This window comes from Corynebacterium callunae (assembly GCF_046592015.1).
In the GTDB taxonomy this organism is placed as follows: domain Bacteria; phylum Actinomycetota; class Actinomycetes; order Mycobacteriales; family Mycobacteriaceae; genus Corynebacterium; species Corynebacterium callunae_A.
Window position 1 is genome coordinate 1 of the sequence record NZ_JAWVOB010000009.1, and the last position, 57,671, is coordinate 57,671.

Below are 57,671 nucleotides of genomic sequence, written 5' to 3' on the forward strand. Positions count from 1 at the left end.
AACATAATAAAATAAATGGCACACTATTGAGTTCTCAAACAACATACACACACTCGAACAATCATCAATCTAAAGATTGATATTGTCTTAAGCGGCTTGTTTGACTCTACACTCTCTGTTCAGAAAAAAGCAACTTGGCTTAAATCCTTGAAAAGATTTGGAGTCTGTCTGCGTCTAATCCCTTCTGCCTTGCTCAGTTGTTTTAATTTCTGAACCGCAGTTGGTCGCGCTGACTTGGAATAATTTACACAGGCCGCCCAGCAATAACAAACCTCCAGGTCAACCGAGGTTTCACTGGAGGCGTTAAACACAAGCTAGGAGTTTTAAGAGCTCACTCTTTCAATCTGAGCACCTAAGCGCTGCAGATTTTCCACAAAGTTGGGGTATCCGCGGTCAATATGGAAGACATCGTGAACCTCGGTAACTCCATCGGCACATAGTGCGGCAAGGACCAGGCCGGCGCCGGCACGAATATCAGAAGACCACACTGAGGTAGAGGAAAGCTGTTCAATTCCTCGAATCACCACATGGTGTCCATCAACAGCTGCATCTGCCCCGAGACGCAACATCTCATCAACAAAGCGGAAGCGGGATTCAAAAACATTCTCTGTAATAACAGAGGTGCCTTCGGCTACGGCATTAATTCCAATTGCCATTGGCTGCAGATCCGTTGGGAAACCCGGGAATGGCAGAGTTTGGTAGTCGGTAGCAAGAGGGCGCTTAGACATTTGCACTCGGAAGCCGTTTTCAAAGGTCTCCACCTTGGCACCTGCCAACTTCAGCTTTTCCAAAGGCAAGTGCAGATAACGAGGTGCAATTCCGCCAACGGTAATATCGCCGCGTGTCATCGCAGCAGCATATGCCCAGGTGCCGGCAACAATGCGATCACCGATTACTTCATGGGTGGTGGGCTGGAGTTTATCCACACCATCAATAGTGATGGTTGGGGATCCTTCGCCTTCGATTTTTGCACCCATTGAACGAAGCATGCGGCAAAGATCCACAATTTCAGGTTCGCGGGCAGCGTTATCTAGTACGGTGCGTCCTTCTGCCATAACAGATGCGGTGAGGATATTTTCGGTGGCGCCAACAGAGGGAAAATCAAGAGTAATTTCTGCGCCAACTAGGTGCTCAGCCTCTGCAACAACTGCACCATGGGAAATTCGGGTGGTTGCGCCCAGCTTTTCCAAGCCACTTTGGTGCATGTCCAGGGGACGGGATCCAATTGCATCGCCACCAGGCAAGGACACTACTGCCCGACCGCAACGAGCCGTAAGTGGTCCAAGTACACAGACAGATGCACGGAATTGGGTTACTGCAGGGAAATCTGCGTCGGAGCTAAGTTCCGCGGGAGTTGTAATTTTCACGGTTGAGCCGTCAATTTCAACCTCACAGCCCAATCCAACCAAGACATCACGCATCAGCGGAACGTCAAGAATTTCTGGGCAGTTGTTAAGGGTGGTTGTACCCTCCGCCAGTAGTGCTGCTGCCATAAGCTTCAAAACACTATTTTTTGCGCCGTCGACTTTCACTGATCCGTGTAGTCGGGCTCCGCCTGTCACTAAAAATCTGTCTTTCACCAGCCCCACCTTAACCGTCTCTACGCCAGTGAGAGGAAAAGCCAGCTAGATTTGGAAATTATGGCTGTTCACCTCACTAAAATTTATACGCGCACCGGCGATGATGGAACCACCGGCTTGGCGGATTTCTCCCGCGTACCCAAAGACGATCCACGCCTGATTGCCTATGCAGAAACCGATGAGGCCAATTGCGCCATCGGCATGGTGTTGGCGTTGGGAAATCCCCCGGAAGCGATGGCGCAGCTTTTACTTGCCATTCAAAATGATCTTTTTGATGTGGGCGCAGATCTAGCCACTCCCATTGTGGAAAATCCGCAATATCCACCGCTGCGGGTAAAAGCGGAATATATCGACCTCCTCGAAGCCGAATGCGATAAGTGGAATGCGGATCTTGCAGCACTGGATTCTTTTATTTTGCCCGGCGGTACTCCAGCAGCAGCGCTATTACATAATGCCCGCGCAATCACCCGCAGAGCTGAACGTGCAGCCTGGGTGGCACACCGTGAATTCCCAGAATCTACTTCTCCCCAACCTGGTAAATATCTCAACCGGCTCAGCGATCTACTGTTTATTTTGTCGCGCGCAGCAAATGCCAGCACGGGCGATATTAAATGGGTGCCCGGTGGCCAGCATCAAAAAATGCCCCTTCACAGTGATTAGTGAAGAGGCATTTCCCAAAAAATCAGGGCAAAGCGCCGATTCGTCGAGCAGCATTTACTGCTTCATAGCGGGTGTGAGCGCCGAGTTTACGCATCACCGAGCGCAGGTAGCTCTTGACGGTCTCAGCGCCGATGCCCATTTCCTCGGCAGCTTCCACATTGGTGTGGCCAAGTGCAACGCAAGCCAAGACATCAAGTTCGCGGGCAGACAGCTTGGTGGTTTGCTTAATGCGAACTGGGGTGACCATTTGGTCGCACAGCTCTTCTAGGTCGCGGCGCAGGTCCTCGTCAGTGACGCGGTTTGCCAGCATGCGCAACTTGGAGTGCGTGGAACGCACTTGCTCCCACTCCGCCCCATTCATGATGCGGTTTGATTTAAGGGAACCGCGACCATCTGCGGCGCCGGTGCGTCGCAAAGCAGAATTAATAGCAAGGTTTTGTTCCAAGGTGCGAGCGGTCATGGTGACTTCTTCAATGACGGTATCGCCCAGGCGAACTGAAGAATGGACGCCCACATAAAGCACGCCGCGGATTTCGCGGTGCACAATCACAGGAACGGCGACGATGGAATGCAGTCCCTCATCCTGGATTGCGGAATCTTTTTCATGAGAAATGACATTCGCGCGGGTGTAATCACTTACGCCAACTGGTCGGCGGGTTGCCACCACGCGTCCACCAACTCCAACACCAGGCTCAATAACAAGATTTTGCAAGGCTGGAGTCCGCAGACCCACCCACTGCGTAATCTGCAACCTATTATCCGGCAACACCGTGGCAAACATTGTCACAGGGATGCCAGTGGCAGTTTTGAGAGAAGTTAGTGCCGAACGAATAGCATCTTCATCATCTTTGATCCGCTGGGTATCCACCTGTAGATCTCCTCTTGCTTTACACCCGTGATGGTACACCCGAAGATCTCCACACGAATTACATTCTTCCAACAGGCGTACAGTATAACGCCCCTTTGGGGGTGATCATAGTCGAGCTCAATTGCAAATTTGTTGAGAACGCCTATTGGACCTATTGATTTTCGGGGGTATTTTGGAAAGTTCCCTACCCCTCACACAATACCCCCGCCAGCCTGATTACGCTCCCCCCGTTAAACAATCTGCAGTTCACACTACTTTTTAGGAAGAAACCCTCCCCTTCCACCGCAACTAACATGGCAGACACGCTATATACCCCCATTTGTGGTGAAGTACTCGCCCACGAAAAGTTGTAAACGTGGCATAGAACACTTTTTATGACCCCAAAAAGCTGTATTTCTGCAAAAAATTTAAAATTGTCGTTCAAAAATCCTGAAAGAATTGCCTTTAAAGCCCGCTTGTCGACGCCGCCCTGCCGGGCGGAGAAGCAGCAAAAAAAATTCATTGCAAAATGACAGAACTAGCTGCCCAAATCTTCCTGTCTATACATAATGAACAGCACTGTCTACTTCTCAGCCTCGATTTTGTGTACACTCGATTTCTAGAGGCTGATTCGTACAGCCCCGATGAACTTTAAACAACCACTTTTCGTTAGGAGCACACCCTTCATGGGCAACGTGTACAACAACATCACCGAAACCATCGGTCGCACCCCACTGGTCAAGCTCAACAAGCTGACCGAGGGCCTCGACGCCACCATCCTGGTCAAGATCGAGTCTTTTAACCCAGCTAACTCCGTCAAGGACCGCATCGGTCTGGCAATCATCGAAGCAGCTGAAAAGTCCGGCGAGCTCAAGCCAGGTGGCACCATCGTTGAAGCAACCTCCGGCAACACCGGTATTGCACTCGCAATGGTTGGCGCAGCACGTGGTTACAACGTTGTGCTCACCATGCCTGAGACCATGTCCACCGAGCGTCGCGTTATGCTGCGCGCTTATGGTGCAGAAATCATCCTGACCCCCGGTGCTGCCGGCATGCAGGGCGCTAAGGACAAGGCTGATGAGATCGTTGCTGAACGCCAGAACGCAATTCTTGCTCGCCAGTTCGAGAACGAGGCAAACCCAGCTATCCACCGCGCAACCACCGCTAAGGAAATCCTCGAAGACACCGACGGCAACGTTGACATCTTCGTTGCAGGCTTCGGTACCGGCGGAACCGTCACCGGTGTCGGCCAGGTTCTCAAGGAGAACAACGCTGACGCTAAGGTTTACGCAGTTGAGCCAGCGGCTTCCCCACTGCTGACCACCGGCAAGGCTGGCCCTCACAAGATTCAGGGTATCGGCGCTAACTTCATTCCTGAGGTTCTGGATCGCAAGATCCTCGATGATGTTCTTACCGTTTCCAACGAGGATGCAGTTGTATACTCCCGCAAGCTTGCTGTTGAAGAAGGCATCCTCGGCGGTATCTCCACCGGCGCCAACATCAAGGCTGCTCTGGAATTGGCTGCAAAGCCAGAGAACGCTGGCAAGACCATCGTTACCGTCGTCTGCGACTTCGGTGAGCGTTATGTCTCCACCGTTCTTTACGAAGACATTCGCGACTAATCTTTAAAAGCGAATTTAACCGCCGGTGCTTTTGCACCGGCGGTTTTTTCATGAATATTTCTCCTTCAAGTTTCAGCTTGGTTTTGGAGGGCGCTGTTAGACTTGCCAATATGCTTTCGTTCGTGAAGATGATCCATGAAGATCTTGCCAATGCCCGTGACCATGATCCGGCAGCGCGAGGAGATTTAGAGAATGCGATCGTCTATTCTGGCCTCCATGCGATCTGGGCCCACCGAGTAGCTCATCGCCTGTGGAAGTCCGGTTTCCGAGGACCAGCACGCGTACTTTCCCAAGTCACCCGCTTCCTCACCGGAATTGAAATTCACCCCGGTGCCACCATTGGTCGTCGTTTCTTCATTGACCACGGTATGGGCATTGTGATTGGTGAAACCGCCGAAATTGGCGATGGCGTCATGCTCTACCACGGAGTTACCCTTGGTGGTCAGGTGCTCACTCAGACCAAGCGCCACCCCACTCTCGAGGACAATGTCACTGTTGGTGCTGGTGCGAAGGTTTTGGGACCAATTACCATCGGTGCTGGATCTGCCATCGGCGCCAATGCCGTTGTTACTAAGGATGTGCCGGCAGAACATATTGCTGTTGGTATTCCAGCGGTGGCTCGTCCGCGTGGAAACGCTGAAAAAATTAAGCTTGTTGACCCCGACTACTACATCTAAACACCGCTTATAGCCCGCCTCTGCAAGATGCTAGAGAGCGGGCGTTTTTGCGTCGAAAAGCGCTTTTATTTTTTAAGGTCTTGGTATTCCGGATTCTTTTTAATGAAGGCGGCCACCGCTGAGCAGGCATCGTGGATGCGAATGCCGGATTCGCGGGCATCGTCAAGGGCGAACTTAATTAGGGGCGCTGACAGGCCACGGCCGCGGAATTCCGGCCTGATGACGGTGTGGTTGAAATTGCGGAAGTCAGTGCCGTCAACATAGCTGGAAAAGCCTGCTGGAGTGCCGTCTACGCTAATAACAAAGCGCTTTTGGCCCTCATTGTGGACAACTTCGATGCTGCCGATGTTTTCGCTCATGTGTGTACTCCTCGGGTGTGGGCTCTGCCTTCTGTTATACCTGAGAACACAAAAACACCTCGGCCTATTCCCGAAAGAATAAACCGAGGTGCATATTGTGGCTAGAGCCGGGATCGAACCGGCGACCTTCCACTTTTCAGGCGGATGCTCTACCGACTGAGCTATCTAGCCAGGGGCTGTTCTATATTATAGACCAACTCCAGCGACCCTGACGGGACTTGAACCCGCGACCTCCGCCGTGACAGGGCGGCGCGCTAACCAACTGCGCCACAGGGCCTTAAAGCCGTGCACTTGTTCAGTGTTTGTCACACTGTCCTGCGCACAGATGAATACTCTACACAGACCTTTGGAATAGCCACAAATCAGCAGGTCATAGCGGAAAAATAGGGAAGAAAAAGCACTCTATTTACAAGCTTGCAATTACTTCTCGCATTAAGCGCGCAGTCTCACTGGGAGTTGTACCTACCCGCACCCCCACTGCTTCCAAGGCCGCCTTTTTAGCGCGCGCTGTCCCCTGCGAGCCCATAACGATGGCGCCGGCATGCCCCATGGTTTTACCCTCGGGAGCGGTAAATCCAGCAACATAACCAACCACCGGCTTGGTGACGTGGTTGGCGATGTATTCGGCAGCGCGTTCCTCGGCGTCACCACCGATCTCACCGATCATCACAATTGCTTTGGTCACAGGATCCGCCTCAAAGGCCTCTAGCGCGTCAATATGGGTTGTTCCAATGATGGGGTCACCACCGATGCCAATCGCCGTAGAAATCCCAATTTCAGAGAGCTCATACATCATCTGATAAGTCAGCGTGCCAGACTTAGAGATCAGCCCAATCGGCCCACTGCCCGAAATATTTGCCGGCGTAATCCCCGCCAAGGATTCCCCTGGAGTAATAATCCCTGGACAATTTGGTCCAATAATCCGGGTTTTACCCACCTTTTTGGCATAGGCCCACGCTTCAGCGGTATCTCGCACAGGAATTCCTTCTGTAATAACCACGCAGAGCGGAATATGTGCATCGATAGCCTCAATGATGGCGCCTTTAGCAAAAGCGGGCGGTACAAAAATAACTGTGACATTTGCGTCGGTTTTTGCCATGGCTTTAGCAACAGTGCCAAAACAGGGAGCTCTTGATCATTAATCAGAACTGTTTGGCCAGCTTTGCGTGGATTGGTTCCACCCACCAGCTGCGCACCGGAGGCCAAGATGCGGCGGGCATGTTCCGAGCCTTCGGCACCGGTAATTCCTTGGATAATGATGCGGGAATCAGCATTTAGAAAAATAGACATGGGAAATAAACTCCTTAAAACACCTGGGAAGGTGTCTTAGTTAATGACAGTGGCGTAGTACTCAGAATCTGCAAGTTCTGCAGCTTTATCAGCTGCTGCGTCCATTCCTTCCACCACGGTGACGAGGTGGTGGCCGTATTCCTCCAAGATGCGTCGGCCAGCGTCGACATTATTGCCATCCAGGCGCACGACCAGTGGCTTTGTTGCTTGATCTCCTAGGGTTTCAAGTGCGCCGACAATGCCACGGGCGACTACATCGCAGGCAGTAATGCCTCCAAAAACATTGACAAAAACACTTCTTACCTGCTTATCCCCCAATATGACATCGAGGCCGGCAGCCATCGATTCCGCCGAAGCTCCGCCACCAATATCGAGGAAGTTGGCGGGCATTTGTCCGCCATGCTTTTTACCCGCAGCGGCCACAATATCCAGAGTGGACATCACCAGACCTGCGCCATTGCCAATGATCCCTACAGAACCATCAAGTTTGACGTAGTTGAGATCGTGTTTGCGGGCTTTAAGCTCCAGAAGGTCCAACCCGCCAGCTGATTCTGCGAGGGCTGCACGATTATCGTGACGGAAATTGGCATTATCATCCAAGGTAATTTTGCCGTCGAGGGCCACAATGTCCCCGGATTGGGTTAAAACCAAAGGATTTACCTCAACGAGGGTTGCTTCCTCTTGGTAATAGACCTCATAAAGCTGTATCAACACGGGAATGACTTTTCCGCAATGTCGGGTGCCAAACCTGCTGCGTGGACAATCTCACGCGCTTTAGCCTCGTCTATGCCCACCAGTGGGTCTACTTCTTCCTTGGCAAGCGCAGCAGGGTTTTCAGCCACCAGGGTTTCAATATCCATACCCCCTTGTACCGAGCACATAGCCAAGTAGGAACGGTGCGCACGGTCCAAAACAATGGAGAAATAGTATTCTGCGGCAATCTGCGCACATTCCACCACCATGACCTGATCCACCACATGGCCTTTGATGTCCATGCCCAAGATTTCCTCGGCAGCGCGGTAGGCCTCCGCAGGATCTGCAACTACGCGAATTCCCCCAGCCTTACCCCGGCCTCCTACTTTTACTTGCGCTTTAATTACTGCAGCCCCGCCAACGCCGGACCCGCCAACGCCAGCCGCACCAATAGAGGCCACAGCATCGCGGACAGCCTCGGGAGTAGAAGCCACCCCACCTTTAAGGACAGGGACATTATGGGCGGCAAAAAGCTCGCGTGCTTGGTATTCAAAAAGATCCATGGTGGTTCCCATTCCCAGCCCCACAGCACTGGGGCCAGCTCCAATTCAATGAGCGTGCATGGGAAACCCTCCCCCAACATTGGTAAATAATGGAGCAGCTCACATTTTCAAGGTCTTGTGAAGCATAACACTTGAATATTTGCAAAGTGCAACACTTTGAAAATGGGTTAAGGGACAAAAAGTGTGTTTCAAACGGACTAAAACCACCACCCCACCAGCATCAAACCCATAAAGTTGTATTCCACTAACCACAAACCCCACCAGCCTTTAAGAAATCCCCACCCAATCACCAAACTGTAATAACCCCAGTATTACAACCTTTCAGGTGAACAGAAAACGACCAACCTGCCCGGTCTACGTCGGGCCCATGATCAAGAACGGCACCACCACCAAAGGCACCACCAGCTGGCGCTGCAACCACCCCGAGTGCAGCACCAGATTGAGTGTCGCCAGCCTCATCCTCACACTCGGTCATGAAGACGGTCGGCCAGTAGCTTAAGACATTGGTAGTTAATCCACTCCGCCTAGCCCTTTGGGTGTTCGTAAAGGATGGCAAGATCGTTAATCTCGTTTTGGTGGCGACGGTGTGAGCTGCCAGGGGAAACACACAAAATGTCCCTTAAGTCGACACGCCGTAAAAACACACTTTTTGTCCCTCAACCCTTGAAAATCTTTAGGGAACCCCTTTTAAAACCCTCAAACTTAAAATCCCCAAACCAAAACCCGCACCCCAAGGCTCCTAACCAAGCCCCGAGCTATACCCACCATGCAAAAAACAAAGGACGCACATTCAATAAAGAATGTGCGTCCTTTGCTGTGCAATATTGCGACCCTGACGGGACTTGAACCCGCGACCTCCGCCGTGACAGGGCGGCGCGCTAACCAACTGCGCCACAGGGCCTAATTGCTGCATTTCACTGCTGCTATCCCTCAAAGGGGAAGCAGTACTCCCAACGGGATTCGAACCCGTGTCGCCGCCGTGAAAGGGCGGTGTCCTAGGCCCCTAGACGATGGGAGCTCGTCGCTCTCGGCGACTGGATAAGAATATACGTGACTTTTTTAAATCCGCAAAATCGCGCCCTGAACTGGGGTTTTATCAAGCATTTTCAGCGCATTAATAAAACTTTCAAAGCCTTAAAGCACCCAACAAAAGCGAAAGGGCGCCCACATCAAAAAATGTGAGCGCCCAGACCCCAGACGCCAACGCCAGTACCAAAGCCCAGACGCCAACGCCAAAAAGGAAAAGCCAGAAAAACTAGCTGCAGTTTCCATCAATGGAGCAAGAATCACCCTGAATTACTTCAAAAGGGCTTTGGGGATTTGCCTCTGCCCATTCAGCAAAGGATTTTTCCACGGTGTCAGCAAATACCTCAGACTGCTGTGCACCGCTAATGGCGTACTTGCGGTCGAATACGAAGAAAGGCACACCCTGCACACCCAGCTGGCGAGCTTCAAAAACATCCTGCTGTACTTCATTGGTATAGGCATCAGACTCCAAAACCTCGCGGGTCTTGGTACCGTCTAGGCCGGTGGCCTCGGCAATTGCTACCAGTTCATCGATATCGTCAACATTGTGGCCTTCTACAAAGTGAGCCTTAAACAATGCCTGCGCAACCTCAACCTGCTTGCCCTGTTCCTTGGCAAAGTGGGTCAGGCGGTGAGCATTAATGGTATTGGCAGCCACAGTATCATCGTGATTCATTTCCAGGCCTGCGGAATGTGCCATTTCCTGCACACGAGCGTTCATCTGTTTAGCCTGCTCCACTGGCATACCCTTGGTTTCCGCCAGCATTTCCACATCGGAACGCAGCGGATAAGTCTCAAGGCCTGGCATTAGCTCAAAGCTCTTGTACTCCACCTCAACACGATCATTATGCTCAAATTCCGCGAGAGCATCATCCAGGCGCTTTTTGCCGATATAGCAAAATGGACACATGATGTCGCTCCACACTTCAATTTTCATTTTCTTAGCAACGGGAGCAGGCGTGGTCATAGGAAATCCTCTTCTATAGTTTTTATTCGTCTCTTCCTTCAACCCGCCCTCCCCCGCCGCTATTCCACAACGCCGCGGAAGGGCGTCGACAAGCAAAAAATGCTTATCGACGCGCCCCAGCGCCAAGCCAAGCAAGGCCGTAGGCGGCGAGCCACATGCCGATGGCTGCGGCGAGGGTCTGGGGGCCGGGAATGCGGCCAGGATGAGGTTCATGCCGAGGTGAATGACGGTAGCGGGGATGAGACGTTGCCATAGCGAACCGCGGAAGATGGTGGTGATGGCAAGGCTCATAAAGGTGGTGGTGAGCGCAAAGGTGAGGACGGGCGCCCACCCCAGTTGCCAATATCCCAGGTGGGTGGCACCAAAAATGAAGCCCGCGATGGCAGAGACAATATAGGGCTTGGCCAGTTGTTCGCCGTTTTCTTGGACCACTCCGCGCCAGCCGAGTTCTTCACTCCAGGCGCCAAAAAGTTGCAGCACTAAAAATAGTGCCAGGGGTGCGCCTGCACTAATTCCGGAAAATTCCGGTGTTTGGCCCACGCTGATGGACAAAATAACGCCAAAAACCATAACGGCAATGAGTGCAAAAAGAGCCCTGCGCAGGACCTGTGGCAGCGTGGTTGCGGTCCAGGTATGCGCCGCCCAGGAGGGGCGAATCAGCACAATGACGCTGGCTGCAAGCGGGGCGAGCATAACTACAGACAACAAGTCGGTGGAAATTCCCGAGGCTGCTTGGACCACGGGTGCAAGTGCTGCAAAAATGCCCAAAAGCAGCGCCCATACAACTAAAAGAAGTAAGGGGCTGCCTTGTTGTATTCCTGCGTTTTGTGACATGTCATTCCCCTAGCATTAGCGGTTGAGCTAGGTTGACTGTCTCAGCCCCACCTTAAATTTGGGTGAGGCTTAGGAGGCTAAATGGTTAAGCCTCCTTCGGGGCTGGCTTCTTGCGACGTACTGGCAGGAACAACATTGCTGCAACCAGTGCGGAACCTCCCAAAAATTCCAGCAACCACCAGGGGAAACCTAAGGACTTACCGTCACCGGCGATGACATTGTCAAATTCCTCTTCGGGAGTGGGGATGCGCTCTGCATGCACCAGCAAACGGTGGCTATTAACACCGACCGGGGTGCAGGTAAAGAGGGTTACCCAGTCTTCGCCTTCAATAATCTTGAAGGAATCCGTCTCATTGGGCAGAACTTTTTCAATTTCGCGAACCTGATAGTAGTGATCCTCACCCATCACCGAGATCCAAAAAGTGTCGCCCACCTTCGCCTGATGCAGCCCGGTAAACAGCTTGGCATTTGGCAGACCGCTGTGTGAGGTCAATACCGAGCGTGTCGACGGCCCACCCACTGGAAGGGAGGTTCCATAAAGATGGCCCACTCCCTTATCAAGAACCTCTGCTGAAGTGCCATGGTAAATGGGCAAAGAAATATCCACCGCCGGATAGTTGGCGGTACCAATCGCCTTGGTACCACTAATCCGCAGCATCTCTTCATAGGCCTTATACAAGTCACTGCCGATGACCGCATCTTCCGCCTCACTGAGATAAGGATCTGTCAGGGGGCCAGGATCAAGCTGGTCATTGTAGTTATAGGCGGCGTCGAGTAGCTTTTGTCGCTCTTCGGAAGGGGTGTTTTCGATCTGTTGCCTATAGCCAGAGATTTCTGCATTGTGTCCAATTGAATTCACCCAATCCGCAGCATCGGGATAGATGAGCAAAACGATTCCCATCATGGCGAAAATTTGCAGCGCAATATTTTGAATTAAGCGCTGCTTTTGCTTCCTGGTACGCGGTGGCTTTGCTGCGGCGCGGAGACGATGACGGCCTTTAAGAGAAACTGCCATCAGTTTTCTTCTCCTTTATTATCCTTGCGACGTGCCAAGAGCAAGATGCCGGCAATTGTAAACACTGCACCAAAAAGGAGCACTCCTGTAACCTGCGCACCGGTTGATGCAAGAGCCTCTTCAATTTTTGTTCTCGTGGTTGGCGTTTGCGCAAGAGCTCTTTGCTCCCGTGGGTTCACCTCAGTCGTATCAGGCGTATTTGCGGAATAAGAAGAATCTGGAGAATGAATAAAAGGCAACCAAGCGAAAGGCAGCAAGATCAAGGCCCACCAGCTATTCGAGCCTCCTGGTGTCGTTTGATCGCTGACTCTATAAACCTCGTATTCCAGCGATTCATAAATCACATCGGATTTTACAAGTCCTTCTTTAGGACCTGGATCAACCCAAATCCAGCCTGGTGGAGTTTCAACAGGAGCCACCCAATGAGTATGGAATAGTGGATCAGTGGAGTCACGATCACGACCATTTACATACCCCGGAAAACGAAGAACCTTAAAAATATAACGGCCGTTTTCATCGGTGGTCCACTCACTAATGCCATTGACCACAACCGGATTAGTTTTGTTATAAGCATCTTCAGGGGTGAGGAAGAGCTGGAACTTTCCACCTGCAAGAGTATTATCTGGTTTTCCCTGTTCATGTACAACTACTGCAAGTGGGCCCCAGCGAGTTTCTGCTTCACTGCTTACTCCAACTCCCTGAGAAATTGATTCTTCGCTGGGGTACAAAATGGCAGTATTGGTCAAAATACCCTCGGCCCGAACCTTTGTCCCATAATCGATCTGCACCTCAACGGTGGGATCGGCAGCAACGGCTGCTTCCAGCTTTTTTAAGCCCGGCTCCAGAAAATCGACGGTGATGGTACGGGAGTTGGAATCATAATTAATAAGATAATCTTGGCCGCGAACAAGTTCTTGGCCACCGGCGCCGGTGAAATTGACCTTTATATCTGAGGTGTAGTCACCGCCGTTTGAGACGAGTTCCAGATTTTTGTGGATCTTCTGCTCAACGCGGTAGCCGTCAATATCTTTTCTAAGAGGAATACTGGATTTTGAACTCCAGTTCACAACATCGCCCAAAGTAACGGCATCTTCATCCTTAACGTCGAGAACGATGGAGGCTTTGAAATTCTTGGGATATACGTGCACGGTGTGGAGCCAGGAGTCATTGGATTCTGGATTGGTGAGCGGTAAAGCCACCAAAAATGGTGCAGCTCCAATAAAGCCCAGGGGAATTGTGGTCTCTTCGACGTAATAAAGGCCGACCTCGAGGTTGGATAAGGAGGCATCACCCTGCGCATTAGTAATTGCACTTGCAGCCACCGGTTCATTGGCGACTCGACTAGAAGCCTCCTTAATATCAAGGACTGCGGCTGCCCCCTGCCCCTCATTGGTTGAAAGATCAATTCCCGGCACCCGTTTTGCGCTAAAGCGAGCACCCGGAACTGCAGTTAAACCGCTGGTATCTTGAGGTAAACCATTTGCCCTTGCTCCAAGGAGTTCTGGTTGCTCAAATTTGTGGATGATGATCGTCGAGCGCGCATCCTTATCCAGGGTTTGACTATGAGCGGAGGGAGCCAAGAAGAAGAGCTGCGCAAGAAACAACGCAGAAATCAAGAAAATGACTGTAATAATGGCAAAAATTGCGTGCCATTTTGAAGTACCGTTTCCCACTACAGCTCTACTTTCTTTGTCAGTTTTTGTGACCGGTGCCGTCCGCCCTGAGCTTTGTGCGGGGACTTAGCAAAAATAAGGAAAGCGGCAACACCTGAGCCGGCACAAAAAACTAGTGCCCACCATGGGAAACCTGCCACGATGCCATCACCAGCGATGACATTATTAAATTCCACCTGGGGTGCATCAACACGTTGGGCATGTACCAGCAGACGATGGCTATTGACGCCAATGGGAGTACAGGTGATCAGCGTTAGCCAGTCTTCACCCTCAACGACTTTGAGAGACTCAGTTTCTGCTGGCAGTACCGTTTCAATGCTTTTTACTTGGTAATAAAGTTCTTCACCAAGCACCGAGACCTTGAAAGTATCGCCGGTTTTTGCGTCGAAAAGCTTGGTAAACAAGGAAGCGTCAACCAGCCCTGAATGGCTGGTTAGGACAGCGTGGGTGGACTGGCCACCCACCGGCAGCGAGCTGCCGTAGACATGCCCCACCCCTTTTTGCAGGACCTCATCATCGGTTCCGCTAAAGATGGGCAGGGAAATGCCAACAGCCGAATAAACCAGCTCTCCGATTGATTCTTTGCCACCAACCTGAAGCAGCTCACGGTAATTCTGGTATTCGCTCTCAGCCTTTGCGCTCTCATAGGCAGCGGTGTGAGAAAACGGATCTTGCAACAAACCCGCAGGAATATTGGCATTATATTCCTTTGCGAGTTCGCGCTTTTTCAGCAAATCTTGGGCAGGAATTTGTTCAATCTCCTGCTTATAACCAGAGATTTCCGCATTATGTGCGCGGGTGGCAAACCAATCAGCAGCGGTTGGGTACAGCAGCACCGCAATGCCGATCATGGCACCTACCTGCAAAATCCACGGAATGATGAGATTCCGCTTAGATTTTTTGCGCCGCTTCACATGTCGTGGCATCTTTTCTATCCCACCAGCAACGGAGGCACCAACCATGGCAGCATGCTGACTCATGATTGATACCTCCGCTCTAGTTGTTTTTAAATACTGATTTATGCCTCAGCGGCGGAACGACGACGTGCAAGGAACAACACGATCGCCAAGATGGCAATACCTGCAATGGTGAGCATGGTGGTGCCGGAGCCACCGGTAAGTGGCAGAACGAATGCACCAGTGGTGGCCTGGTTGGTGATGTCTTGATCGGCTTTCCACTCGGAGGTGCTGGTGCCAGTGGTGTCACCCACGATGAACGCGACTGGTTCGGCCAGGAGCTGGTGGCCGTCAAGCGCCTTGGTTTCTACGAGGTAGTAGGTGATGTAGCCTTCCTCGCCCTTGTTAACGATCTTGCCGTTTGCGTAACCGCTGTAGCGCAGGCCGCTGATGCTGACGTGGCCGTCTTTATCGGAGGTCCAGAGGCCTTCGTTTGAGTCAGTTGGGTTGAGGTAATTGTCATTGCCAGCTTTAGCATCTTCCTCGTCTGCGTAGACGCGGAACTCAGCACCGGAAAGATCGGTTACCTTTGTGTCAGAGCTGAGCTTTTGGAAGTTGTAGCTGCCGTAGCGAACGTCAGTTGCAGGGGTGACCAGAGGATTACCGTTCGGCTTATCTACTGATGGAACAGTGGAAGCAGAATCTGGGTAGATGCTTGCGGTGTTTTCGATCTTGCTTGCTGACTTAACTGTGGTGTCAAGTTCTACGGTGACCTTGGCGTCTGATTTTGCGTTAACCGCGGTGGCGAGGGCTGCACGGCCATCGTCAGTGAAAAGGATCTGGTAGGTCTTGGATCCTGCTGGGTTGCTGACAACTTGAGAGATCTTGTAATCGGTTCCCTCAATGAGACTGGTCTCTCCCGCCTTAACGCTGATGCTGGTGTTAGCATCTTCAGCGAATGCAGGGTTCAGAACCAGCTGGGTGTCCTGCAGGGTGTCATCAATGCGGAAATAATCCGGTGCAAGAAACTTGTCGGTAGCACCTTTGGCTGCTGGGTTTTGGACGCGAGGAATATCAGCGCTAATGGTCCAGGTAACGTCATTGCCTACAACCAGGGCAGCTGCGTTGTTTACAGTCTTGGTAGCAGCAATCTGGGAGTTCTTTGGGTAGACATAAATGTCAGTGAGCCACTGGTTAAGGTTTTCTGGATCAGTCAGTGGAACAGATAACAAGAATGGTGCTGCTGCGGTTACACCGGCAGGTACACTCGTTGGATCTTCCTTAATGACGTAGAGGCCACGAGAAAGAGTTGCGCTTGTTTCGCCATTGACAGTTGCAATGAAGGATCCGGTTGGAGTTTGCGGAATTGACGCAGTTGCGGCAGTTACGCTGGCAGCTAGTTTTTGTCCCGCGTTGGTTCCAATATCAGCAGATCCACCGATACCGGTGTTGTCGACCAGGTAGTACTGGAAGACGACGCCGTTAATGCGTTCGGTTCCTTTAGGCAGATCGGTCTTCACGCCGGTTGCTGCAGAACCCAGGTCACCCTGCTGGGACAGCTTGGTGATGGTGACTTTAGCGGATTCTGGGACTGGCTGAGCGGTTTGTGCTTGGGCGGTAGTTCCACCAAATAGTGCAACAAATAGCACCAGCATGGTGGTGATGATCAAGGCGCCAGCTGCTTGTATGCGGCTGCGCGTCGCGAAATTAAACATGATTTTCTTTCTTTTTTGAATTGAGACTTGAAGCAAAGAACTTTCAGGGGGACAGGTGGGAATCACGAGGAGAAGCACCTAGATCTACATGGGATTCTCACCACCCTTGCTGTGCTGCACATGCTGCACTTGATTTCGGCGCCACAACCACAGGCCGATCAAAACAGCCATAATGATGCCGCCACCAGCAATTAGTAGCCAGGAACTTCCGGTACCACCGCTAAGTGGCATCGAAATTGGAACCACGTCTTGAACCAGCATCAAATATCCGGTCGCGTTCACACAGGCAACAGGTCTTTGAGCTACAGGTGCACCAGGAGAACACCGCTGCTGCTCCAGCCCCTTAATATCAAGCTGTCCACGGCCTTCCATAGATTGCTGTGGGTTCTCCGCACCAAAGGTGGGACCATCTGCATCGGGCCAAACTTTGAAGCCAACGGGTTGCGATAAGAGCTGCACTCCTGGCACGGAACGTCTATCTGTACCGGAATTATTGATTTGTTTATCTGGAGCCTTGGTTTCCACCAGCCAATAGTCGCCAGCGCTGAGGTACTCAGATCGCCAGCGTCCGTCTTGACCACCTGCGTTAGGCTGCCCGCCATATGTTCCTTGTGGGTAGAACAAACCGCACAGCGGAAGTATCCCGGGATCCCCTTCTGGCAATTTATTGTTGTGCGCAATGATGGCTGCCAAAGTTTTGGAATCTTGTCCCCAATCAGGGGTTCCTCCAGGGATGAAAGTCCCATCCCAGGTCTCAGGGTTATATTCCGCACGGCAGAGCTTCACCGATGGATAAGTTGAAGCAACACCATTGACATCATCACGAATCTCGAACTCGTGACCAACCATATTGGTAAGCCCTGTGCTATCGCCCCATCCGTTGGTAACAGTTGGGAACTGAATTCCAGCACCTCGAGCATCTTTGCGGATGGTGAAGTAATTGTCAGACATCTGGTGTATTACCCGGCACTCGTCTGGAAATTTTTCATCCTGTGGGTTTGTGCTGGTAGGAGACAGCCCAGTGTTCGGAACCTTGGTGTCAACCAAAGAGCACTGATTCGGTGCCAAAGATGTCTGCGCCTGAGCGCGGACATAGTTGACAAACTTGGAACCAAATACAGGATTCGATTCCCCTACCCAAGACGATGGAATATTCGCTGGGCGCTCACCAGCTTGGACCGCAAACCACATTTCAGCTCGCATGGCGTTTGCCGGCACGGTTACTGGAAGAGATTTAAGGGTCCACCGTTCAGATGTAACGTCATAAGTGGGTTCTGGGACGTAACCACTGTTTTCATCAAAGGCTGCTGCTGGAACGGCTACCGTTCCGATAGCGTTTCCATCTTTATCAAGCGACTGACCGTTTGCGTCAAAAAAGTAGATTCCACGCTTTAGAGCACCACCGGGCACAGCTGCGCCGGGTGCCCAGCCAGCAGTCTTGAACACATGGGTCAAATCATCTTCAAAAACCAAGCCTTCAATTGACGTTGCCGCATTCATCTTGGTTGCAGTGATTTGATAGTGAGCGTTACCGCCCTTATGTAAACGTGCACCACTAGCAGGACGTGAATCCTTAGAAACCGACCAAGCTGGGACAGGATTCTGAGTACACGTTGCTAGCTCATTAGTGCCAGGTTTAGGGCATGCTTCAAGAACGGGCTTGCCAGCAGGCACAAGATAATTGCTCAGCGTATAACCGACTTGCTTCGGAGCGTCGTCCGCTGACTTCGCCTTACCGGCTTGTCGTGCTGTGGCATTGTCCTGGTTAGATAGCACTGTGACCTTAAACCACACAGTTCTGGTTTGGGCTCGCTGAACGTCTCCTGTAATTACCAACTGAGGATTGGCGTCTCCAGTTTTATCTGCAACAGAGATCCCTGGATTGGCCATCGCTGCTGGATATGCCATTTCTTGACCATCAGAAATTCGAATACTGTCGGTTACAAAAGTCGAGTCATCAAGGACATCACCAAGGTAGTCCCTGTAGTCGAGTTCCATTGCTGCGGTGCCTGAATTGCGGAAGGTTAGCTTATAGCTGACCGTCGATCCGGCGTCGATAGCTTTGTCCCATGGCAGGAGAATGCCGGCGGCATCGTAGGCAGCTTTTTCAGCTTCGAGCTGCGGCTCTCTGGCAACGTTGGTGTAGGTACAGGTGATGTTGCTACCGGTTTTGATCGTTAGATTGGCACCAGAAATAGTCCCATCCTGTGCCTTGGTTACATCAAAATCCGTACTTGCGATGGAACCTTCAGGAGGTTTACACACGAGGTCGGTCCAGTCATATCCATATTTCCAGTTCCCTTCAACGGCAGGATCTGGGCTGGTTTCACCAAGTGCATATTGGCCAACAGCTACGGCCCTTTTGGTTACTTCAGTTGCCCCGTTTCCGGCGCCCCAAATTTTCGAGACTGGGTCTGCGTTCCGTGTGGCGTTCAGGGTGAAGTCAGCAGCAGTGTGCTTTGCTGCAGTTTCTCCGTTGTCCACCTTTTTGACCAGCGTCAAATATGGTGGGGTGTATTCAACGGTGCACTTGAGGTACTGGCCTACAGACAGCTTTGTGAAGGCACTATTTGACGCAGGAGGGACTGGGCTTGTTGTTGTTTGCGAAGGCCAATAATCAGAAGTTGTTTTTGATGGGTCTGTCTTTATGCACTGCCAAGCTGGTACATAGGAGGAGGCCAAGGTACCGGAGGCGGAAGAAGTAAATAGCAGCTGAGTTCCAGCCGTACTTACTGGCAATGCAGATGCCGAAGTTGAGCTCAGCGCAATAGTTCCAGTCTCAGCAGCAGCGATGAATGTTCCGTTATCAGAGGTAATGCTTCCGAGAAAGTTAGTTGAGTCAGATTTCTCATTCGATGCATTTACGATGCGATCAGACACCTTGGTCTCAATCTCAGCGCGAGCAACAATCACACCGAAGGCAACACCTTGGAGACCACGTCCATATAGCTCCTGAGTAATACTAAAGGTACCGGCAACTGGGGGTTCAGTTGCAAGCATCGCCGTTCCAGTTTTATCTACATTTGGTCCACCACTGCAGGTAGCTGATACGAAAGGAGTGTTTGAGTTCCATGGTTGGTTAATAGTGCTACATGCGTTACCCATGACTTTTGCTTTGGAACCACCTGAGGGATTATTTGGCAGCCATTTAAATCCCGCTCCAGTTGTTGACCAGATAATTGACTCTCCACTGTCGGTAGATTCCGCGTCAGCAACGACCACGGAATAGTCCTTAAGCAGGATGCCATCCTTTTTAAGCTCAATGCTCTTAAGAGTTAGTGTGGATTGACCTCCCTGTCCCAGTTGATAAAGCGCTGGCTTTCCGTCTACGCGGGTGTAAAAGTTGTGATTCCCTAGAAAGGCCTTGTCATAGGTAGGAAAGAAATCTGCCCCTAATTGCTTGCCATTGGCATTCTTTCCTTTCACATCAAGCAGAGCCGTCAAAATATAGCCACCGCCTAGGTCTACAGAGACTGGATAATTCTTGATGTCTCCCCAGTTTCCGCTCCGCGAATTTGCAACCGTATACTGATCTCCCAATACACTTTGCCAATCAGGCCACCACCAGTCTCCCTTATTCTTATAAGCCGTGGTGAAGCCACTAAAATCAATCCAGCACAGCGTTTCCGCATAAGCACCGGTACCGGAATCGGCGTTATTACATTTGTCCTCTGTAGCAGACAGGGGAGCCATTGCAGCATTAAGCTGATTGAGCGATTGCAGGATTAGATCCGCGCCGGAAGTCTCAGTTGCTGGTTCTGCAACACCTGATTCGAGCTCAGTTGTAGCCACCATTTCATCAGGCGAAGTCTCCACCTGCGGCACCTGATTTTCGCCCTCCACTGCTGAATCCAGTTCTGGCGTATCAGCTACCTCTGCTGGCGCCATTTCCCGGCTTTCTTGCAAGGTTTGATCAAAGGTCTGGGCAACTGGCGCTGCGCCAGCAGAAAAAGTAGTCATGCCAACAAGTAGAACCACCAAACCGATGGTCAAAAATATTCGACCTCGGCTGAGAAATCCGGTTCCACGCTGTGTCACGGCCACCCCTTTTCAGATATCAAGATTGCTAGAAATTAAGTTCTATGCACACTAACACCACGGAAATGACATTGCCAAGACAGCTTTTTGGCAGAAATCTCTCTTTTGTCATGAAAACTATGAAGCTCTATTTAAGGTTTCCCCCTATCGTTCCACCCCCATAAAAGGCACCCCCGCACCTTATACTCCATGACCTGAAAAACTCTGGGAAACAAAATAAATATACCTTGAATTTGCCCATAGAGGCCGATTTAAACCCACCAACCCCTTCGATAACATTTTTCGAGTATCGCTATTTCTACTGTTCAGCACCCTAAAGTAAGAAATTTGTTAACTTTCCACATACCTGCGCAGTGAGATATATACATAGAAATGAGGAATAAAATCCCAGCACAGGCCCCATTACTTAAATACATAAAAGATTATTGATATGGACACAAAATGTCACCCCCGAAATTCTTAATACTTTCTAAGAAAACCTTTGATAATACCTAGTATAAATCTTGCAAATTTATTACAAGTTTTAAGAAATGTGACTGGAAGTACAAACAAATTCGGAAATAGCACCGTTCCCCACACCCTATTCTCAACCCCCTGTAATTAGAGTAAAAAATGATAGGGACCTAACCCGAGGGGCACGTAAGGGCATTTAAGTTCAAACTTTCCCCCAAAATCCGCCGTTTCCACATCTCTGAAATTAGATTTAGCCAGTTACATAATATTCGGAGTTATAAAATTTATGCAGAATTTCTTCGACGTCTAAACTCAATCAATTGCCACTAACCTCAGCAGCTTCCTAAGCTTCAGAAACGTGCCAGTGGTCCTACATGAGAGGCGCTTTAAACTGCATTCGTAGCAGAGCCTATTAAATTTGCCCCTTAAAGCCGGACAACTCACAAGCTTCAATTTTTGAAATAGCTAGTCCCAAAACCTTGGCTTTGATGCGCCCTCATTCCAACCCCTCCGAAGAGCAAAAGAGGCTCTAGAGGCATTCAAGGAATGTCTCTCCACCTTTTCGCATGCAGTCCTCAAAAGCCCACTGCGCAAATTGAATGAACGGACTAACTAAGCCCTCCATGTGCCTTCACGCCCAAGGACCAAACTCTTCTTGGCATCTTTAGGTGGTTAACCAATAACGGACTTTTATTTACTAGCAGCTGGCCTTTAACAAGCCACCTCGAAAGAACGTCTCAAGTTAGGCCTCCGCCTGATTATTGAAGCAATATCAAGTGCGGAGCCTGTTGACTGCCTCTGCATCGAGAACCCGTAGCTAATTCCAGTCAAACCAACCCGATACTTACCCGACCCCCAGAAGCCACCCTACCCTGACCCGCTGAACTTAAGACCGTCCTTAGGCATAAGAAAACCCCCGCTCTTCACTAGGAAAAGCGGGGGTAATTGTGGGCCCATTGGGACTCGAACCCAAGACCTGCGGATTAAAAGTCCGTAGCTCTACCAACTGAGCTATAGGCCCAACTCAGACAATATTAGTACATCTATGTTGTGCTTAAAAATCGACCCCCTGTTTCATTCAACCAAGGCTCCTAGCTGCAGGTATGAAAAAACCACCGCACTGCTCACTGGCAGTTTGGTGGTCTTTAGTCAAGCGAGAACTAGCCCTTCATCGAGCCGGTCTTCGCGAGGTTGATGTGGAAATCAAAGGCGGTTGCAAGGTCATGAGGGGTCTGCATGAACTTGTTGTCGCCGGAGGTTGCGCGCTCATAGTATTCCTCGAGCAGCGGACGGTAATCAGGGTGTGCCAGGCCAATCATCTTGGCAACACGCTCACGTGGAGCAAGACCACGCAGATCCGCATAACCATACTCAGAGATAACGACCATAACGTCGTGCTCGGTGTGGTCAATGTGGGAAGCGAAAGGAACGATGGCAGAAATTGCGCCGCCCTTTGCTACGGATGGGGTGATGAAGCTGGAGATGTAGCCGTTGCGGGTGAAGTCGCCGGAGCCACCGATTCCGTTCATCACACGGGAGCCGGAAACGTTAGTGGAGTTAACGTTGCCGTAGATATCAGCTTCAATGAGGCCGTTGGTGGCGATCAGGCCGACACGACGGATAACCTCTGGGTGGTTAGAGATCTGCTGTGGGCGCAGAATGATGGACTCACGGTAGCGCTTTGCGTCGTTGTTCATCTTCTCTGCGTACTCAGGAGACAGGGAGAAGGAGGTTGCAGAAGCAACGGTCATCTTGCCGGCGTCGATCAGGTCGACCATGCCGTCCTGGATAACCTCGGTGTAGGCCTGGATGTTTTCGAACTTGGACTCCAACAGGCCAGCCATCACAGCGTTAGGAACATTGCCCACGCCGGACTGCATGACGTAGCCGTCGTAGGAAAGGCGGCCAGCTGCAACTTCACCTTCGAGGAAGTCAAGGAAGTTGCCAGCGATCTTCTGGGAAACCTCGTCGACTGGCTTGAATGGAGCGTTGCGGTCTGGGGTGTTGGTCTCTACAACGGCGACAACCTTGTCGGTGTCGAATTCAATGTAGGTCTTACCAATGCGGTCGCCAGCCTTGTTGATTGGCACAGCTACGCGGTTTGGCAAAGCTGGTACAGACCAGATGTCGTGCATGCCCTCAAGATCAGCGGACTGCCAGGAGTTAACCTCGATGATGATCTTTTCAGCAGCATTGAGGTATTCCACGTTGTTACCAACAGAGGAGGAAGGGATGATGTAGCCCTCTTCGGTGATGCGGGTTGCCTCAATGATGGCTACGTTGAGCTTGCCAAAGAAGCCTTCTTCAACCTGCTGGCCAGAGTGGGAAAGGTGGATATCGGAGTATCCCATCTTTCCTTCATTGATCTTGGTACGCATGATTGGATCAGAGGCATAAGGCATACGCCAGCGAACAGCATCGGCTTCTGCCAAAACGCCATCACAGTCAGGAGCAGTGGAAGCACCGGTAAACATATCAATTGCATAATCATTGCCAGCAGCGTGAGCTTCCTTGGCACGGTTGGCAATAGCGGTTGGCAAAGCCTTTGGATAGCCAGCGCCGGTAAAGCCAGACATGCCCACCTTGTCACCAGCGTTGACAAACTGTGCAGCCTCTTCAGCGGACATGATCTTGGAGCGCAGCTTCTCCGAAGCAATGCGATCAGACATTTCTTACCTCCTCAGGTAGTCAACTTCTATGCAGCTAGTCGATCGCCCACCTAAACTAGGCGCGCGAAAGCAGCAAAAGTCAACGTTTAAGTTTCTGTGGAACCCATCAACCCTCGGTAGTGCAAGCTTGGTATTAATCGGTGGAAAAATACGGCCACGTCACGACGTAGAGGGACTTATGATGTACCCCACTTTTAATATGTTGTGTCACCAGAATAAACCATTACGCCTTCAAATGCCCGAATTCACCTGTTAGAGGGCTATTTTAGGGGCACCCCATAGGCAATCCGCAGCCTGTAGGCAGAGGTGACCGGAATTGATTTATCGATTTTTGGCCGAATCCTTCACAAATCCCCTGCTGGCATTTTGCCTTTAACACTAAGAGAGAGACAATAGATAAGTGACTCTAAAGATCGGCCCCTTTGACCTCTCCTCCCCCGTGATCCTGGCCCCCATGGCCGGGGTCACCAACGTTGCTTTCCGCACCCTGTGCCGGGAACAGGAAATTCAGCGTACGGGCACGATTTCTGGGCTTTATGTCTGTGAAATGGTAACGGCACGCGCACTTGTTGAGCGCAATGAAAAGACCATGCACATGACCACCTTCGCGCCGGATGAGAATCCGCGCAGCTTGCAGCTTTATACGGTGGATCCAAAGTACACCTATGAAGCAGCGCGCATGATCGTCGAGGAGAACCTGGCTGATCATATTGATATGAACTTCGGCTGCCCCGTCCCCAAGGTCACCCGTCGCGGTGGCGGATCGGCAATCCCTTATAAGCGCCGCCTTTTTGAAAACATTGTCTCGGCAGCGGTTAAGGCCACTGAAGGCACTGATATTCCCGTTACGGTGAAGTTCCGTGTGGGCATTGACGATGAGCACCATACACACCTTGATGCCGGCCGTATTGCGGTGGATGCCGGTGCAAAGTCGGTGGCCCTGCATGCGCGTACTGCTGCGCAGCGCTACTCCGGCGAGGCAAATTGGGATGAGATCACTCGTCTTAAAGAGCATCTCGCGGATACCGGCATTCCCGTATTAGGCAATGGCGATATCTTTGCAGCAGCTGATGCCACCCGCATGATGGAACAAACCGGCTGCGATGGCGTGGTGGTGGGCCGTGGTTGCCTCGGCCGCCCCTGGCTTTTTGCGGAGCTTTCTGCTGCTGTCCGCGGTGAAGAGATCCCCGCTGAACCTACTTTTGGTGAGGTCACTCGCATTATTCTACGTCACGCTGAACTCCTAATTCAGCATGATGGTGAAAACAAAGGCATCCGCGATCTGCGCAAACATATGAGTTGGTACCTACGCGGTTTCCCAGTCGGTGGTGATTTCCGTTCCGCCCTGGCCCGCGTATCCACCTACCAGGAGCTCGAGGATCTTCTTGCGCCTTGGGCTGATTCTGAGGCCCTTGCAGTTGATGCAGAGGGCGCACGCGGCCGTCAAGGAGCACCTGCCAAGGTAGCACTTCCCGATGGTTGGCTTGATGATCCCGAGGATGCAACCGTGCCAGAAGGTGCAGAAATGATGAATTCAGGGGGTTAAAGCCAATAATGGGATTAACCCCATTATTAGGTAAATCCACTACAGTGGTGCGTCTTGCCCAGCACTCCGCCCTTAGTAGGCATATAGTGAAATCCATGCGCACTGCATATAGACAGCAATTGGACGAATTTGCACATGACCTCATCATCTTGTGCGATGTAACTAAAGACTGCCTGACCAAGGCAACAGATGCACTTTTGCGCACCTCTCTAGCTTCCGCGGAAAGCGCGCTCTCAAACGCTGACCAGCTTGAAGAGGTTCGCATTCGCTGCGAATCCCAAGCAGTTGGCCTTTTGGCGCTGGAAACCCCTGTCGCCCGCGACCTGCGCCAAGTGGTGTCCTCCATCTATATTGTTGAGGATTTCACCCGCATGGGTGCGCTCGCTATTCACATCGCCAATTCCGTGCGCCGTCGTTATCCGGATCCAGTGGTTCCTCCTGAGATGCAAGGTTTTATCAAGGAGATGGCTCGCTTGGTCTGTGAAATGACCGATAGCATTAGGCAGATCCTCATCGATCCTAATCCTGACGTCGCCCTAGACATGACCACCAACGATGACGCCGTGGACGATCTCCACGTTCACATCATGCGAACCCTCACCACGCGCCCCTGGCCTCATGGCACCCGCGCAGCCGTGGATTTAGCGCTGCTCTCACGCTTCTATGAGCGCTATGCCGATCACACGGTGAATGTGGCTGCCCGCATCGTTTACCTCGCTACAGGCCTGCAGCCGGAGGAATACCTGCGCAAACGCGAACATGAGCGCATTGAGGAAGACGTGGAGAAGCGCTGGGCGGAGCTGGAGCGCCAATTCCGCAATAGTTCCAAAGACAACTAACAGGCGTCGAAAAGCACTTTTCGACGCGCCCCAGGTAGCAGAAAACCGCCACCCCAGCGTAAGTGCTGGGGCGGCGGTTTTTGGTTTTAAGATTTATCCGAAGCGGCCGGAGATGTAATCTTCGGTTTCCTTCTGATCTGGGTTCTCGAAGATCTTCTTGGTAGGTCCGATTTCAACCAGACGACCTGGCTTACCGGTTGCCTCCAGGGAGTAGAACGCGGTCTGATCAGACACACGCGCAGCCTGCTGCATGTTGTGGGTCACGATCACGATGGTGAACTCTTCCTTGAGCTCGTGGATGAGGTCCTCCACAGCCAGAGTTGAGATTGGGTCAAGAGCGGAGCAAGGCTCGTCCATGAGCAGAACTTCTGGCTCGACGGCAATTGCGCGAGCGATGCACAGACGCTGCTGCTGACCACCGGAGAGGCCTCCACCTGGCTTGTCCAGACGGTCCTTAACCTCTTCCCAGAGGTTTGCGCCACGGAGGGACTTCTCAGCAACTTCCTTGAGCTTCTTCTTGTTCTTCTCACCGGAGAGGCGCAGACCTGCAACCACGTTGTCCTCGATGGACATGGTTGGGAATGGGTTAGCCTTCTGGAAAACCATGCCGATGGTGTTACGAACGGCTACTGGATCAACCTTGGAGCCGTAGATGTTCTCGCCGTCGAGCAGGATGTCGCCCTTGACGTATGCGCCTGGGGTTACTTCGTGCATGCGGTTGATGGAGCGCAGAACGGTGGACTTACCGCAACCGGAAGGTCCGATGAACGCGGTGACAGAACGTGCAGGTACTTCGAGGGAAACATTCTGAACGGCGTGGAAATCACCGTAGTAGATGTTGACATCATTGAGCTTGAGCTTCGACATCGCTGTGGATTCTCCTGTTGTTTTCTTAAAAGAGGTGTGAATTATTGCTTGACTGAGAACTTGGCAGAAATGATGCGCGCACCGATGTTAAGAACCGCGATGATGATCACCAGGGTCAGTGCTGCGCCCCACAGCTTGTCCAGCGTTGCTGGGGCAGTACCAGCCTTGTACATATCGAGCATCATCAGTGGCAAGGAAGCCTGTGGTCCGGAGAAGGGGTTCCAGTTGATGGCCTGGGAGGAACCAACCAAGACCAGAACTGGTGCGGACTCACCCATCACACGAGCAACTGCCAGCATGACGCCGGTGACAATGCCGGACAGGGCGGTAGGAAGCACGATCTTGGCGATGGTCTTCCACTTTGGAACACCCAGTGCGTAGGAAGCTTCACGCAGATCCTGAGGAACCACGCGCAGCATTTCTTCAGTGTTTCGGATGATAACCGGAACCATGAGAATAACCAGTGACAAAGCCACTGCGAATCCGGAACGTTCGAAGCCAAAGAGCACAATCCACATGGAGTAGACGAACAAAGCGGCAACGATGGAAGGAACACCGGTAAGGATGTCAACCATGAAGGTGGTGATACGGCCCAAGCGGTTACCGTTGGAGTACTCCACCAGGTAGATAGCGGTGAAGATACCGATTGGGATGGAGATGATAGAGGTAATCAGTGCCTGCATGAAGGTACCGATCATGGCGTGGGCAGCGCCGCCGCCTGGCAGCATCAGCATGACGCCACTCTGAGAGGTGGTCCACCATTCAGCGGTAAGAATCGGGGAAAGCCCCTTAGCTATTACAGTCCACAGCACCCATACGAGTGGAACTGCAGCCAAAGCCATCGCCAAGTAAATGATGACGGTAGCAAAAGTATTTACGGTTTTACGGCTGGAGTTGATGTCAGTGAAGGCAGAGCTCTTCTTCAATGGCTCATCCATGCGCGGAGTGGCAACGTTGTTAGTCATGTTTTTAGCCCCTTCTACTTTCCGCGGTTAACTATGGCGCGAGCGCCAGCGTTGACGATAAAGGTGAGGGCGAACAGCACCAGGCCGGCTGCGATATAAGCACCTGCACGGGTATTGTCGTTGAACTCAGGTGCAGCGTTCGCGATGGCAGTTGCAAAGGTGGTACCGCCGTCGAAAATTGAGAAGCGGAATGCAGAGGATGGGGAAACCACCATGTAAAGCGCCATGGTCTCACCAAGTGCACGGCCCAGACCAAGCATGGCACCGGAAACATAACCTGAGAGACCGAAAGGCAGCACGGTCAGGCGTACAACTTCCCAGCGGGTTGCACCAAGAGCAAGTGCAGCCTCGACCTGGCCCTTAGGGGTCTGAACGAAAACTTCGCGGGCAGTAGCTGCGATAACTGGCAGAATCATCACTGCGAGCACGATGCCACCGGTGAGGATGTTACGGCCGGTAGCAAAAGATGGGGAGTTTGCGTAGGTGGCAAAAAGGAAGAATCCGCCGCCCCAGCCGTTGACCCACTCGTAGAAACCGGACAGTGCTGGTCCGAGCACCTGCCAGCCCCAGAGGCCGTAGACAATGGAAGGAACTGCAGCAAGCATGTCCACCATGTAGCCAAGTGGCTTAACCAGGCGCTTTGGAGAGTAGTTGGAAAGGAAGATTGCGATGCCGAGCGCAATTGGCATGGCGATCAGCAGTGCGATGACTGAGACCAACAAGGTTGCCGCGAGGAGGTTTGGAATACCGAAGTACATTGCCTCAACGTCGCGGGTATCCCACGCATCGGAATAGGTGAAGAATCCGCCAATACCTTCAGCGTTCCGCATCAAAGCGGGGATTGCACGCCAGATAAGGAAGGCAGCAATAGCCACAATAATGACGGAAATGATAGCTGCGGAGGCAGTGGACAGGAACTCGAAAATACGGTCGCCGGGGCGCTTTACGCTGCCGCCACCTTCTGCGACGATTTTCCTGGAAGGCTTGGTCTGTGCGGAATGAGCATTATTAGGCACAATGTGTGCCTCGACTTTGGACGCATCCAAGTCTTGCTTCTCCGTTACTGACTCATTACTGGCCATTAGTGGTTGATTCCTTAACTGGCGTGTTGTTTCAAAAGCATTTCGGGAGACCATAGGCGCCCTCCCCCAAATTGCTGGGAGAGGGCGCCCGAGGTCACGATTCACAATCTCTAGGAGATCGTGAGAGCAGCGTTTTTACTGAATTGCTTCAACAGCTGCAACGAGGCGATCGTAGTGAGCGCCGGTTACTGGGATGTAACCAAGAGCTGCCAGCTGATCATCCTGGGAGTTAAGCGCAACGGTCAGGAAGTCCTTGACCTGGTCGCGGGTGGTCTCGTCATAACCTGCGGAGCAGACGATTTCGTAGGTGGTCAGAACCAATGGGTAAGCGCCAGCTTCGTTCATTGCGAACAGAGCGTCGGTGTCAACAACCATGTTGTGGCCTTCGGTCTTGAAGGTCAGTGCGTCCAGAGCAACTCCGACGGACTCAGCGTTGAGCTCAACTGGGCCGGAACCGAAGTCAAGGTTTGCAATGCCCAGGCCAGCCTGGTTTGCGAAGCCAGCCTCAACGTAGGTGATGCCACCCTCGATAGCTGCAGCCTCAGAAGCTACACCGTTGGAGCCCTGTGCGCCTGAACCAACAGCGGTTGGGAAGGACTGGCCTTCGGTCTCCCAGATGTCGGTAGCAGCGCCGAGGAACTTCTGGAAGTTGTCGGAGGTGCCGGACTCTTCAGAGCGGTACAGAACGGAGATGTCGAGATCAGGAAGCTCGGTGCCCTCGTTCTGAGCAGCGATTGCTTCGTCGTTCCACTTGGTGATTTCGCCCTTGAAGATCTTGGCGACGGTCTCGATGTCCAGGTTGATGGACTCAACGCCAGGAACGTTGTAAGCAACAGCAACTGGGCCGATAACGAAAGGCAGGTGCCATGCTTCGTTGCCACCGCAACGCTGTGCAGCTTCTGCAGCCTGGTCATCCTTCATTGCGGAGTCAGAGCCACCGAAGGCAACCTGACCTGCAGCGAAGTTGGTGCGTCCGGAACCGGAACCGGAAGCGGTGTAAGCCAGGGAAGCACCTTCGACAGCCTCGGAGTACTTGATACCGAAGTAGTCCATTGCGGACTGCTGGGAGGAAGCACCTTCTGCTACGAGCTGGCCGGTGGTGCCGGAAAGTCCCTCAATAGCTGCGGCGTCAGTGCCACCCTCGGAGGAAGCGGAAGAAGAAGTAGCGGAGTCAGACTCGGAGGAGTCAGAGCAAGCAACAAGTGCGAAGGAGCCTGCGGTTACTGCGCCCACGAGGGCGATAGAGCGCTTAAGAGTGAGGTTCACGGGGGAAGCCTTTCCGGTGTAATTGTAGACATCGTCAGAGCAACTCCAAGTTCTTGAGGGGCTGGTTAAAACCCTCGGGTTGCTCACTCATGAAAACCTAAGCCCCGGAAATGACTAACTAAGGCAGAATTGGTTAACAATATGTGAACTCTGGGAAAGCGTTTCAAGAACTTAATCCCCCACCTACTCTCATTTTCATTAGCAAGAGACTTTCATCACTCATGGTTACAATTTAAGTCACTCCTATAATATTTCATCTATACTTATATATTTCTTCAAGTTTCCACAGGCTTTTCCCCTAAAAATTGCGCCGGCAGCCCTCCCTCAGAACTACTTTTCATAGACCACATGGCGCTCGGCAACACTAAAACCGAGTTTTTCATAAGCAGCAAAAGCTGGTGCATTATCAGCTTCCACATACAAAATGATCCGCTGCGCCCCTTGATTTTTCATATGATGCAAGCCCAAACGCACCAGCGGATCGCCCAATCCTTGGCCACGGAATGCAGCAGCAAGACCCACTACATAAATTTCTTGAAGGTCAGCGGAGTGCTGTTTCACCCAGTGGAATCCCGCCAATTCCTCGCCCTGCCAGAGGAATAGCACATCTTCGTCGCGGTACCACTGTGCTTTTTGCGCGCGGTGCAGGCGGTGAATATCCCAGCCACCTTGTTCTGGATGCCAATCAAAGGCTTCATTATTGGCCTGCAGCCACTTTTCTTCTGCAGCGGCACGTGCAATGGGCGCATTGGCCAAGGAACTATGGCTAAATCCTGCGGGATCGGAATAGTTTGCAGCTTCTCCTAAAGCTGCACCAGAAATCTCCATTACCAGCAGCTCGCGGGTCTTTTTCATGCGCAGGGTTGCAGCTAATGCTTGTGCCGCATCAGTATTTCCATGAGCCCAAACGCTTTCGGTGGGGGTTGCGTCGATAAGCGCTTTACCGACCCCCTGCCGGCGTTGCGCCGGGTGTACTGCTAGTTCTGTGGTGGCGCCGTCGGAGGCCGCAAGGCCGACCAATTTCCCACCAATGGTGACAATAAAGTGAGTATGGCCCAGACCAGGTTCAGCCAAACCGCGCACAAATTGCTCAGATAAAGCATCAACTCCATCCACGGCGCTGACCTCGCGAAGTAGGAGAAGTGCCTGTTCACGGAGATCGCGATCAAGAGCAATGTGGGTTTGTTTTATAGCTTCAGTAGAGTTCATGGCCCCAGGGTAGCCCCAAACTTCATGTTCTTGCAGCCAAGTGCGGTAAAGATATAGGTGTGCAAAAATCCAGATCTCAGGCCTTGAACATCGCAGCAGCATCTTTAGGTGTGTGCGCTATTGCTGGAGCAACATTCTGGGTTGCCGATTCCGCCATCGCAGCCCGCGCCGAAAACAATATCTCCACTGCCGTCGCAGATTCTGCAGATTTGGACAATAACCCCCGCGTTTTCGCAGGTAGTTCCATCTATTCCACATCATTTTTCACCGGTGAATTGGCAACAGTAAGCATCGATATGCTCGATGTTGAAGTACCCGGTGTCGGTATGGTCAACGCCAGCACCGTGGTGGAAAAAGTTAAGGTAACCCCCGAACAGATTCTTTCTGGAAATCTCGAAGGCACCACCGCTGAGCTTTTTACTCGTAATTTACGCATGGATGGTGTCGCAATCGGCGCCCAATTGGATATCACCGACCTAGATATTTCACACCCAAATGACATTTCCCCCGCCGGCGGTCTGGCCTCCGAAGCACTCCTCACCGGCACTCCCCCAGGCCAATCCGATCCGGTCAGCGTATTGGTGACCTTGCGCCTAGTGGGCTCGGAATTCCGAATGACGCCCATTGAGCTTATCGACGCTGCCCCTGGCCTCAACCTCGACGATGTCAGCAGTGCTTTTACTTGGCGGGTGGACACCCGCCAGCTGCCGCTGGCGGATCGTGCGATGGCTGTCTATCTTTCTGGCGGTTCCATCCACTTCCAATCTGAAGCCCGCAATGTCACCCTCACCACCCGCGAGCTCTCCCCGCTCGCCGCCCCTGAGGCAGATTCGAGCACCTCTTAGTTTCCGGGTGGTGATTAAACCGCCCGCACCCGCACAAAATCGCGGGCATACTTTGCTGCGTGGCGAATCCAACTCATGGTTGGGGGCAAGGGATTTTCCTGTGGTGCAAAAACTCGCACCACATCTGGGATGGATTCAAGCACCACTCGGGTGGGCTTGCCCTCATATTCGCCATCAACTTGGAAGCGCTGCCCGCTGCGACATTCCAAAATAACTTCCTCAGCGTCATCAAAAATAATGGTGCGCTTGGCGATGAGCTTTTCGATGCCACGCCCATGGCCGACACCAATAAGGTGCATCATTGCTGCCACGCCGCCAAAACCACGCAGTCCACTCAATCCAAAAAGCCCCAGACCAGAATCAAAAGAGTTGCCTGGATTGGTCACCACTGGCAAAGGACCGAGGAAAGTCCAGGGATTGGTATTGGAAGCCAACATCATGGGGATATCTTGATGGCTCATCTTTTCACCATCAGTGCTGGTGGCCTGCACTGAAATACGCGGTGCTTTTACCTGCGCCTTCATCCAGGCGCGCACACTCACCTGCAAATACAACAGGGGCGAGGCCGCGAAACCCCGAGAACGGGCCCGCTCCACGCGCGCAATAACCTCAGCATCAATGCCAAAGCCGGCATTAACCGCAAACCAGCGCTTTTGTTCTTCATCACCCTGCCAGGTGCCCAAGGTGATGGTGCGGGTGCTTTGTTCACGAATCAAATCCACCAACATTTGAGCAGCGGCATAGTTATCAGCAGGGTATCCAAGCGCACGGGCAAAGACGTTGGCAGAACCCGTTGGCAGCACCGCAATGGCCGGTAATTCGCCATGTGGGCGAACATCACCATCTGCGGGTCCAAGTAATCCATTTATCACTTCATTGACCGTGCCGTCACCGCCGGCGGGGACAATAATGTCAAAATCCTGCCGTGTCATTCCTTGCACCATTTCCTCGGCATGGCCTGCGTAGTGCGTAAACCTTGCTTCGAGGCGAAGATCAGGAATCTCCATGAGTTGTGGAATGACCCGACGGAAAAGTTCTTCAGTCTGGCTTGTCGACTCCGGGTTCGCGATCAATAGAACATGCACGTTGCCTAAGCTTAGTGGCTAAACGCTAGTCTTGGATGTCATGAGCGAAAAAGATTCTGTTAATAATCCAATAGTCCCCGGTTCAGGAGCAGATGGTCCTTCCCTCTCCGATTCTGCAACCATCAGCGGCTCTGACGCCGTCAACCTCGCTGCGGAGCAGTCCAAGAGCACTGCCCACCGCAACATCCCAGGTCTGGGCGATCTTCCCATCCCAGATGACACCGCAAACCTCCGCGAAGGTCCCAACCTGCACGATGGCCTGCTAGCGCTGCTTCCTTTGGTGGGCGTTTGGCGTGGCGAGGGCCAGGCTGACACCGCCGAAGAAGGTCAGTACGCCTTTGGCCAGCAGATTACCTTCGCCCACGATGGCGAAAACTACCTCACCTATGAATCCCGTATGTGGAAGATCAACGAGGAAGGTGAGACCGTCGGTGTTGATCACCGCGAGTCCGGCTTCTGGCGCATTAACCTCAAGGATGAAATTGAGTTCATCAGCACCCACGCAAGTGGCGTTGTAGAAATCTTCTACGGCCAGCCACTTAATGAGCGAGCATGGGAGCTAGAGTCCGCCTCCACCATGGTGACCGCAACCGGACCTACCACCCTGGGACCAGGAAAGCGCCTTTATGGCTTGCTTCCTACCAATGAGCTGGGCTGGGTTGATGAGCGCCTCGTTGGCGATGAACTCAAGCCACGCATGTCTGCACAGCTGCAGCGCGTAATCGGCTAGTTCTTCACGCTGCTTTAAGCGGTTTTATCCAAGGGCCTTGTTAATCAAGGCCCTTATTTCTTTTTCATTGTTGGGCTTGGGCAGCTTATTGCCATCTAGTTTGGTTACCCGCGCCGCAATGCGCACCGAGGACACCAGCCACACGCTATCGGCGCCGTAAAGGTGATCCAGGCTCAACTCCCTAGCCTTGCAGCGCCAGCCCTTTGAAGTGGCGTATTCAAAAAGTGCTGCCTGGGTGGTGCCCGGCAAAATATCGCCACCTGGGGTGGGAGTTCTTAGTTTGTCGCCCTTAAAACTCACCACAGTAGAGGTTGCTCCCTCAAGAATGCGGTCGCCATCGGTGAAAATAACATCATCAAAACCGTTGGCGTGGGCGTAGCGCAGGGCTGCCATATTTGCTGCATAGGACAAGGTTTTTGCGCCCACTGTCAACCACGGTGCAGGGTTCTTTGGGATTTTGCCCTTAGTCTCACCTGTCACCACATCAATCCCAGGCAAATGGTCTTCTACGGTATAACCGCGTGAGCTGGTCATGACCGAGACACCTTGTCCCCGCTGCAGGATCTTATCTGCGGAAATGGGCTGCAGTACGAGCCAACCTGAGGCCAGGCCGGTAGAAGAGCGACCGCGGCTAAGAGTCCACGTACACGACGCCTCAGTGGCATGAGGATGGGCGTACCAGGTTTCCATCGCCATCCGGGTTGCTTTCTCCCAGTGCGCTAAGTCTGGCTCTGGTAGCCCCAGCAACGCTGCCGATGCTTTAAAACGCGCCCCATGGCGTTCCAGGTTGCAAATACGTCCCTCTCGAATGAGAAGAGTTTCAAAAACGCCGTCACCGCGGGTCAGTGCAGCATCATCCCAAAAGACCATTGGTAGGTTGGGGTTTTGCTGTCGGATTGATCCACCATAAGGCTCAACAATCATGATGACTGGAGCTGGTACGGGCTTAACATCGGGTTCAAACGCCATAACCCCTGATTATGCCCCCCTTCTTGAGTTTCCGCTCGCTGGTTCTAACCACCTGGCCCAAATGTGAAATAACCCTTCCCCACGTTTTGTGCGTATCATTACCTTTGTGGCTAACGAACTCTCCGAGGTCGCGAACGACACCACTCAGGTTCCTCAGCGCTACATCTCTCCCCTGCTAACGCGGGATGGAGCTGCAGAAGCTCAGGACGCCGCTGCTCAAGCGGGTACTGAAGGCGTCGCGTGGCATTACGGTTCCCCTCTCGTCGAGCAACGCATCTTCGAAACCGGAACAGGTCTTGTTGACCGTTCCAATCGCAAGGTGATTAAAGTCGACGGACCTGATGCCCCAGCGTTCCTCAATAATATTTTGTCCCAAAAAGTTGATACCGTCGCAGATGGTTTTAGTGCAGGTGCACTTGACCTAGATGCCCAGGGCCGTATCCAACACACCATGATGATCACTGTCGTTGACAAGGTGTTTTACCTTGACACCTCGGCAGCTGAATTCGATTCCCTACTGGCATACCTGCAAAAGATGATCTTTTGGTCGGATGTCACTGTTAGTGAAGCCGATATCGCCATAATCACCCTCCTAGGCAAGGAAATCCCCTTGCCTGAGCATGTCTTCAAGCGCCAGGTTGATTGGAATGGACCAACCCGCATTGACCTAGGCATTCCGCGCAACTCCCTCCAAGCGGGCGTCGACAAGCTATTAGACGCTGGTGCACGCCTGGCTGGACTCATGGCCTACACGGCCGAGCGGGTTAAAGCTCAGGATCCTGAGCTGGGCGTCGATTTGGACGATAAGACCATCCCGCATGAGATTCCACACTGGATTGGCACCGAGGAACACTTCGGCGCAGTGCACCTGCACAAGGGCTGCTATCGCGGCCAGGAGACGGTGGCCCGGGTGGACAACCTTGGCCGCTCACCCCGTTTGCTGGTGCTTTTGCATCTCGACGGCTCAGCGCCGCAGGACCCAGTGCCTGGAGCAGAGATCAAGGCGGGTGCCCGCACGGTTGGCCGTCTAGGCACCGTGGTGCATGATGCCGACTATGGCCCCATTGCTCTTGGCCTGGTAAAGCGCAGTGCGCTTGATGGTGAGCTGCACATTAACGAGGTTGCAGTCAATGTTGACCGCGATCTGCTCCCCAAGGACGATGGCGTTGCGCCTGGACGTTTGGCAGTTAACCGTTTCAAAGGCAAAGAACTAAGTTAGCTAAATTGCAGCTGTAATTTTTTGCAGCTTTAAACCCCTCCAAAGAGGCGACTTTTTATTGTGATCAAAGTCGTCTACTTTGGCGATTTTGCTTTCTCTTTGCGCAGGTCAGACCCACGTTGCGGAAATTTTCGGCAGAACAGGCTATTGTGTCTATCAGGAATACAGTCAAAACATCTTGAAAAGCCCATGGGCCATCCGAATTCCCAGGATTGGCCCGCTCACTCCAAGGGGGTCAGGCAATGGGTCGCGGTCGCGCGAAGGCAAAACAGACCAAAGTTGCTCGCCAGTTGAAGTACAGCTCTCCAGACATGGATCTCGATTCACTGCAGCGGGAGCTGGCCAACCAGTCTCCCCGGCGTTCCTACTCCGATGCCCCTGATGAAGAGGACCAGTACGCAGACTATGCGGACTGGGACGAGGGCGATGACTCACAGCGTGCCTTTGGCACTCGCTAAAAACTGAGTTAATCATCTTGCGATTCTAAGTTTTGTTGAGTGTGCACCTTTGCAGGTGTTCATTCACCACAGGCTTAGATAAGCACCCTAACCTCATCATCCGGTGGCTTTGCGACCGTTTCAAGGTGTATTTTTCACCTCTCTAACGGTCAATGTCCCGTTCACTACTACCGTCAACGACGGCACATGGTTTTTCCCGGACAAGTTTATGGAGTACTTCCCTCTGTGTTCCCGCACTCCACGGACTTTGCCCGAGACAAGCCGTGTGCCGTCGTTGGCGTTTCGACGCCCCCCCCCTACAGGCCTGTAATGGGCTATTGAGGCGAGTTTTAGCACCTTTGTGGATCTTCTTCCCGAGGGGCTAGCTGGCGGATTAGATAGCAAAAAGAGCTGATCCCCTATGGGGACCAGCTCTTCTTTTTGGTGGGCGGTTATTTAGTAACCAGCGTGCTCGCCGTTGAGGATAACGCGGGGATCGCCTTCCTCACCGTTACGTACGGTGCCGAGCTCCCAGCAATCAATGTGGCGGGCGGTCAGCATTGCCAGGGCGCGATCGCGATCCTTTTCAGCAACGACGGCAACCATGCCAACACCCATGTTGAAGGTCTTTTCCATCTCTTCACGAGGAACCTTGCCCAAGGAAGCAATGGTGCGGAAGATCTGACCTGGGGTCCAGGTGCCGCGAGACATCTCAGCAACCAGGCCTTCAGGGATGACACGCTCCAGGTTGCCTGCAAGTCCACCACCTGTGACGTGGCAGAAGGTGTGAACTTCGCACTCAGCAATCAATGCCAAGCAGTCCTTGGAGTAAATGCGGGTTGGCTCCAGCAGTTCCTCACCCAAGGTGCGGCCCAGCTCTTCCATGTGTCCGTCAAGTGGCAAACCAGCGATGTCGAGGAGGACGTGGCGGGCTAGGGAGTAGCCATTGGAATGTAAGCCAGAGGAAGCCATGCCGATGAGCACATCGCCAGCGCGGACGCGGTCAGGGCCGAGCAGCTCATCAGCTTCCACAACGCCCACGGCAGTTGCAGAAACATCGTAGTGATCTGGTTCCATTACGCCTGGGTGCTCTGCGGTTTCGCCACCGAGCAGTGCACAACCAGCCTGGATGCAGCCTTCAGCGATGCCAGAGACGATCTGGGCAACGTGCTCTGGAACAACCTTGCCGATAGCAATGTAATCCTGCAGGAAGAGTGGTTCTGCACCGGTAACCACCAAGTCATCCACACACATGGCAACGAGGTCGATGCCGATGGTGTCATGCTTGTCCATCATCTGGGCAATAACAAGCTTGGTTCCTACGCCGTCAGAGCCAGCGGCCAGGATAGGGTTGTTGTACTTTCCGAGCTCAAAAAGGCCTGCAAAGCCACCGAGGTTGCCTCGAACCTCAGGGCGGGTGGCACGCTTGGCCAGAGGAGCGAACAATTCGACGGCGCGGTCGCCGGCTTCAATATCGACTCCGGCAGCTGCGTATGAAACGCCTTCGGCGGTGGTGTCTTGGTGATCACTCATCGTGTTCTTCGCTTCTCCTGCTTGGGTTTTGGATTATAAATTTCAAAGGAAGTCCGTGAACTAAAAAGTTTTTCAGTTCACGATCTTATCTTGGCGCGCTGCTTGCATTTTGCGCACCAGATCAGCATTGCTATTGCCCTGTGGCAATCCCATGGGGTATTTGCCATCAAAGCAGGCTAGACACAGCTCATTGACCGGCTGTTCCGTTGCCTCCACCATACTGTCAATGGAGACATAACCGAGGGAATCGGCGCCGATAGCGGAACGTACAGCTTCCACCATTTCCTTCTCATTATCGCTTGTTACGGCGTTAGCAATGAGCTCACCTGGAGTAGCAAAGTCAATGCCGTAGAAGCAAGGCCACTTCACAGGTGGGGAGGCAATGCGGACGTGGACTTCGGCAGCTCCTGCTTCACGCAACATGCGAATAACTGCACGCTGGGTATTGCCACGCACGATGGAGTCATCAACAACAACCAGACGCTTACCGGCAATAACTTCGCGCAAAGGATTGAGCTTGAGACGAATACCCAATTGGCGCAAAGTATCAGAAGGCTGAATAAAAGTACGGCCAACATAGGCATTTTTGACCATGCCCTGGCCAAAAGGAATTCCCGAAGCCTGGGCAAAGCCCACGGCAGCTGGGGTGCCAGATTCTGGAGTTGGGATCACAAGATCGCCTACTGCAGGGGCTTCCTGAGCCAGCTTGCGGCCGATCTCAAGGCGTACCTCGTTGACATTTCGGCCCTTGATTACAGAGTCTGGACGAGCCAGGTAAACGTATTCAAAGACGCAGCCCTTGCGCTGTACGTCAGCAAAACGAGTAGAAGTGAGGCCAGATTCATCAATGGCGATCAGTTCGCCAGGTTCAACCTCGCGCACCAAGGAAGCACCGACGATGTCCAAGGCAGAGGTTTCGGAGGCAACTACCCAGCCACTAGCCAGGCGGCCAATGGACAGTGGGCGAATGCCAAAAGGATCACGAGCTGCATAAAGGGTGTGTCCATCGGTGAAGGTTAGGCAATATGCGCCTTCCACCTCTGGAAGCAAGCTTTTAGCTGAATCAAAAAGGCTACGGCCTTCGCGGACTCCACTAGCCATCAGTGCGGTGAGCACGTCGGTGTCGGAGGGCTTTTTCAGCGGATCGACCAAACCGAGTTCGGTTGCTCGATCACGCAGCTCAATATGGTTAATAAGGTTACCGTTATGGCCGAGGGCAATATCTGTTCCATCCGGCGCCATGCGGAACATGGGCTGGGCGTTTTCCCAGGTATTGCCACCTGCGGTGGTGTAACGGGTATGTCCGATAGCAATATTGCCACGGAGTGATTCCAAAATTGGTTCATCAAAAACTTGTGACACCAGGCCCAAGTCTTTAAAGACCAAAATTTGTTCACCATCGCCCACAGCGATGCCGGCAGCCTCTTGGCCACGGTGCTGGAGAGCAAAAAGTCCGAAATAGGTTAGCTTTGCAACTTCTTCGCCCGGTGCCCACACACCAAACACGCCGCATTCTTCACGCGGAGCTTGTTCGTTGTGATCATCCAAGGGATAATCGGTGTTTACCATAGAACCAGGAAGCGTGTGCTGATCATTTAGTGCCACATGCACAAATCGTAGTCTTTCACTTCCCCAGAAACTAATACGGACCTCATAACCTAAAAAGGCACCACGGGCAACCAGTCTGCGATCTCCCCGGCACGGGTGCCAGATGCGCTGATCTTGCCGCTTTCGACGCCCTCTGCGAAGGTTATTTCTCCTGTTGCCAGGCACAACCAGGTGTGGGCATCAGTTTCCACAACATTGGGTGGGGTGCCACGAGTATGGCGGGGTCCGTCGATACACTGGACTGCCACAAATGGGGGTACTCGCACTTCGACGCTGTGCCCCGGCGCGTCCTGAGCTAACAGTCGGACGCTGAGCCGGGTTGCGTCGGCAAGCAGCTTTTTACCTGGCTTTTCGGTGTTTTCTTGGTCTTTAATCCAGTCTTGCACGGCAAGAACTGCGGCTCGCGTTTCCGCGGGATCAATCCTCATGAGCACTTACCCTAGTACGAACCGTTAAAGTATCCCTATGTCTGAGACGCACACCGAAAATACCACTCGCTCGCCCGAGGTCACCCTCCGCTTTATGGCTGCCCCCACCGACGTTTTGATGGCTGGTAGCCAGGGCGTTGGCGGCGGTCGTGTATTGGAATGGATCGATAAGGCTGCATATGCCTGCGCCACCCAATGGTCTGGCACATATTGTGTGACTGCTTACGTGGGTCATATCCACTTCACCAGGCCTATTCCTTCCGGCCACATGGTGGAAGTTCGTTCCCGCGTGGCCATGACTGGTCGTTCCTCCATGCACATTGTTAATGAAGTGCTCTCAGCAGATCCACGCGATGGCCGTTATACCCGCGCCTGCGACTGCCTCGTTATTTTCGTGGCCAAGGATACCGCCACCGGCCGTGCGCAGGCGGTGCCTACCTTTGTGCCCAAGAATGAGGAAGAGCAGCGTGTCTTGGAGTCTGCAGAGTCTCGTATTTTGCTGCGTAAAGCCATTGAAACCGAGATGGAGAAGCAGACCTACGCTGGCCCTTCTGAAGCTCCGCGTTTGATTACTCGCTTCTTGGCTAAGCCCACCGATGTTAACTGGGGTGGCAAGGTTCATGGTGGTACCGCCATGGAGTGGATTGATGAGGCTGGAACTGCCTGCACCATGGAATGGGCGTCTAGCCGAACGGTCGCGGTTTACGCTGGCGGTATCCGTTTTTATCAGCCTATTCAGATTGGCGATCTCATTGAGGTTGACGCCCGCATGATGCGTACTGATAAGCGCTCTATGCAGATGTCTATTCACGTCCGTGCTGGCGATCCGCACCGTGGCCGCGCAGAGCTAGAAACCGCTATCCACGCAACTGTGACTTATCTTGCCATTGATGTTGATGGCAATCCTTTGCCAGCACCGCAGTTTGAACCTCGTACCGCAGAGGATATCCAGCTGGCAGAACATGCCAATATTTTGCGCGACCTGCGTGCTGAATACTCCCCTATGCCACTGTTCCCGCGCCATGTGCCAATGCAGATCGATTAATTTGCACAGAGGCTTAGCGCGCCACTGAGGCTTGAGGCTAAAAGCCTCAGGGCTCAAAATAGCCCCGTTAATTAACGCCACTGAGGTGTTAATTAACGGGGCGTTGCTGTGTGTACTGGAGCTTGGTGAATTAAGCTCCGGCAACCACTAACCACACTGCAACTAAGTGAATTACTGCTGCCACGATGGTGGCAATGTGGAAATGTTCGTGATAGCCCAAAATTCTGGCGTTTCGGCCCGGCCAACGGAATCCGTACACCAAGGCTCCGGCGGTATAAACAATTCCACCGATAAAGAGCAACCACACCACCGTGTGGCCGGCCCCTGCCCACAGCTCTGGGATAAGTGGAACAATGAGCCATCCCAGTGCCATGTAGACCACCACGCTGAGCCAACGTGGGTGGTTAATCCACACCATGTTCATGATTACGCTTGCGATGGCGCCAATCCAGGCGATTGAGAGCATCCATGCTGCGGTGCTGGGCTTAAGAACCAGCAGACATAAGGGTGTATAAGTTGCTGCGATGAATACTGCAATTGTGGAATGGTCGGCGCGTCTCCACCACGCCACTGTTCGCATTCGCCGCCAGGGACCCCGATGATATGCCGCAGAGACGGCAAATAGCCCTAGCATTGCTACTGCGTAGACGGTTACCCCCAGTGCTTGCACCCAAGGCAATTCCATCCAGGCGTAGGTGCTCAGCACCGCGCCTGAAATCAGACTGAGAAAAGCTGCAATGAGATGGAATAACCCGCGCGTAACTGGACGTTCGCCTCTATCAAGAACATATTTTTTTAGCTCACGAAGGGGTTCATCAAAATGCCCGGTCGGGGACTTCCGGACTTTTTGCTGCACTTCTTCAGGGTTTTTATGCTCGTCGATTGGTGGTTTTTCCCGATTATGTGCCACTTCCCTCTTCCTCCTTCCGCTATTTATACATTCCCAATATATTTTAAAAGACAAGAAATCCGGGCCCGCTAATGCGGTACCCGGATTTATTCTACGGCGCTTTAATCTGATCTTTTACTGAACAACAGAGTTTGCGCCCACAGCGTGTCCAAAAGCCTCAGGCAAGGTGTTGGTCCAAGCCTCGCGAAGCTCAGCAACAGACACCTCCACTGCAACATCTGCACCCTGAACGGTGATCACTGCGGAGTCATTGCTGCGACCGAGCTTGAAGAATGGAATGCCCAGCTCGGCTGCACGTGCTTCCAATTCTGCGCCGCGGTTGGTGGCAACCACGATGCGGGAAGCGGATTCTGCAAACAACGCGGTGAACAAGGATGGGTGGATATCTGCGAGGTTAACCTCAAGACCCTTGTTTGCGTGGATTGCCAGCTCCGCCAGGGTCTGGCCCAGGCCACCTTCAGAAAGGTCATGAGAAGCGGTGAAGAGATCAGAACCCACAAAGAGTTCTGCCAAACGCTGCTCATTTGCCAGGTCAACCTGTGGTGGCAGGCCGTTGAGGCCAGCGCCAGAGATCTGCTGCCAAATGGAGCCGCCGAATTCATCGAAGGTTTCACCCAGTAGGTAGAGATCCTGATCCTCTGCAGGAAGGACATTGCCAATGCTGTTTTCTACATTGTCCAAAACGCCGAGCACGCCAACTACAGGAGTAGGCAGAATTGGCTCTTCACCGGTCTGGTTGTAGAAGGAGACGTTACCGCCGGAGACTGGAATACCCAGTTCCTTGGAGCCATCAGCAAGGCCGTGTACTGCTTCCTTGAACTGCCACATCACACCTGGGTTTTCAGGGGATCCGAAGTTCAGGCAGTTGGTCACAGCAACCGGACGAGCGCCGGTGGATACCACGTTACGATAAGCCTCAGCCAAAGCCAGACGAGCGCCGGTATTTGGCTCCAGCTTGGTGTAACGACCGGAAGCATCGGCGGATACTGCTACACCGCGGTTGGTCTCTTCGTCGATACGCAAAACGCCAGCGTTGGCGTTCTTAGCCTGCACGGTGTTGCCGCGCACGTAACGGTCGTATTGCTCGGTGATAAACGCACGGGAGCACAGTGCTGGGGAAGAAACCAGCTTGAGCCATGCGTCCTTGATTTCCGCTGCCTCAACAGGATGTGCAATTTCAGCTTCAAGCTGCAGCTCATCCTGGTTTTCAGGGCGGATCACTGGGCGGTTGTAAACAGGGCCTTCGTCGATGGTGTCTGCAGGTGCGTCGATAACCACCTCACCATTGTGGAAGACCTGGTAACGGCCCTTTTCATTGGTAACTTCGCCGATTTCGGCACAGGTGACATCCCACTTAGCGCAGATCTCCAAGAAGCGATCAACGTTTTCTGGGGTCACAACTGCGCACATACGCTCCTGGGACTCAGAAGCAAGGATCTCAGCTGCAGACATGTTCTCTGCGCGCAGTGGAACATTGTCCAGGTTAACGCGCATGCCGCCATCGCCAGCTGCTGCCAGCTCAGAGGTGGCACAAGCCAGTCCGCCGCCACCGAGGTCCTGAATACCAACAACTACGCCAGCCTTGTACAGCTCGAGGCAGCATTCGATAAGAACCTTTTCTGCAAAAGGGTCACCAACCTGGACGGCAGGAAGCTTGCGCTCCTCGCCTTCCTCGAAGGATGCAGAACCCAGGACAGAAACACCACCGATGCCGTCAAGGCCGGTGCGGGAACCAAAAAGCATGACCTTGTTGCCGGTACCGGAAGCAAAAGCCAGCTTGAGGTCTTCTACCTTCAGGGTGCCCACACAGAGTGCGTTGACCAGTGGGTTGCCAGCGTAGGAATCATCAAAGACGGTCTCGCCGCCGATGTTTGGCAGGCCAAGGCAGTTACCGTAGTGGGAAATGCCGTCCACAACGCCAGGCAAAACGCGCTGGGTGTCAGGGTTGTCAATGGCGCCAAAGCGCAGCTGGTCCATCACAGCGATGGGGCGTGCGCCCATGGCCATAATGTCGCGGACGATACCGCCGACGCCGGTCGCTGCACCCTGGTGAGGTTCCACGAAGGATGGGTGGTTGTGGGACTCAACGCGGAAGGTCACGGCGTTGCCATCTCCGATGTCAACCACACCAGCGTTTTCGCCGATGCCGGCCAGAATCTTTTCGGCCATCTCAGGGGTGGTGGTTTCACCGAAGTAACGCAGGTGAACCTTGGAGGACTTGTAGGAGCAGTGCTCCGACCACATCACAGAGTAAACGGTCAGCTCAGCGTCGGTGGGACGGCGACCCAGAATTTCCTTGATGCGGGCATATTCATCATCTTTGAGTCCCAGCGCGGCATAAGGCTGCTCGAGATCTGGGTTCTTGATGGCGTCTTCGACAGTGTCGTTGATAAAGGTGCTCATATTTTTCTCTGACTCCTTAGGCAGCGATGGTGCCGATGGCGGACAGGAAGAGCTCAAGGCCGTCAATTGACGGGCCAGTAAGCTTTTCGACGGCATGCTCTGGGTGTGGCATCAAACCGACAACACGACCGGTCTCATTGGTAATTCCGGCAATTCCGTTAATGGAACCGTTGAAATTATCGGTATAGCGGAATACCACGCGGCCTTCGCCTTCGAGTTCTGCGATGGTTTCTGCATCAGCCTGAAAGCGGCCTTCGCCATGCTTTGCTGGGATGAGGATCTTCTGACCCTGCTCCAGGGTGTTGGTCCAGGCAGTGGAGTTGTTTTCCACAACGAGGTGGGTATCTACACAGTGGAAGTGCAGACCCTGGTTGCGGGTCAAAGCACCTGGCAGGAGGCGGGCTTCAGTAAGAATCTGGAAGCCATTGCAAATTCCCAGAACTGGCATGCCTTTACCGGCCTGCTCAATAACGGACTGCATAACAGGAGCCAGCGCAGAGATCGCACCGGTGCGCAGGTAATCGCCATAGGAGAAACCACCGGGTACAACCACGGCGTCTACTCCCTTGAGATCTGCATCTGCGTGCCAGAGGCTGATTACTTCTGCGCCTGCAATACGTGCGGCGCGTGCTGCGTCGACGTCATCTAGGGTTCCTGGGAAAGTAATTACACCGATCTTGGCGCTCACTTGGCGACCTCAACTCCCACAACATCGAAATCCTCGATGACGGTGTTTGCGAGGAGAGTCTCAGCAACCTTCTGAAGATCAGCTTCGGTGACGGAATCATCAACTTCTAGTTCGAAGCGCTTTCCCTGACGCACATCGGAGACTCCAGTTACACCGATACGTTCAAGGGCGCGGTGTACCGCCTGCCCCTGGGGATCCAGAATCTCAGCCTTAGGCATGACATTGACAACAACACGGGCCACGGTATTTTCCCTAACTCAAGAAATGGGGACGACAATGTTTTACGTGCACAAGTGTAACCCGTGGAACTATCCAAACCTAGCCAGACCCTAGCGGGGTAAGTTCGCCTCGATGGCACGCACAATGTCCGCTGACTCCGGTTCTACTTGGGGAGCAAAGCGTTCAATGATGTTACCTTCTGCATCTACGAGGAATTTCTCAAAATTCCACCCAATCTCCTCCCCGCCAGTTTCCGCCTTTAAGTGCTTGTAAAGGGGGTGGGCATTTTCACCATTAACCTCAGTTTTGGCCAACAAGGGGAAGCTGACACCATAAGTATTTTGGGCGAAGGAACATACCTCGGCATTGGTTCCGGGTTCTTGGCCTCTAAATTGATTGCACGGCACGCCCACCACCACAAGTCCGCGCTCTTTATAGGTTTCATAAAGGCGCTGCAGCCCTTCATATTGCGGAGTTAAACCACATTGCGAGGCCACATTAACTACCAAAAGTAAGTGTCCATCCCACAGGCCCATCGTCGCGGGGGATCCGTCGTTAAGCGTTATTTTTAGGTTTTTAAAGGTGCTCATGGCCGCCACCCTAGCTGAAAAGCTGTACCCCCGCGGAGGTGGGTGGAAAATTGAATTATCTACAGACAAAAGGTGAATTTTAGGATACCTTAAGCTAAACCCCCAGCTGGATAAGAAGTGTTACTCAGCGCCGTCTCAGTTTCTGCGGTAAGTCATACGTTTTGTAAGGATATTTCTCATCTGAACAAAGGTCTTCTACATGACTCGCATTTCTGCGCGCACCCTGGCACTTGCCCTCGCCGGTGCAACCGCGGCCAGCTTGGCTGTCGCCCCTGCTGCCACTGCCAAGATGGACGGCACCCTACCTGTTATCACCGAGGTTTATGGAGGTGGCGGCAACTCCGGCTCTGTTTACTCCAATGACTTCATTGAGCTATACAACCCCACTGACGCTGCTATTTCTCTTGATGGCTGGAGTGTGGCTTATTATTCTGCTTCCGGCAACCCCGGTGGCACCACCACTTTGACCGGTAGCATCGCCCCAGGTAGCTACTACCTAATTCAGCAAAACGCAGGTTCAAATAACACCGGCGCGCTGCCCGCCCCAGATGCCATCGGCACGCTGTCCATGAGTGGCTCCAATGGCGCCGTAGAACTGAAGAACGCTAGCTCCGAAGTTGTTGACCTGGTCGGATACGGCAGCGCAAATCAATTTGAGGGAGTAGCAGCAGCTCCTGCTACCTCAAATAGCACTTCAGTACAGCGCAAAATCGATGTAGTGGATCTCGAAGATAATTCGCTCGACTTCTTGGCTGAAACCCCCACCCCAAAGGCACCTTTCGCGGGTGATACCGATACCCCAGCAGAACCATCAACCCCGGGCACCATTACCAGCATTGCTGATATTCAGGGCACCGGCGCTGAAACCCCCCTCGCCGGCCAGATTGTTACTACCAAAGGCATTGTTACCGCGGTTTATGCAGAGGGCGGATTCAATGGCTACTACATCCAGACCCCTGGTACCGGCGCTACTCTAAAGTCTGCAGGCCAGGCTTCCGATGGCATCTTTGTTTATGTCGGCAGCAACGGCACCTACCCAGCAATTGGCGATTCCGTCACCGTCACCGGTACCGCCGCTGAATACTATGACATGACCCAGCTGGGGAACTCTTCTTATGTTCCTTCCCCAATTCCTTTTGAGGCTGTCACTCCTACCGCACTTGATACCGTGCCAGCTGGCGATGACATCCGCGAAGCTTATGAAGGCATGTTGTTGCAGCCCACCGGCGCACACACCGTGACCAACAACTATGGTCTCAACACCTACGGTGAAATTGCACTGGCTCCTGGCACCGAGCCTTTGTACCAGGCAACTGAAATGGTGGCGCCAGGCCAGGCTGCGATTGACTATGAAGCAGCAAATGCAGCCAAGGAAATCACCTTGGATGATGGTCGCTCCGGCAACTACACCCGCGGTGACAACACCGTTCCTATGCCTTGGATTGTGCAAGATAGTGGTTCCACCATCAAGGCAATCCGCACCGGCGATCAGGTGAATTTCCAGACCCCAGTGATCTTTGATTACCGCTTTGACCTGTGGAAATTCCAGCCCACCACCCCAGTAACCGGCAATACCGCTGCTGACGAACTTCCTATCACCTGGGAAGATTCCCGCGCTGCAGAACTTGCATCCATCGATACCGTGGCTGGCGATTACCACATCGCAAGCTTCAACGTGCTCAACTACTTCACCTCCCTGGGTGAGGATGAAGCAGGTTGCGCTGCTTATACCGATATCTATGGCGACCCAGTTACTGCCAATAACTGCGATGTCCGCGGTGCATTCTCCGATGAGGCTTTGGCTGATCAGCAGGCCAAGATTGTCGCTGCCATTAACCGCCTTGACGTTGATGTGCTCGGCCTTGAGGAAATTGAAAACACCGCTACTGTCACCGGCGATAAGACCCATCGCGATGAGGCCCTCAACACCCTAGTTGCTGCCCTCAACGCAGCAGCAGGCTCTGATCGTTGGGCAGCTGTAGAGTCCCCAGCTAAGCTCGGCACCGATGAGGATTACATCCGCGTTGCCTTCATCTACGACAAGACCACTGTGAAGCCAGTTGGCGAATCCCGCATCTTTGACGATGCTGCATTCACCGGTACTGCACGTCAGCCGCTGGCACAGGAATTCCAGCCACTGGATGAAACCAAGGAATCCTTCGTCGGTGTTGTAAACCACTTCAAGTCCAAGGGTTCTGTAGCTAATGGCGATGCCGACACCGGCGACGGCCAGGGCTCCAACGCTAATGTCCGTGTTGCACAGGCTCAGGCGCTGATCAAGCACCTCGAAGAGCAGGATGACTGGGCATCCAAGCCAGTATTCATCCTGGGTGATACCAACTCCTACGCCCGCGAAGATTCTATGACCACCCTTTATGATGCTGGTTATAGCAATATCGCCGAGGAATTCGATGCAGGTTATAGCTACCAATTTGATGGCCGCATCGGTTCCCTCGACCACGCCCTGGGCAACGCCGCAGCCATGGACAACGTAGTTGACGCCGAGGTCTGGGATATCAACGCCGATGAGTCTATCGCCTTTGAGTACTCCCGTCGCCTCAACAACATCACCGACGTCTACACCGCGGATCCTTTCCGCTCCTCTGACCACGACCCCATCAAGGTTGGTTTCAACCTGAAGTCCGTCGAGGCACCTGTTGATCCAGGCACCGAAGAGCCTGCTGACGGCAGCTCTGACAGCGCTAAGGGATTGGGCATTTTCGCGATTATCGCCGCCATCCTGGCAGCAATTGGTTTCGCACTGCCATACTTCAAGATCTAAGACGCTTGTCGACGCCACCCTCCGCGGACCTTAAGGTCCGCGGAGGGTTTAGTCTTGCATGGCCTGCGAATAACTTTGGGGCTGGGCTCCCAAAGCCAAAGCTGCGAGCGCTGCGTTACGGAAATCTCGCGCTACTTTAGGATTTTCCAAATTGCGGGCCGAGGCGGACAAACGCACAGTATTGCCACGCGCTGCACCGCGAGAAACGGCGTTAATGACATTTTTGCGCCACCATTTAGCAGCACCAAAGCCCTCACCGACCGAGAGGTTACGGCAGGCCAAGAAATTTCCACTGCGTAGATCATGCATGCCCTTAGTGGAGGCTGCGATATCAAAATCAAATTCCGGAAGCACCTCAAAGGTTCCCTCGGACATCCGCCACCGAGGTGGAGCAAAAATATTGAAATTAAATCCAATCTTTTCCATTTGCCTAATGGCACCGGTTAACCGCAAACGAGCTTCATGAGCTTCTAGGGATGCAAATTCAGAGCGACGCCCCTGCACCGCCTGGTCAAAACCATTAAGGATGAACTCATGGCCATTGTCGCGGTATTTTTCCAACCATTTACGGGTGTCTTTATCCTTGGCTAGGCGCCAGTCCCCATCAATGCGGGGTGCTACCAAAAGGGAGACCTCGATCCCCTCGGCGCTCAGGTCTTTAATAAGCCCGTCGGCTGCTGATCGGGTCTGGTCGAAAATACTAGAAACTGAAACAAGAAGACGGCCGGACATGCACATTATTCTTGCATGCCCGGCCCTCGCCGTCTTGTTGAAAGCTTAAAACCTAGTGTGAACTAGCTTCCTCTTCTTCGACCTCAACATAAGGGTCTTTACCATCAAGTACCTTGCGTACCTGATCTGAATCAATGGTGCCAGTCCACTTGCCCACCAACAGCGTTGCCACAGAGTTACCAGCAAAGTTGGTCAGCGCACGAGCCTCGGACATGAACTTATCGATACCCACGATAACGTCCACACCATGCAGGAGTTCTGGGCGGTGTGAGGAGAGACCAGCAGCCAAGGTAGCAATACCTGCGCCGGAAACACCCGCTGCGCCCTTGGAAGCAATGATCATGAAGACCAAGAGGCCGATCTGCTCACCGAGGCTCATCTCCACGTTCATAGCGTCAGCAATAAAGATGGACGCCATGGTCAGGTAAATAGCGGTGCCATCAAGGTTGAAGGAGTAACCGGTTGGAACCACGATGCCCACGGTTGGCTTTGCCACACCGATGTGCTCCATCTTGCGCATCAAGCTTGGCAGTGCAGATTCCGAGGATGAGGTGGCAAAAATCAGCAGGAATTCCTTGCCCAGGTAACGGCACAGCTTGAAAATATTAAAGCCGGTGAAGACCTTGAGTACCGCGCCCAAGACACCAAAGATGAAGATGAAACAGGTGACGTAGAAGGCCAGGATCAAAATGCCCAGCTGAACCACGGCGTCAAAGCCGGTTTCACCAACCACACCAGCCATTGCACCAAAGGCACCTACTGGAGCGAGCCACAGGATCCAGTTCAGGATCTTGAAGATGAGCTTTTGCATATGGGAGACAAAGTCCAAAATGGGCTGGCCTTTATCGCCCATGGACTGAGCCGCAAAGCCGACCAAGATGGCAATAAAGAGCACCTGCAGCACAGATCCGCTGGTAAAGGCAGAGAAGAAAGTCTCCGGGATGATGGACTGAATAAAGCCCATTAGACCGGCATGGCTTTCCTCTGACTGTGAGGCGAAGGTTGATTCGGAATCAACTGGAATGTTGAGACCCGAACCTGGCTGAATGAGGTTACCGACAACCAGACCGATGGCCAAGGCGAAGGTAGACATGGTGATGAAGTACGCCAAGGCAATACCGCCAGCACGGCCAACAGTTGCTGCGGCCTTCACCGAGCCAATGCCCAGGACCAAGGTACAGAAAATAACTGGTGCAATGATCATCTTGATCAAAGACACAAACATCGTTCCCAGAACTTTGAGCTCTTTGCCGAGCTCAGGGGAAATCAGACCGACGGTGATACCGGCGATCAAGGCGACAATCACGGCAATGTAGAGCCAGTGGGTGCGATCCTTTTTTGGTGGTTTCGCTACCACAATGTGCTCATTTTTGATATCGCTTTGAGATGACTCAGATTGCGAACTCATGAGGTTCCTTCTTCAGGCTTTGGGGAAAGCATCGACTCAAGCAATGCCACTGATGTAGCTGCCAGGTCGATATAAATGGATCAAAACTTGGCAGGAGCGTGAAAATTATGTAAAAGATTGGCCCAAGACGCAAAAAGCTAATTTTGTGTCTTAGCCCATTAAAGTCCCCAAATTTATTTCACTGCACGTCAGAGGCCTAAATCGGGTGTAGTGTCAAACTTTGCAATTTTTTAGTTAAATAAAGAAATACCCCCAAAAGTGTTTTTGGGGGTAAAAGTCGGCTTCAGCTTATTCAGTGACGCCAGTGGCCTGATTAATCAGCCAGGCATATTCAAATGCGGTCTCACGCCACTTTTCATAACGGCCCGACACACCACCATGGCCGGCTACCATCTCAGTTTTCAGCAGGAAATCTCCACCGGTTGCAGTGGACCTTAATTTAGCCACCCATTTAGCTGGCTCTACGTAGAGCACGCGGGTGTCATTAAGAGAGGTAATAGCCAAGATATTGGGATATTTCTTAGCCTCCACATTCTCATAGGGCGCATAGGATGCCATGTAGTCATAGATCTCCTTGTCATGGAGGGGATCGCCCCATTCATCCCACTCAATAACTGTCAATGGCAGCTCTGGCATCAGCATAGAAGTCAAAGGATCTACAAAAGGCACGTTCGCTTCAATTGCCTTAAAACGATCACCTGCCATATTGGCAATGGCACCCATGAGCATGCCTCCAGCAGATCCACCCTCGGCAACCAACATCTCAGGTGCAGTAATTCCCTGTGCAATGAGAGCATCGGCAACGTCAATAAAGTCAGTGAAGGTGTTCTTCTTGGTGAGCATCTTGCCGTTGTCATACCAGCCACGGCCCATTTCGCCACCACCGCGCACATGGGCAATGGCAAAGATCATGCCACGGTCCATCAAAGACAGGCGCGAGATGGAGAATCCCGGATCAATAGAGGACTCATAGGATCCATAGCCATAGAGCAAAGCTGGGCTGGGGGTGCTGAGATCAAGATCCGTGCGGTGCACCACCGACACGGGGATCTGCGCACCATCTTGAGCAGTGACCCACATCCGAGATGCGGTGTAATCCTCACGGTTGTAGCCGCCCAAAACCTCTTGCTCTTTGAGTAGGGTGCGCTCGCCGGTTTCGATCCAATAGTTAAAAAGTCGAGCGGGAGTAGTAAAAGAGGTATAGGACACGCGAATTACTGGTGCATCCCACTCTGGATTTCCACCGGAGCCAACATTGTAGATTTCCTCGTCAAATTCCAATTGCTGGAATTCGCCAAAGAACCCGTCGACAAGCTTCATGACAGCAACCTGGCCAATGGCGTTAGACCTGTAGGCCAGCAAAATAAAGTCGCGGTAGGTGTCTACACCTTCAACGCGCACATCATCGCGGTGTGGCACGAGGGTACGCAAAGAGTCTAGGGAGTTCAGCTCCGCCACTGGCGCCCAGCCCACGGAGAAGTTAGGGCCTGCGGCATTGTGGGTAACCAGCCAGATGTCCTCGCCACCGACAACTGCATGGTCAATGTCATATTCCACGCCCTCAACCCGCGGGATCAATACCTGAGGTTCGCCCTCAGGTTCATCAAATGGCAAAACACGGACCTCGGAGGTGATCTTGGAGGCGCAGCCCATCAAAATGTACTTATCAGAGCGTGTGGTTCCCACCCAGGTAGAAAAACGCTCATCTGGTTCGTGATAGACCAGAACATCTTCTTCCACCGGGGTGCCGATCTTGTGACGCCAAATAGTATCTGGACGCCAGGCGTCGTCAACGCGCTGGTAGAAGAGATAATCCTCCCCTACCCAGGTCGCACCATAGAAGATGCCTTGGAGGGTGTCGTCGAGAAGCTCCCCGGTCTGCAGGTCTTTAATGCGCAAGGTAAAGCGCTCGTCGCCCGAGGTATCAGTGGAATATGCCAGGTAGCGGCCAGAAATGGTGACAGTTGAGGCGCCAATGGAGAAGAAGTCGTGGCCTTCGGCAAGCTCGTTGGCATCCAAGATCACTTCTTCGCCTGCTGCAGGCTCGCCGTCAGGAATGGTGGGCGGAGTCCACTCATCAGAGCCTTCAGCTACTGGAATGCGACAGGAATAGCCATAGCTTTTGCCTTCCTCCACACGACTGTAATACCAGTATTTACCTGCGCGAACCGGAATGGACATATCGGTTTCTTTAACGCGGGTTTTAATTTCTTCATAAATATTGGCGCTCAGGGTGTCCAGGTGCGCGGTTTCCTGCTTGGTGAACGCGTTTTCCGCCTCCAAATAATCCAGGGTGTCCTGAGATTCTTTATCACGCAGCCATTCATAGTCATCTTGGGAATCGATGCCATGGAAGGTTCGGGTGGTGGGGTGGATTGGAGCAATTGGTGGATTAAGGCGTTCAGAACACATAAGCCTCGATCTTAGCGCCCTAAATCCAGCAGAGGGCAGATGTTCGCCACAGGCGAGCGCCCCAGCCGCCGCGTAGTTGATTGCAGTGTGCAGAATCGTACACACTTACGCTTTTTGAGGCATTCTGCGCAGAATCCTGCTGATTTGCGGTCCTAAAATCAGCAGAATCGTGCACAATTCCTTCAATTCCTCATATCTGTGCAGAATCCTGCTCAGTGATCTAGACAAGCCACCGCATAACAACGGCCTGAAGGGTAATCCCTCCAGGCCTTGATAAAGATTTAGACGCAGCTACCGATCCACTCGGAGAACTTCTTGCCAGAAATGAGCTCATAGGCTTCGACATAACGGCCGCGGGTGGCTTCAATAACAGAGCCAGGCAGTGCTGGTGGTGCAGAACCGCTGTTCTTGTCCCAACCGGATTTAGGGCCGGTCAGCCAGTTGCGCACAAACTGCTTATCAAAGCTGGGCTGGACAACGCCAGGCTCATAGCCTTCGGCTGGCCAATAGCGAGAGGAGTCTGGGGTGAGGACTTCATCGCCAAGAACAAGGTCACCATTGTCATCAATGCCAAATTCAAACTTGGTATCAGCCAAGATGACGCCACGCTCGAGAGCCACAGCAGCTGCCTGAGTGTAGATAGCGATGGAAGCATCACGCAGCTGGTTGGCACGGGCTTCACCGAGACGCTCCTCAACGACATCGAAGGAGACGTTAATATCGTGGTCTCCAATATCAGCCTTGGTGGCAGGGGTGAAGATAGGCTCAGGCAGGCGGGAGGATTCAACCAGGTTGTCTGGCAGGGAAACTCCGCATACAGAACCGCTTTGCTTATATTCTTCCAAGCCGGAGCCGGTCAGGTAGCCGCGCACTACGCATTCAAAAGGAAGCATGTTCAGCTTCTTGCACACCATGGCACGTCCGAGCACCTCTTCAGGGATGCGGATGTCATCGATTGGGCCAGCAAGATGGTTGGGGAAATCGATGGTGTCAAAGAAGAACTGGCTCATCGCAGTGAGTACCCGACCCTTGTCAGGAATTTCGGTATCAAGGATAAAGTCATAGGCCGAAATACGGTCAGAAGCAACCATGAGAATATACTTCTCATCGATTTCGTAGATTTCACGAACCTTGCCTGCGGACAAGTGCTTGTACTGGGAGAGTTCAGGACGCATGATAGTGAAGTCTAGACCTCATTAAGGTGTTCCGAAAATTGTAATGATTTTTCAACACCGAAGGTGATTAAGATTATTCCCCCAATGGTTAAGTAATGCGCCTTAAGCCTCAGCATTATTCGAACAGAACTTAAGCTACTTTTTCCTTAAAACGCAAAAAACGAACACCCGCTCATGGAGAGTGTTCGTTCTTTAAACCTCAGCCGACCAAGTGTCGGCTGGACTAATACCGTTTGCCCGAAGGCTAACTAGTAATTAGGAGGAAGAAGACTGCAGGGTGTCCAGGAAGTTCTGAACGCCGTCGAAGCCTGCGCCTACGAGGCCGGAAACGCCATTGAAGCCAGCGCCAACAAGTCCGGCAACGCCGTCGAAGATGGACTGTACGAGTGCGAAGATCTCGGTCATGTGAAATCTCTCTTTCTATGTTCGCCAGGCTCTTGCTGCCTGACTGGGATAACTCAAGTGTGGCCTAAGCCGACAAGCCCTCGCAACCCCATCGCCTCAAAATTAGATATTTTTGAACACTGTTTAGTTGGTGTCAATTAGATACCTTTAAGGGCAAAGCAGTTTTATTCATAATAAAAAATTTATTAAAATTTTTTCGAAAAAGGGCAAAAATCTCTCAGCATCGGCGATTTTCCTCAGAGTCAATGTTGTTTTTTGGTCACTTTTTAGTCACCTCTACTTCACCTGACAAACCCAAACGAACCCTGAGCGAACCCCAAACAGCCCAAAAAACAAGAAAAACGGGCTGCCGGCCCGTCAAAAACTGACAGGAACCAACAACCCGCGCGTTAAAAACGCTTAGAGAATCTCACCTGGACGGTAGTCAGCGGCGCCGGGGTGGGCGTCGACAAGCGTCTGAATGCGCGCAAGCACGCGGGACACCTGAGATTCCGCGGCGCCAATAAAGGCGTGGCGGTCAGCCAAGGCTGCAGCCAGGTCCTCTTCGCTCATAGGCAGGCGCTCATCGGCGGCCAGGCGCTGGATGAGGTCCTGCTCGCCACCGTTTTCGCGCATGTTAAGTGCCACTGCCACAGCGTTTTCCTTGATGACCTCGTGGGCAGTCTCGCGGCCAACCCCGGCGCGCACAGCAGCCATGAGGATGCGGGTGGTTGCCAGGAATGGCAGGTAGCGCTCAAGTTCGCGCTCGATCATGGCTGGGAAAGCGCCAAATTCATCAAGCACGGTGAGGAAGGTTTCAAACATGCCGTCGATGGCAAAGAAAGCATCTGGCAAAGCTACGCGGCGGATCACGGAGCAGAAAACATCGCCTTCATTCCACTGCTGGCCGGAGAGGTCTGCAACCATGGTGAGGTAGCCGCGCAGAATAACCTGCAGGCCACCGACGCGCTCGCAGGAGCGGGCGTTCATCTTATGAGGCATTGCGGAGGAGCCAACCTGGCCCTCTTTGAAGCCTTCGGTGACGGTCTCATTGCCGGCCATCAGGCGGATGGTGTGAGACAAAGAAGATGGGCCTGCACCCAGCTGTACCAGCGCGGACACAGCGTCGAAGTCGAGGGAACGAGGATAAACCTGGCCCACGGAATCAAAAACGCGGTCAAAGCCGAGGTGGGAAGCAATGCGGGTTTCCAGCTCAGCCAAGCGGGATTCATCGCCATCCATCAGATCGAGCATGTCCTGAGAAGTTCCCATTGGACCCTTAATGCCACGCAGAGGGTAACGCTGCAGCAGTTCAGAAACGCGCTCTAGGGCTACCAACATTTCATCGGCAGCAGAGGCAAAGCGCTTGCCGAGGGTGGTGGCCTGAGCTGCCACATTGTGGGAACGGCCAGCCATAACGAGGCTTTGGTACTGAGCTGCGCGGGAGCCGATAGCTGCAACCACGGCAATGCCCTTATTACGGACCAGTTCGAGGGAGCGGTGGATCTGGAGCTGCTCCACGTTCTCGGTGAGATCGCGGGAGGTCATGCCTTTGTGGATGTGCTCATAGCCAGCTAGCGCATTAAATTCCTCAATGCGGGCCTTCACATCGTGGCGGGTGACGCGCTCACGGTCGGCAATGCTACCCAGATCAACTTGGTCAATGACAGCTTCATAGGCAGCAATTGCCTCGGCGGGGATCTCTACGCCCAGATCTTTTTGGGCTTTCATCACGGCGATCCAGAGCTGACGCTCCATGATGATCTTCTCTTCCGCGCTCCACAGGTTTGACAGCTCAGCGGAGGCGTAACGGTTCGACAGGACATTTGCGATCTTCTTTTTATCAGCCACGCAAATTATTATTCCCCACGAACCGAAACTAACCTAGTCGTGCCTACTTTTTAAGGAACTCCCCTATGCGGCGCACACCCTCGAGGGTGTCATCCTTGCTGGCACAAAGGCTCAGGCGAATCCATTTATGCCCTAATTCAGGGTCAAAATCTACACCCGGCGCGACAGCTACCCCGGCCTCTTCAATAAGTTGCTGGGCCCAGACCTCAGAGTCCTCGGTGTATTCAGAGACATCCACCCACAAATACAGGCCGCCGTCCGGGTCGGCGAAAGTGCCCAACCCGATTTCAGGCAGCTTTTCGACGAAAACCTCGCGAGCCTCTCGATATGCCTCCACATGCGCATCCAACTCGGCAGCAGCTTCCAAAGTGAAAGCAGCACGACCTGCAGCCTGGCCAATCGCTGGCGCACACAAAGCTAATGAAGCCTGCAGGTTTTCAATGGGAGTAATCAGCTCATCTGGCACAATGATCCAGCCCACGCGCCAGCCCGTCATAGAGAAGTACTTGGACAAAGTACCCACCACAATGGCATTTTTGGAGAATTGATGCGCGGTGGCCAGCGGGCGGCCAAAGCTCATGCCGTGGTAATCCTCATCAGAAATAAGGACAGCATCATTGGCATCACACCAGGCTGCGATCTTTTCTAGTTCTGCGGGATCAATAATGGTGCTGGTGGGGTTGCCCGGGCTGGTAACAATCACAGCCTTGGGCTTATGTGGCAGTTCTTCCAGCATTTGCGCGGTGGGCTGGAAGCGGGTTTCCGCAGTACAGCGCAGGTTGAGGATTTGGGCGCCCAAGGATTCCAGAATATTGCGGTAGGCCGGATATCCCGGAGTAGACATGGCTACATAATCGCCATGATCCA

At 52.8% G+C, this 57,671-nt stretch carries 44 protein-coding genes, 5 tRNA genes and 2 pseudogenes (1 of these 51 running past the window's edge); 12 read left to right on the top strand and 39 right to left on the bottom strand.

What is annotated here, in order from left to right; genetic code table 11:
* Window positions 1–323 precede the first annotated feature (323 nt).
* Window positions 324–1,580, bottom strand: a complete 1,257-nt coding sequence (gene murA, locus SFC07_RS10195; protein WP_411208153.1) for a UDP-N-acetylglucosamine 1-carboxyvinyltransferase — start codon at window positions 1,578–1,580, stop codon at window positions 324–326.
* A gap of 60 nt (window positions 1,581–1,640) precedes the next feature.
* Between murA and SFC07_RS10200 the strand changes: the two genes are divergently transcribed.
* On the top strand, window positions 1,641–2,240 hold the full coding sequence (locus tag SFC07_RS10200; protein ID WP_411208154.1) for a cob(I)yrinic acid a,c-diamide adenosyltransferase: 600 nt from the start codon (window positions 1,641–1,643) through the stop codon (window positions 2,238–2,240).
* A gap of 22 nt (window positions 2,241–2,262) precedes the next feature.
* Here SFC07_RS10200 and ramA read toward each other — a convergent pair whose 3' ends face one another.
* A complete protein-coding gene (gene ramA, locus SFC07_RS10205) occupies window positions 2,263–3,108 on the bottom strand; it encodes an acetate metabolism transcriptional regulator RamA (RefSeq protein WP_411208155.1) in 846 nt (281 codons plus the stop codon).
* A gap of 665 nt (window positions 3,109–3,773) precedes the next feature.
* Between ramA and cysK the strand changes: the two genes are divergently transcribed.
* On the top strand, window positions 3,774–4,709 hold the full coding sequence (cysK, locus tag SFC07_RS10210) for a cysteine synthase A (RefSeq protein WP_411208156.1): 936 nt from the start codon (window positions 3,774–3,776) through the stop codon (window positions 4,707–4,709).
* A 110-nt stretch (window positions 4,710–4,819) separates the two neighbouring features.
* Window positions 4,820–5,386, top strand: coding sequence for a serine O-acetyltransferase EpsC (gene epsC / locus SFC07_RS10215; protein WP_411208157.1), 567 nt, complete (start codon window positions 4,820–4,822; stop codon window positions 5,384–5,386).
* Between the two features lie 65 nt (window positions 5,387–5,451).
* On the opposite strand, the gene SFC07_RS10220 is transcribed toward epsC, so the two are convergent.
* The 5 genes and pseudogenes from SFC07_RS10220 to sucC all read right to left on the bottom strand — a co-directional run bounded on the left by SFC07_RS10220 (window position 5,452) and on the right by sucC (window position 8,291).
* Entirely contained in the window at window positions 5,452–5,859 is a 408-nt protein-coding gene (locus SFC07_RS10220; protein WP_411208265.1) for a GNAT family N-acetyltransferase, read from the bottom strand.
* Window positions 5,844–5,916 (bottom strand) — tRNA-Phe (locus SFC07_RS10225). The genes SFC07_RS10220 and SFC07_RS10225 overlap by 16 nt, the downstream gene beginning before the upstream one ends.
* 32 nt (window positions 5,917–5,948) lie before the next feature.
* Window positions 5,949–6,022, bottom strand: a tRNA-Asp gene (locus SFC07_RS10230).
* A 129-nt stretch (window positions 6,023–6,151) separates the two neighbouring features.
* A pseudogene (gene sucD, locus SFC07_RS10235) lies at window positions 6,152–7,035 on the bottom strand (succinate--CoA ligase subunit alpha).
* 36 nt (window positions 7,036–7,071) lie between these two features.
* Window positions 7,072–8,291, bottom strand: a pseudogene (sucC, locus tag SFC07_RS10240) (ADP-forming succinate--CoA ligase subunit beta).
* A gap of 325 nt (window positions 8,292–8,616) precedes the next feature.
* On the opposite strand from sucC, the gene SFC07_RS10245 reads away from it, so the two are divergent.
* Entirely contained in the window at window positions 8,617–8,790 is a 174-nt protein-coding gene (locus tag SFC07_RS10245; protein ID WP_411208277.1) for a hypothetical protein, read from the top strand.
* A 328-nt stretch (window positions 8,791–9,118) separates the two neighbouring features.
* Here the strand turns inward: SFC07_RS10245 and SFC07_RS10250 are convergent.
* The 10 genes from SFC07_RS10250 to SFC07_RS10295 all read right to left on the bottom strand — a co-directional run bounded on the left by SFC07_RS10250 (window position 9,119) and on the right by SFC07_RS10295 (window position 23,577).
* Window positions 9,119–9,192: transfer RNA gene (locus SFC07_RS10250), tRNA-Asp, on the bottom strand.
* 44 nt (window positions 9,193–9,236) lie between these two features.
* Window positions 9,237–9,309 (bottom strand) — tRNA-Glu (locus SFC07_RS10255).
* A 237-nt stretch (window positions 9,310–9,546) separates the two neighbouring features.
* Window positions 9,547–11,118 (bottom strand): DsbA family protein, encoded by a 1,572-nt coding sequence (locus SFC07_RS10260; RefSeq protein ID WP_411208158.1) that lies wholly within the window; start codon window positions 11,116–11,118, stop codon window positions 9,547–9,549.
* 85 nt (window positions 11,119–11,203) lie between these two features.
* Window positions 11,204–12,133 carry a class C sortase gene (locus SFC07_RS10265; protein ID WP_411208160.1) on the bottom strand — a complete coding sequence of 310 codons (930 nt, stop codon included), beginning with the start codon at window positions 12,131–12,133 and terminating at the stop codon, window positions 11,204–11,206.
* Window positions 12,133–13,806, bottom strand: a complete 1,674-nt coding sequence (locus SFC07_RS10270; protein ID WP_411208161.1) for a SpaH/EbpB family LPXTG-anchored major pilin — start codon at window positions 13,804–13,806, stop codon at window positions 12,133–12,135. Before SFC07_RS10270 ends, SFC07_RS10265 begins: the two co-directional genes overlap by 1 nt.
* Window positions 13,806–14,786 carry a class C sortase gene (locus SFC07_RS10275; protein WP_411208162.1) on the bottom strand — a complete coding sequence of 327 codons (981 nt, stop codon included), beginning with the start codon at window positions 14,784–14,786 and terminating at the stop codon, window positions 13,806–13,808. Before SFC07_RS10275 ends, SFC07_RS10270 begins: the two co-directional genes overlap by 1 nt.
* A gap of 38 nt (window positions 14,787–14,824) precedes the next feature.
* The gene (locus SFC07_RS10280) at window positions 14,825–16,417 is read right to left on the bottom strand and encodes a SpaH/EbpB family LPXTG-anchored major pilin (RefSeq protein ID WP_411208163.1); all 1,593 of its coding nucleotides are present in this window, start codon (window positions 16,415–16,417) and stop codon (window positions 14,825–14,827) included.
* An 84-nt stretch (window positions 16,418–16,501) separates the two neighbouring features.
* Window positions 16,502–20,455, bottom strand: coding sequence for a hypothetical protein (locus tag SFC07_RS10285; RefSeq protein ID WP_411208164.1), 3,954 nt, complete (start codon window positions 20,453–20,455; stop codon window positions 16,502–16,504).
* A 1,401-nt stretch (window positions 20,456–21,856) separates the two neighbouring features.
* Window positions 21,857–21,929: transfer RNA gene (locus tag SFC07_RS10290), tRNA-Lys, on the bottom strand.
* Window positions 21,930–22,068: 139 nt separating this feature from the next.
* Entirely contained in the window at window positions 22,069–23,577 is a 1,509-nt protein-coding gene (locus tag SFC07_RS10295) for an acetyl-CoA hydrolase/transferase family protein (RefSeq protein ID WP_411208165.1), read from the bottom strand.
* 400 nt (window positions 23,578–23,977) lie between these two features.
* Between SFC07_RS10295 and dusB the strand changes: the two genes are divergently transcribed.
* On the top strand, window positions 23,978–25,123 hold the full coding sequence (gene dusB, locus SFC07_RS10300; RefSeq protein ID WP_411208166.1) for a tRNA dihydrouridine synthase DusB: 1,146 nt from the start codon (window positions 23,978–23,980) through the stop codon (window positions 25,121–25,123).
* 95 nt (window positions 25,124–25,218) lie between these two features.
* On the top strand, window positions 25,219–25,962 hold the full coding sequence (gene phoU, locus SFC07_RS10305) for a phosphate signaling complex protein PhoU (protein ID WP_411208167.1): 744 nt from the start codon (window positions 25,219–25,221) through the stop codon (window positions 25,960–25,962).
* 93 nt (window positions 25,963–26,055) lie between these two features.
* Here phoU and pstB read toward each other — a convergent pair whose 3' ends face one another.
* The 5 genes from pstB to mshD form a co-directional block, all read right to left on the bottom strand.
* A complete protein-coding gene (gene pstB, locus SFC07_RS10310) occupies window positions 26,056–26,829 on the bottom strand; it encodes a phosphate ABC transporter ATP-binding protein PstB (RefSeq protein ID WP_411208168.1) in 774 nt (257 codons plus the stop codon).
* Window positions 26,830–26,870: 41 nt separating this feature from the next.
* A complete protein-coding gene (pstA, locus tag SFC07_RS10315; RefSeq protein WP_411208169.1) occupies window positions 26,871–27,794 on the bottom strand; it encodes a phosphate ABC transporter permease PstA in 924 nt (307 codons plus the stop codon).
* Between the two features lie 14 nt (window positions 27,795–27,808).
* A complete protein-coding gene (pstC, locus tag SFC07_RS10320) occupies window positions 27,809–28,876 on the bottom strand; it encodes a phosphate ABC transporter permease subunit PstC (protein ID WP_411208170.1) in 1,068 nt (355 codons plus the stop codon).
* A gap of 135 nt (window positions 28,877–29,011) precedes the next feature.
* A complete protein-coding gene (pstS, locus tag SFC07_RS10325) occupies window positions 29,012–30,142 on the bottom strand; it encodes a phosphate ABC transporter substrate-binding protein PstS (RefSeq protein ID WP_411208171.1) in 1,131 nt (376 codons plus the stop codon).
* Between the two features lie 330 nt (window positions 30,143–30,472).
* Window positions 30,473–31,351: a mycothiol synthase gene (gene mshD / locus SFC07_RS10330; protein WP_411208172.1), complete on the bottom strand. Its 879-nt coding sequence runs from the start codon at window positions 31,349–31,351 to the stop codon at window positions 30,473–30,475.
* Window positions 31,352–31,410: 59 nt separating this feature from the next.
* Here mshD and SFC07_RS10335 point away from each other — a divergent pair, with 59 nt between their 5' ends.
* Window positions 31,411–32,196: a DUF2993 domain-containing protein gene (locus SFC07_RS10335; RefSeq protein WP_411208173.1), complete on the top strand. Its 786-nt coding sequence runs from the start codon at window positions 31,411–31,413 to the stop codon at window positions 32,194–32,196.
* 14 nt (window positions 32,197–32,210) lie between these two features.
* On the opposite strand, the gene SFC07_RS10340 is transcribed toward SFC07_RS10335, so the two are convergent.
* Entirely contained in the window at window positions 32,211–33,281 is a 1,071-nt protein-coding gene (locus SFC07_RS10340) for a diacylglycerol/lipid kinase family protein (protein WP_411208174.1), read from the bottom strand.
* A gap of 40 nt (window positions 33,282–33,321) precedes the next feature.
* Here SFC07_RS10340 and SFC07_RS10345 point away from each other — a divergent pair, with 40 nt between their 5' ends.
* Window positions 33,322–34,011 carry an FABP family protein gene (locus SFC07_RS10345; protein ID WP_411208175.1) on the top strand — a complete coding sequence of 230 codons (690 nt, stop codon included), beginning with the start codon at window positions 33,322–33,324 and terminating at the stop codon, window positions 34,009–34,011.
* A gap of 24 nt (window positions 34,012–34,035) precedes the next feature.
* Here the strand turns inward: SFC07_RS10345 and SFC07_RS10350 are convergent, their stop codons facing one another.
* Window positions 34,036–34,980 carry an aminodeoxychorismate lyase gene (locus SFC07_RS10350; RefSeq protein WP_411208176.1) on the bottom strand — a complete coding sequence of 315 codons (945 nt, stop codon included), beginning with the start codon at window positions 34,978–34,980 and terminating at the stop codon, window positions 34,036–34,038.
* 106 nt (window positions 34,981–35,086) lie between these two features.
* Here SFC07_RS10350 and SFC07_RS10355 point away from each other — a divergent pair, with 106 nt between their 5' ends.
* On the top strand, window positions 35,087–36,199 hold the full coding sequence (locus SFC07_RS10355) for a YgfZ/GcvT domain-containing protein (protein WP_411208177.1): 1,113 nt from the start codon (window positions 35,087–35,089) through the stop codon (window positions 36,197–36,199).
* A 242-nt stretch (window positions 36,200–36,441) separates the two neighbouring features.
* Window positions 36,442–36,657 (top strand): DUF3073 domain-containing protein, encoded by a 216-nt coding sequence (locus SFC07_RS10360; RefSeq protein WP_411208178.1) that lies wholly within the window; start codon window positions 36,442–36,444, stop codon window positions 36,655–36,657.
* 435 nt (window positions 36,658–37,092) lie between these two features.
* On the opposite strand, the gene purM is transcribed toward SFC07_RS10360, so the two are convergent.
* The 3 genes from purM to SFC07_RS10375 all read right to left on the bottom strand — a co-directional run bounded on the left by purM (window position 37,093) and on the right by SFC07_RS10375 (window position 40,205).
* Window positions 37,093–38,169, bottom strand: a complete 1,077-nt coding sequence (gene purM / locus SFC07_RS10365) for a phosphoribosylformylglycinamidine cyclo-ligase (RefSeq protein ID WP_411208179.1) — start codon at window positions 38,167–38,169, stop codon at window positions 37,093–37,095.
* A 72-nt stretch (window positions 38,170–38,241) separates the two neighbouring features.
* Complete coding sequence (gene purF / locus SFC07_RS10370; RefSeq protein ID WP_411208266.1) at window positions 38,242–39,738, bottom strand: amidophosphoribosyltransferase; 1,497 nt, start codon at window positions 39,736–39,738, stop codon at window positions 38,242–38,244.
* A gap of 89 nt (window positions 39,739–39,827) precedes the next feature.
* Window positions 39,828–40,205 (bottom strand): sterol carrier family protein, encoded by a 378-nt coding sequence (locus SFC07_RS10375; RefSeq protein ID WP_411208181.1) that lies wholly within the window; start codon window positions 40,203–40,205, stop codon window positions 39,828–39,830.
* Between the two features lie 37 nt (window positions 40,206–40,242).
* On the opposite strand from SFC07_RS10375, the gene SFC07_RS10380 reads away from it, so the two are divergent.
* Window positions 40,243–41,250: an acyl-CoA thioesterase gene (locus SFC07_RS10380; protein WP_411208182.1), complete on the top strand. Its 1,008-nt coding sequence runs from the start codon at window positions 40,243–40,245 to the stop codon at window positions 41,248–41,250.
* Window positions 41,251–41,380: 130 nt separating this feature from the next.
* Here SFC07_RS10380 and trhA read toward each other — a convergent pair whose 3' ends face one another.
* The 5 genes from trhA to SFC07_RS10405 form a co-directional block, all read right to left on the bottom strand.
* Window positions 41,381–42,106 carry a PAQR family membrane homeostasis protein TrhA gene (trhA, locus tag SFC07_RS10385; protein WP_411208267.1) on the bottom strand — a complete coding sequence of 242 codons (726 nt, stop codon included), beginning with the start codon at window positions 42,104–42,106 and terminating at the stop codon, window positions 41,381–41,383.
* A gap of 168 nt (window positions 42,107–42,274) precedes the next feature.
* Window positions 42,275–44,563 (bottom strand): phosphoribosylformylglycinamidine synthase subunit PurL, encoded by a 2,289-nt coding sequence (gene purL / locus SFC07_RS10390; protein WP_411208183.1) that lies wholly within the window; start codon window positions 44,561–44,563, stop codon window positions 42,275–42,277.
* A gap of 16 nt (window positions 44,564–44,579) precedes the next feature.
* Window positions 44,580–45,251 (bottom strand): phosphoribosylformylglycinamidine synthase subunit PurQ, encoded by a 672-nt coding sequence (gene purQ / locus SFC07_RS10395; protein ID WP_411208184.1) that lies wholly within the window; start codon window positions 45,249–45,251, stop codon window positions 44,580–44,582.
* Complete coding sequence (gene purS, locus SFC07_RS10400) at window positions 45,248–45,493, bottom strand: phosphoribosylformylglycinamidine synthase subunit PurS (RefSeq protein ID WP_411208185.1); 246 nt, start codon at window positions 45,491–45,493, stop codon at window positions 45,248–45,250. Before purS ends, purQ begins: the two co-directional genes overlap by 4 nt.
* Window positions 45,494–45,580: 87 nt before the next feature.
* Entirely contained in the window at window positions 45,581–46,060 is a 480-nt protein-coding gene (locus SFC07_RS10405) for a glutathione peroxidase (RefSeq protein WP_411208186.1), read from the bottom strand.
* 199 nt (window positions 46,061–46,259) lie between these two features.
* Here SFC07_RS10405 and SFC07_RS10410 point away from each other — a divergent pair, with 199 nt between their 5' ends.
* Window positions 46,260–48,842, top strand: a complete 2,583-nt coding sequence (locus SFC07_RS10410; RefSeq protein ID WP_411208187.1) for an ExeM/NucH family extracellular endonuclease — start codon at window positions 46,260–46,262, stop codon at window positions 48,840–48,842.
* A 48-nt stretch (window positions 48,843–48,890) separates the two neighbouring features.
* On the opposite strand, the gene SFC07_RS10415 is transcribed toward SFC07_RS10410, so the two are convergent.
* From SFC07_RS10415 to SFC07_RS10445, 7 genes are all read right to left on the bottom strand, one after another.
* Window positions 48,891–49,574 carry a DUF2334 domain-containing protein gene (locus SFC07_RS10415; protein ID WP_411208188.1) on the bottom strand — a complete coding sequence of 228 codons (684 nt, stop codon included), beginning with the start codon at window positions 49,572–49,574 and terminating at the stop codon, window positions 48,891–48,893.
* Window positions 49,575–49,626: 52 nt separating this feature from the next.
* Window positions 49,627–50,982 (bottom strand): cation:dicarboxylate symporter family transporter, encoded by a 1,356-nt coding sequence (locus tag SFC07_RS10420; protein ID WP_411208189.1) that lies wholly within the window; start codon window positions 50,980–50,982, stop codon window positions 49,627–49,629.
* Window positions 50,983–51,270: 288 nt separating this feature from the next.
* Window positions 51,271–53,394, bottom strand: coding sequence for a S9 family peptidase (locus tag SFC07_RS10425; protein ID WP_411208190.1), 2,124 nt, complete (start codon window positions 53,392–53,394; stop codon window positions 51,271–51,273).
* A gap of 281 nt (window positions 53,395–53,675) precedes the next feature.
* On the bottom strand, window positions 53,676–54,569 hold the full coding sequence (locus SFC07_RS10430; protein ID WP_411208191.1) for a phosphoribosylaminoimidazolesuccinocarboxamide synthase: 894 nt from the start codon (window positions 54,567–54,569) through the stop codon (window positions 53,676–53,678).
* Window positions 54,570–54,824: 255 nt separating this feature from the next.
* A complete protein-coding gene (locus tag SFC07_RS10435; RefSeq protein WP_411208192.1) occupies window positions 54,825–54,974 on the bottom strand; it encodes a hypothetical protein in 150 nt (49 codons plus the stop codon).
* 399 nt (window positions 54,975–55,373) lie between these two features.
* Window positions 55,374–56,813 (bottom strand): adenylosuccinate lyase, encoded by a 1,440-nt coding sequence (gene purB, locus SFC07_RS10440; protein ID WP_411208268.1) that lies wholly within the window; start codon window positions 56,811–56,813, stop codon window positions 55,374–55,376.
* A 34-nt stretch (window positions 56,814–56,847) separates the two neighbouring features.
* Window positions 56,848–57,671, bottom strand: partial view of a pyridoxal phosphate-dependent aminotransferase gene (locus tag SFC07_RS10445; RefSeq protein WP_411208269.1) — the 3' portion only. Its footprint extends 286 nt past the window's final position; 824 of the gene's 1,110 nt are visible here — the last part of the coding sequence; its start codon lies beyond the right edge, outside the window; it ends in the stop codon at window positions 56,848–56,850.

Excerpts from the sequence above, each read along its gene's own strand:
- SFC07_RS10200 (WP_411208154.1), top strand. The coding sequence starts at position 1,641 with ATGGCTGTTCACCTCACTAAAATTTATACGCGCACCGGCGATGATGGA.
- cysK (WP_411208156.1), top strand. The coding sequence starts at position 3,774 with ATGGGCAACGTGTACAACAACATCACCGAAACCATCGGTCGCACCCCA.
- epsC (WP_411208157.1), top strand. The coding sequence starts at position 4,820 with ATGCTTTCGTTCGTGAAGATGATCCATGAAGATCTTGCCAATGCCCGT.
- SFC07_RS10260 (WP_411208158.1), bottom strand. The coding sequence starts at position 11,118 with ATGTCACAAAACGCAGGAATACAACAAGGCAGCCCCTTACTTCTTTTA.
- SFC07_RS10265 (WP_411208160.1), bottom strand. The coding sequence starts at position 12,133 with ATGGCAGTTTCTCTTAAAGGCCGTCATCGTCTCCGCGCCGCAGCAAAG.
- SFC07_RS10275 (WP_411208162.1), bottom strand. The coding sequence starts at position 14,786 with ATGAGTCAGCATGCTGCCATGGTTGGTGCCTCCGTTGCTGGTGGGATA.
- SFC07_RS10280 (WP_411208163.1), bottom strand. The coding sequence starts at position 16,417 with ATGTTTAATTTCGCGACGCGCAGCCGCATACAAGCAGCTGGCGCCTTG.
- SFC07_RS10295 (WP_411208165.1), bottom strand. The coding sequence starts at position 23,577 with ATGTCTGATCGCATTGCTTCGGAGAAGCTGCGCTCCAAGATCATGTCC.
- phoU (WP_411208167.1), top strand. The coding sequence starts at position 25,219 with ATGCGCACTGCATATAGACAGCAATTGGACGAATTTGCACATGACCTC.
- pstB (WP_411208168.1), bottom strand. The coding sequence starts at position 26,829 with ATGTCGAAGCTCAAGCTCAATGATGTCAACATCTACTACGGTGATTTC.
- pstA (WP_411208169.1), bottom strand. The coding sequence starts at position 27,794 with ATGACTAACAACGTTGCCACTCCGCGCATGGATGAGCCATTGAAGAAG.
- pstC (WP_411208170.1), bottom strand. The coding sequence starts at position 28,876 with ATGGCCAGTAATGAGTCAGTAACGGAGAAGCAAGACTTGGATGCGTCC.
- mshD (WP_411208172.1), bottom strand. The coding sequence starts at position 31,351 with ATGAACTCTACTGAAGCTATAAAACAAACCCACATTGCTCTTGATCGC.
- SFC07_RS10345 (WP_411208175.1), top strand. The coding sequence starts at position 33,322 with ATGAGCGAAAAAGATTCTGTTAATAATCCAATAGTCCCCGGTTCAGGA.
- SFC07_RS10350 (WP_411208176.1), bottom strand. The coding sequence starts at position 34,980 with ATGGCGTTTGAACCCGATGTTAAGCCCGTACCAGCTCCAGTCATCATG.
- SFC07_RS10360 (WP_411208178.1), top strand. The coding sequence starts at position 36,442 with ATGGGTCGCGGTCGCGCGAAGGCAAAACAGACCAAAGTTGCTCGCCAG.
- purM (WP_411208179.1), bottom strand. The coding sequence starts at position 38,169 with ATGAGTGATCACCAAGACACCACCGCCGAAGGCGTTTCATACGCAGCT.
- purF (WP_411208266.1), bottom strand. The coding sequence starts at position 39,738 with ATGGTAAACACCGATTATCCCTTGGATGATCACAACGAACAAGCTCCG.
- SFC07_RS10375 (WP_411208181.1), bottom strand. The coding sequence starts at position 40,205 with ATGAGGATTGATCCCGCGGAAACGCGAGCCGCAGTTCTTGCCGTGCAA.
- SFC07_RS10380 (WP_411208182.1), top strand. The coding sequence starts at position 40,243 with ATGTCTGAGACGCACACCGAAAATACCACTCGCTCGCCCGAGGTCACC.
- purL (WP_411208183.1), bottom strand. The coding sequence starts at position 44,563 with ATGAGCACCTTTATCAACGACACTGTCGAAGACGCCATCAAGAACCCA.
- SFC07_RS10405 (WP_411208186.1), bottom strand. The coding sequence starts at position 46,060 with ATGAGCACCTTTAAAAACCTAAAAATAACGCTTAACGACGGATCCCCC.
- SFC07_RS10410 (WP_411208187.1), top strand. The coding sequence starts at position 46,260 with ATGACTCGCATTTCTGCGCGCACCCTGGCACTTGCCCTCGCCGGTGCA.
- SFC07_RS10415 (WP_411208188.1), bottom strand. The coding sequence starts at position 49,574 with ATGTCCGGCCGTCTTCTTGTTTCAGTTTCTAGTATTTTCGACCAGACC.
- SFC07_RS10420 (WP_411208189.1), bottom strand. The coding sequence starts at position 50,982 with ATGAGTTCGCAATCTGAGTCATCTCAAAGCGATATCAAAAATGAGCAC.
- SFC07_RS10425 (WP_411208190.1), bottom strand. The coding sequence starts at position 53,394 with ATGTGTTCTGAACGCCTTAATCCACCAATTGCTCCAATCCACCCCACC.
- SFC07_RS10430 (WP_411208191.1), bottom strand. The coding sequence starts at position 54,569 with ATGCGTCCTGAACTCTCCCAGTACAAGCACTTGTCCGCAGGCAAGGTT.
- SFC07_RS10435 (WP_411208192.1), bottom strand. The coding sequence starts at position 54,974 with ATGACCGAGATCTTCGCACTCGTACAGTCCATCTTCGACGGCGTTGCC.